This window comes from Bacteroidota bacterium, assembly GCA_030706745.1.
Taxonomy (GTDB): domain Bacteria; phylum Bacteroidota; class Ignavibacteria; order Palsa-1295; family Palsa-1295; genus PALSA-1295.
In genome coordinates, this window is the sequence record JAUZNX010000003.1 from 115,343 (window position 1) to 173,013 (window position 57,671).

At 53.3% G+C, this 57,671-nt stretch carries 50 protein-coding genes and 2 tRNA genes (2 of these 52 running past the window's edge); 26 read left to right on the forward strand and 26 right to left on the reverse strand.

Translation table 11 applies throughout. The features are described 5' to 3' along the window. Positions 1-642: the 3' portion of a septal ring lytic transglycosylase RlpA family protein gene (locus tag Q8902_05250; GenBank protein MDP4198961.1), read on the forward strand. The gene continues 192 nt to the left of window position 1, outside the view; 642 of the gene's 834 nt are visible here — the last part of the coding sequence; the start codon falls outside the window, past its left edge; its stop codon occupies positions 640-642. 104 nt (positions 643-746) lie between these two features. After that, entirely contained in the window at positions 747-1,598 is an 852-nt protein-coding gene (locus Q8902_05255; GenBank protein ID MDP4198962.1) for a DUF3078 domain-containing protein, read from the forward strand. A gap of 7 nt (positions 1,599-1,605) precedes the next feature. Here Q8902_05255 and Q8902_05260 read toward each other — a convergent pair whose 3' ends face one another. The 10 genes from Q8902_05260 to Q8902_05305 form a co-directional block, all read right to left on the reverse strand. Next, a complete protein-coding gene (locus Q8902_05260; protein ID MDP4198963.1) occupies positions 1,606-3,615 on the reverse strand; it encodes a S8 family peptidase in 2,010 nt (669 codons plus the stop codon). Between the two features lie 39 nt (positions 3,616-3,654). Further along, positions 3,655-4,704 carry a MoxR family ATPase gene (locus tag Q8902_05265; protein MDP4198964.1) on the reverse strand — a complete coding sequence of 350 codons (1,050 nt, stop codon included), beginning with the start codon at positions 4,702-4,704 and terminating at the stop codon, positions 3,655-3,657. Positions 4,705-4,711: 7 nt separating this feature from the next. Beyond that, positions 4,712-6,109 (reverse strand): pitrilysin family protein, encoded by a 1,398-nt coding sequence (locus Q8902_05270; GenBank protein MDP4198965.1) that lies wholly within the window; start codon positions 6,107-6,109, stop codon positions 4,712-4,714. Between the two features lie 10 nt (positions 6,110-6,119). Then, positions 6,120-7,385 carry a pitrilysin family protein gene (locus Q8902_05275; protein MDP4198966.1) on the reverse strand — a complete coding sequence of 422 codons (1,266 nt, stop codon included), beginning with the start codon at positions 7,383-7,385 and terminating at the stop codon, positions 6,120-6,122. Positions 7,386-7,402: 17 nt separating this feature from the next. After that, positions 7,403-8,689, reverse strand: coding sequence for a pitrilysin family protein (locus Q8902_05280; protein MDP4198967.1), 1,287 nt, complete (start codon positions 8,687-8,689; stop codon positions 7,403-7,405). Continuing rightward, positions 8,689-10,023, reverse strand: a complete 1,335-nt coding sequence (locus Q8902_05285; protein MDP4198968.1) for a peptidylprolyl isomerase — start codon at positions 10,021-10,023, stop codon at positions 8,689-8,691. The genes Q8902_05280 and Q8902_05285 overlap by 1 nt, the downstream gene beginning before the upstream one ends. A 223-nt stretch (positions 10,024-10,246) precedes the next feature. After that, positions 10,247-12,376 (reverse strand): peptidylprolyl isomerase, encoded by a 2,130-nt coding sequence (locus Q8902_05290; GenBank protein MDP4198969.1) that lies wholly within the window; start codon positions 12,374-12,376, stop codon positions 10,247-10,249. A gap of 486 nt (positions 12,377-12,862) precedes the next feature. After that, a complete protein-coding gene (locus tag Q8902_05295; GenBank protein ID MDP4198970.1) occupies positions 12,863-13,903 on the reverse strand; it encodes a transketolase C-terminal domain-containing protein in 1,041 nt (346 codons plus the stop codon). A gap of 31 nt (positions 13,904-13,934) precedes the next feature. Next, the gene (locus Q8902_05300) at positions 13,935-14,885 is read right to left on the reverse strand and encodes a transketolase (protein MDP4198971.1); all 951 of its coding nucleotides are present in this window, start codon (positions 14,883-14,885) and stop codon (positions 13,935-13,937) included. A gap of 157 nt (positions 14,886-15,042) precedes the next feature. Continuing rightward, on the reverse strand, positions 15,043-15,555 hold the full coding sequence (locus Q8902_05305; protein ID MDP4198972.1) for an Hsp20/alpha crystallin family protein: 513 nt from the start codon (positions 15,553-15,555) through the stop codon (positions 15,043-15,045). Positions 15,556-15,868: 313 nt separating this feature from the next. Between Q8902_05305 and Q8902_05310 the strand changes: the two genes are divergently transcribed. From Q8902_05310 to Q8902_05320, 3 genes are all read left to right on the forward strand, one after another. Beyond that, positions 15,869-17,437: a tetratricopeptide repeat-containing glycosyltransferase family protein gene (locus tag Q8902_05310; protein ID MDP4198973.1), complete on the forward strand. Its 1,569-nt coding sequence runs from the start codon at positions 15,869-15,871 to the stop codon at positions 17,435-17,437. A 136-nt stretch (positions 17,438-17,573) separates the two neighbouring features. After that, positions 17,574-17,647: transfer RNA gene (locus Q8902_05315), tRNA-Ile, on the forward strand. 102 nt (positions 17,648-17,749) lie between these two features. Beyond that, positions 17,750-17,822: transfer RNA gene (locus tag Q8902_05320), tRNA-Ala, on the forward strand. A 76-nt stretch (positions 17,823-17,898) separates the two neighbouring features. Here the strand turns inward: Q8902_05320 and Q8902_05325 are convergent. The 4 genes from Q8902_05325 to Q8902_05340 all read right to left on the reverse strand — a co-directional run bounded on the left by Q8902_05325 (position 17,899) and on the right by Q8902_05340 (position 20,577). Continuing rightward, positions 17,899-18,699, reverse strand: a complete 801-nt coding sequence (locus tag Q8902_05325; GenBank protein ID MDP4198974.1) for a hypothetical protein — start codon at positions 18,697-18,699, stop codon at positions 17,899-17,901. A 252-nt stretch (positions 18,700-18,951) separates the two neighbouring features. Next, positions 18,952-19,425: a CvpA family protein gene (locus Q8902_05330; protein MDP4198975.1), complete on the reverse strand. Its 474-nt coding sequence runs from the start codon at positions 19,423-19,425 to the stop codon at positions 18,952-18,954. Positions 19,426-19,436: 11 nt separating this feature from the next. Beyond that, on the reverse strand, positions 19,437-19,895 hold the full coding sequence (locus Q8902_05335; protein MDP4198976.1) for a GatB/YqeY domain-containing protein: 459 nt from the start codon (positions 19,893-19,895) through the stop codon (positions 19,437-19,439). Between the two features lie 13 nt (positions 19,896-19,908). Then, on the reverse strand, positions 19,909-20,577 hold the full coding sequence (locus Q8902_05340) for an SDR family oxidoreductase (GenBank protein ID MDP4198977.1): 669 nt from the start codon (positions 20,575-20,577) through the stop codon (positions 19,909-19,911). 76 nt (positions 20,578-20,653) lie between these two features. On the opposite strand from Q8902_05340, the gene Q8902_05345 reads away from it, so the two are divergent. Then, positions 20,654-21,463: a PhzF family phenazine biosynthesis protein gene (locus tag Q8902_05345; GenBank protein ID MDP4198978.1), complete on the forward strand. Its 810-nt coding sequence runs from the start codon at positions 20,654-20,656 to the stop codon at positions 21,461-21,463. On the opposite strand, the gene Q8902_05350 is transcribed toward Q8902_05345, so the two are convergent. Together Q8902_05350 and Q8902_05355 are read right to left on the reverse strand one after the other, a co-directional pair. Further along, positions 21,464-23,077: a hypothetical protein gene (locus Q8902_05350; GenBank protein ID MDP4198979.1), complete on the reverse strand. Its 1,614-nt coding sequence runs from the start codon at positions 23,075-23,077 to the stop codon at positions 21,464-21,466. 62 nt (positions 23,078-23,139) lie between these two features. Next, positions 23,140-24,282 carry a YdeI/OmpD-associated family protein gene (locus Q8902_05355; GenBank protein MDP4198980.1) on the reverse strand — a complete coding sequence of 381 codons (1,143 nt, stop codon included), beginning with the start codon at positions 24,280-24,282 and terminating at the stop codon, positions 23,140-23,142. Between Q8902_05355 and Q8902_05360 the strand changes: the two genes are divergently transcribed. Next, positions 24,211-27,612, forward strand: coding sequence for a T9SS type A sorting domain-containing protein (locus Q8902_05360; protein MDP4198981.1), 3,402 nt, complete (start codon positions 24,211-24,213; stop codon positions 27,610-27,612). The genes Q8902_05355 and Q8902_05360 overlap by 72 nt on opposite strands. A gap of 7 nt (positions 27,613-27,619) precedes the next feature. Beyond that, on the forward strand, positions 27,620-29,650 hold the full coding sequence (locus tag Q8902_05365) for an OmpA family protein (GenBank protein MDP4198982.1): 2,031 nt from the start codon (positions 27,620-27,622) through the stop codon (positions 29,648-29,650). A gap of 34 nt (positions 29,651-29,684) precedes the next feature. Here Q8902_05365 and Q8902_05370 read toward each other — a convergent pair whose 3' ends face one another. Beyond that, positions 29,685-31,103, reverse strand: coding sequence for a phosphoglucomutase/phosphomannomutase family protein (locus tag Q8902_05370; GenBank protein MDP4198983.1), 1,419 nt, complete (start codon positions 31,101-31,103; stop codon positions 29,685-29,687). Between the two features lie 93 nt (positions 31,104-31,196). On the opposite strand from Q8902_05370, the gene can reads away from it, so the two are divergent. Further along, positions 31,197-31,799: a carbonate dehydratase gene (gene can / locus Q8902_05375; GenBank protein MDP4198984.1), complete on the forward strand. Its 603-nt coding sequence runs from the start codon at positions 31,197-31,199 to the stop codon at positions 31,797-31,799. Between the two features lie 122 nt (positions 31,800-31,921). Further along, the gene (locus Q8902_05380; protein MDP4198985.1) at positions 31,922-33,265 is read left to right on the forward strand and encodes a hypothetical protein; all 1,344 of its coding nucleotides are present in this window, start codon (positions 31,922-31,924) and stop codon (positions 33,263-33,265) included. Here the strand turns inward: Q8902_05380 and Q8902_05385 are convergent, their stop codons facing one another. Genes Q8902_05385 through Q8902_05405 form a run of 5 tightly spaced genes read right to left on the reverse strand, consistent with a single transcriptional unit; the run spans position 33,266 to position 37,636 of the window. Then, on the reverse strand, positions 33,266-35,005 hold the full coding sequence (locus Q8902_05385) for a hypothetical protein (GenBank protein ID MDP4198986.1): 1,740 nt from the start codon (positions 35,003-35,005) through the stop codon (positions 33,266-33,268). Positions 35,006-35,054: 49 nt separating this feature from the next. Then, positions 35,055-36,011 carry a hypothetical protein gene (locus Q8902_05390; GenBank protein ID MDP4198987.1) on the reverse strand — a complete coding sequence of 319 codons (957 nt, stop codon included), beginning with the start codon at positions 36,009-36,011 and terminating at the stop codon, positions 35,055-35,057. A 2-nt stretch (positions 36,012-36,013) separates the two neighbouring features. Further along, a complete protein-coding gene (locus Q8902_05395) occupies positions 36,014-36,724 on the reverse strand; it encodes a hypothetical protein (GenBank protein ID MDP4198988.1) in 711 nt (236 codons plus the stop codon). Between the two features lie 35 nt (positions 36,725-36,759). After that, on the reverse strand, positions 36,760-37,359 hold the full coding sequence (locus Q8902_05400) for a pseudouridine synthase (protein ID MDP4198989.1): 600 nt from the start codon (positions 37,357-37,359) through the stop codon (positions 36,760-36,762). Further along, positions 37,346-37,636: a hypothetical protein gene (locus Q8902_05405; GenBank protein MDP4198990.1), complete on the reverse strand. Its 291-nt coding sequence runs from the start codon at positions 37,634-37,636 to the stop codon at positions 37,346-37,348. The genes Q8902_05400 and Q8902_05405 overlap by 14 nt, the downstream gene beginning before the upstream one ends. Before the next feature lie 202 nt (positions 37,637-37,838). Here Q8902_05405 and Q8902_05410 point away from each other — a divergent pair, with 202 nt between their 5' ends. The 5 genes from Q8902_05410 to Q8902_05430 all read left to right on the forward strand — a co-directional run bounded on the left by Q8902_05410 (position 37,839) and on the right by Q8902_05430 (position 42,113). Next, positions 37,839-38,498, forward strand: coding sequence for a hypothetical protein (locus Q8902_05410; GenBank protein ID MDP4198991.1), 660 nt, complete (start codon positions 37,839-37,841; stop codon positions 38,496-38,498). Between the two features lie 174 nt (positions 38,499-38,672). Next, the gene (locus Q8902_05415; protein MDP4198992.1) at positions 38,673-38,984 is read left to right on the forward strand and encodes a co-chaperone GroES; all 312 of its coding nucleotides are present in this window, start codon (positions 38,673-38,675) and stop codon (positions 38,982-38,984) included. 147 nt (positions 38,985-39,131) lie between these two features. Then, entirely contained in the window at positions 39,132-40,775 is a 1,644-nt protein-coding gene (gene groL / locus Q8902_05420) for a chaperonin GroEL (protein ID MDP4198993.1), read from the forward strand. A gap of 57 nt (positions 40,776-40,832) precedes the next feature. Next, on the forward strand, positions 40,833-41,747 hold the full coding sequence (locus Q8902_05425; protein ID MDP4198994.1) for a hypothetical protein: 915 nt from the start codon (positions 40,833-40,835) through the stop codon (positions 41,745-41,747). A gap of 156 nt (positions 41,748-41,903) precedes the next feature. Continuing rightward, positions 41,904-42,113 carry a type II toxin-antitoxin system HicB family antitoxin gene (locus Q8902_05430; protein MDP4198995.1) on the forward strand — a complete coding sequence of 70 codons (210 nt, stop codon included), beginning with the start codon at positions 41,904-41,906 and terminating at the stop codon, positions 42,111-42,113. 191 nt (positions 42,114-42,304) lie between these two features. On the opposite strand, the gene Q8902_05435 is transcribed toward Q8902_05430, so the two are convergent. Further along, positions 42,305-43,447 carry a hypothetical protein gene (locus Q8902_05435; GenBank protein ID MDP4198996.1) on the reverse strand — a complete coding sequence of 381 codons (1,143 nt, stop codon included), beginning with the start codon at positions 43,445-43,447 and terminating at the stop codon, positions 42,305-42,307. Between the two features lie 197 nt (positions 43,448-43,644). On the opposite strand from Q8902_05435, the gene Q8902_05440 reads away from it, so the two are divergent. The 8 genes from Q8902_05440 (at position 43,645) to Q8902_05475 (ending at position 47,654) form a co-directional block, all read left to right on the forward strand. After that, positions 43,645-43,851, forward strand: coding sequence for a hypothetical protein (locus tag Q8902_05440; GenBank protein ID MDP4198997.1), 207 nt, complete (start codon positions 43,645-43,647; stop codon positions 43,849-43,851). 198 nt (positions 43,852-44,049) lie between these two features. Further along, the gene (locus Q8902_05445) at positions 44,050-44,268 is read left to right on the forward strand and encodes a hypothetical protein (protein MDP4198998.1); all 219 of its coding nucleotides are present in this window, start codon (positions 44,050-44,052) and stop codon (positions 44,266-44,268) included. Further along, positions 44,265-44,663, forward strand: a complete 399-nt coding sequence (locus tag Q8902_05450) for a putative toxin-antitoxin system toxin component, PIN family (GenBank protein ID MDP4198999.1) — start codon at positions 44,265-44,267, stop codon at positions 44,661-44,663. Before Q8902_05445 ends, Q8902_05450 begins: the two co-directional genes overlap by 4 nt. 223 nt (positions 44,664-44,886) lie before the next feature. Beyond that, the gene (locus Q8902_05455) at positions 44,887-45,063 is read left to right on the forward strand and encodes a hypothetical protein (GenBank protein ID MDP4199000.1); all 177 of its coding nucleotides are present in this window, start codon (positions 44,887-44,889) and stop codon (positions 45,061-45,063) included. A gap of 6 nt (positions 45,064-45,069) precedes the next feature. Beyond that, positions 45,070-45,522: a rhodanese-like domain-containing protein gene (locus Q8902_05460; GenBank protein ID MDP4199001.1), complete on the forward strand. Its 453-nt coding sequence runs from the start codon at positions 45,070-45,072 to the stop codon at positions 45,520-45,522. Positions 45,523-45,608: 86 nt separating this feature from the next. Further along, positions 45,609-46,667 (forward strand): serine hydrolase, encoded by a 1,059-nt coding sequence (locus tag Q8902_05465; GenBank protein MDP4199002.1) that lies wholly within the window; start codon positions 45,609-45,611, stop codon positions 46,665-46,667. 52 nt (positions 46,668-46,719) lie between these two features. Next, positions 46,720-46,986, forward strand: a complete 267-nt coding sequence (locus Q8902_05470; GenBank protein MDP4199003.1) for a hypothetical protein — start codon at positions 46,720-46,722, stop codon at positions 46,984-46,986. Next, positions 46,983-47,654, forward strand: coding sequence for an epimerase (locus Q8902_05475; GenBank protein ID MDP4199004.1), 672 nt, complete (start codon positions 46,983-46,985; stop codon positions 47,652-47,654). Before Q8902_05470 ends, Q8902_05475 begins: the two co-directional genes overlap by 4 nt. Positions 47,655-47,664: 10 nt before the next feature. Here the strand turns inward: Q8902_05475 and Q8902_05480 are convergent, their stop codons facing one another. Both Q8902_05480 and Q8902_05485 read right to left on the reverse strand, forming a co-directional pair. Next, positions 47,665-48,156, reverse strand: a complete 492-nt coding sequence (locus Q8902_05480) for a hypothetical protein (protein ID MDP4199005.1) — start codon at positions 48,154-48,156, stop codon at positions 47,665-47,667. Between the two features lie 71 nt (positions 48,157-48,227). After that, the gene (locus tag Q8902_05485; GenBank protein MDP4199006.1) at positions 48,228-48,674 is read right to left on the reverse strand and encodes a DUF1569 domain-containing protein; all 447 of its coding nucleotides are present in this window, start codon (positions 48,672-48,674) and stop codon (positions 48,228-48,230) included. Between the two features lie 46 nt (positions 48,675-48,720). Here Q8902_05485 and Q8902_05490 point away from each other — a divergent pair, with 46 nt between their 5' ends. From Q8902_05490 to Q8902_05500, 3 genes are all read left to right on the forward strand, one after another. Then, on the forward strand, positions 48,721-50,001 hold the full coding sequence (locus Q8902_05490; protein ID MDP4199007.1) for an MFS transporter: 1,281 nt from the start codon (positions 48,721-48,723) through the stop codon (positions 49,999-50,001). A gap of 463 nt (positions 50,002-50,464) precedes the next feature. Continuing rightward, positions 50,465-54,706, forward strand: coding sequence for a hypothetical protein (locus Q8902_05495; GenBank protein MDP4199008.1), 4,242 nt, complete (start codon positions 50,465-50,467; stop codon positions 54,704-54,706). Positions 54,707-55,187: 481 nt separating this feature from the next. After that, positions 55,188-56,447, forward strand: coding sequence for an MFS transporter (locus tag Q8902_05500; GenBank protein MDP4199009.1), 1,260 nt, complete (start codon positions 55,188-55,190; stop codon positions 56,445-56,447). A gap of 6 nt (positions 56,448-56,453) precedes the next feature. On the opposite strand, the gene Q8902_05505 is transcribed toward Q8902_05500, so the two are convergent. Continuing rightward, on the reverse strand, positions 56,454-57,671 hold the 3' portion of the coding sequence (locus tag Q8902_05505) for a hypothetical protein (GenBank protein MDP4199010.1). It continues 603 nt past the right edge of the window; 1,218 of the gene's 1,821 nt are visible here — the last part of the coding sequence; its start codon lies off the right edge, out of view — the gene reads right to left on this strand; it ends in the stop codon at positions 56,454-56,456.

Sequence of the window (57,671 nt, forward strand, 5' to 3'; positions counted from 1 at the left end):
CTCTTCTTCTTAGTCTCAGGCCTGATTTCCTTGGGCGCGAACGCTGCCGTTGCCGCAGCTTCCGCGCTTGCCAAGAAAGTAAGTCCTCAGTCAGAAGTCCACGAGCGGAGCCATCGCGCAAAGCGAACCAAGTCCCATCTGAGAACGAAGCTACATGGACGATCCCTCGTCCTCCGTCACTCGGAGCTTCATTCTGAGATGTCTTACCATCAGCGAGGAATCGCGTCGTGGTATGGTAATCAATTCGATCACCGTCGGACGGCCAGCGGCGTCCGATTTAACACGCACGCCATGATGGCTGCCCACCGGACACTTCCCTTCGGGAGCAAAGTCCGGGTTACGAACATGACCAATCACAAGTCATGCGTCGTCGAAATCACCGATCGGGGTCCGTTCAAGCCCGGGCGCATTATTGATCTGAGCCGAGCCGCGGCGCAACAACTCGACATGGCCCAGACTGGTACGGCGCGAGTCGAGATCGAGGTGCTTGGCACCGAGACGATGTTCCAGGAGATCGCCTCCGAAACCTACGAGGATTCCTCGTTCGAGCATCGTCGTCCGGTGTTCGATGGCATTCCGTCGACTCCAGAGCGAACGCTCGACAGCATGTCAAAGGCCGCGCCCGATCAGGCATCTCGCTAATTCAGGATTCGCGAAGTCAGTTGCGTGCCGCGCCAGAGCATGGCGCGGCACTGGCTTCGTTTTTGAAGAGTGTCAAATTGTATCATTCACCTAGCCAATTGTTGATGCGAAAACTCACCGTCACCACCCTTACAGCTTTACTCTCGATATCCCTTCTTCCGTCCTTGAAGGCGCAGGACACAACGTATGGCTGGCGTCATGCGCTCGTCGCATCAGTGAATCTGGCGCAAGTCAGCTTTTCCCATTGGGCGCCCGGAGGAACCGATGCTTTCAGCTACGTCGCTATGCTAAACGGCAAATCGGAGAAGAACGAACCAATGACTAACTGGGCGACCAGCTACAAGCTCGCCTTTGGGCAGACGAAGCTAAATGGCCAGGAAATTCGGAAGGGAGATGACGAGATCAATCTTGAGTCGATGCTGACGTACAAGATCGGTGTCCACATCAACCCGTATGCGGCAGTTTCGCTTCGCACACAATTCGCGACAGGCTATGAGTACCCAGATTCCGGCGGGCGTATTGCGGTCTCTGGTTTATTCGACCCGGCCTATGTGATGCAGAGTGCCGGTATGGGGTGGAAGCCCTCCGCGATATTCCAGACGAGACTTGGAGTTGCGTTGCGGGAGATCTTTACGAACCACTATCCTCAATATGCCGCAGAGCCTTTGGAGCCTGGCAGCAGCCACGCTTCGCGTGTACAAGGTGGTGCGGAATCGGTTTCGGAACTGGCCCTGCCGGTCGATGACAATGTACTCTTCCGGGCAAAGCTCGATCTCTTCTCCCCTTTCAAGACGATGGACCGGATGGTCATGCATGGTGAAACCAGTTTGATCGCCAAGGTGAGTAAGGTATTCAGCGCCGAGTTGGCGGCGGTCTTCGTCAACGATCCGGATCTATCCCCATTTACACAGATCAAGCAAGGGCTTTCGATCGGGATTTCGTATGCAATCTTATAGCTTAAGGTCAGTGGATGACCACCATCGGCTTGAGGACTTCCTGTCCGTTCTGGGCGGTTACGTGAAGGTAGTATACTCCACTCATCAATGGCTCGGTACTGATAGTAGAGAAGAAACTGTCTGATTGCAGGCGGCCCGGTGATACGTCGCGACCAGCAATATCGAAGACGCGCCAAGTCATTGGCTCGTTGGATGTTATCAGAATCCCGTCATCCGATTGATAGCGTATTGAGACGTTCAATTGGGGTTGCTCAGTTGCGGCACCAACAATCTGCTCAGATGGAGCCTCGATGGATTCGACATTTGAGGGCCGAACCGTGCGCACGCCGACATTGGACACAGCAAGTACCTGATAGAAGACAGTGTCACCCGGGTCAATCGCCAGATCACAGGAATAGATCAGCGAGTCCGCTACAAGTGCGAGCGGTGCGAGACGGGTCGAGAAATTCTTTGAGGTGTGATATTGGATGAACGCCGATTTGATGCCGCTCGAATCGGCAAGGGCAATACAGAACCGCACTGTATGTCCTTTCAAACTGACGTTCTTGACGTGGATGATCGTTCCGAGTCGTAGTGCGGCGGCATAGGCATTCATGCGGCCCCAGCCAAGGGCCGTATCGGGATGCTTGGCGTTATCGCCTGTTGACATGATGGCGCGTCGAATCTGTTGGACGGTGGCTTCGGGATGTGCCTCATGAATGAGGCAACAGGCTCCTGAAACGAGCGGCGTCGCAAAACTTGTCCCATTGGCGGGTTCGAAAACGCCAGCAACGGATTGTACCCAAACAGCCATCCCTGGTGCGCAAATCTCAGGCTTCATGCGACCATCGCTGGCCGGACCGCGCGAGGAGAAATCTGCGATGGTGTTATCTGGCGCCAGAGCCCCGACCGATATAACACTGTCGGCATCCGCCGGAGTGAGCATGTGAGGAGAGAGGGTATCCCGGCCGCTGTTCCCCATCGCCGTTACCATTAGGACCCCGAGCTTTGCTGCCCTAGCGGCCGCCCGGGCACATATCGAAGTATGACCATTCAGATCAGAGTAGGTATAACTGGAATCCGGTGGATCGAACGTGAAGTATCCGAGTGAGCATGTCGTGACGTCGACACCTGCGGCTTCCATATCTTGCAGGGCTGCCGCATAATTATCTTCTTCGACATGGTGCTCGGTAGGGATGTATTCCGTCTTTGCAAGATAGACCGATGCATTGTAAGCCGGGCCAATGAGTGAGTCGGGTTCATATCCCATGGCCGTGCTGAAGGTAGATGTCCCGTGGTTGTCTTGACCAAGATCGTCACCAGTCTGATTTGCGGTCACACTGTCATGAAAGACATAGTCATATTCGGAAAGGACATGGCGTGTTTGGAGAGACGAGGTTTCGCGCCATCGAAATCCGGTGTCGAGAAACCCAAGGCGAACCCCCGTGGCATCGAGTCCCATCGCATGAAGTGGTGGCACGTTAATACGATCCAGTTGGGACTGTGCATATCCATAATGAAATATGACCGAATCATAACCACAGGTCGAATTGCTCTCAGGCATGTCTTGGTTCTGACGGATCACAGGAGTAAATGCGGAAGCGTCTTTCGGTTGAGTCGAAAGAGTCGCTGCTCGGCCAACCGGATAGACCTCTCGAACAAACGGGAGCGCTCGCACGAGGGCAATCTGACCAGCATCAAGCGAGGCACTAACGGCATTCGACCAGCGAAACATCTTCTCAGTCTTGATTCCCATATCCGCTAAAGACTGAAGGTACAATCTCGAAACAGGAGCATCCTCCACTGTTACTGTTTGCAACTCGGGCAAGCCCATTTCATGGGAGCGGCGCCGCAGGCATGCTGGTGTAAGCATTGCTGTCGTCAGATCGAAATTCGGCTCACCGGGTTGAAAGCAAGCAGAGTCTATTCCCTTATCGCGGAATTCAATCCAGAATTTCTGCTGGGATAAAGATGGGGCCGGTCGCAGAAACAGGCAAAAAGCAACGAGTAATGAGAGAAGAAAAGACAATTTGCGCATCACACAACTCAATACTTGTTCCCTATTATGGCATGCTCGTTATTCCCGAACGAGCCGTTCGATAATATCCACGCTAGTGAGACCCTCAGCCTCCGCATTGAAATTCGTAATGATTCGATGGCGAAGTACGGGAAGCGCGAGTGCGCGAACATCTTCGATCGATGGGGTGTAGCGGCCGTCGAGAATCGCACGGACTTTTGCCCCGAGAACAAGATATTGCGAGGCACGCGGGCCTGCGCCGTAGCTGACATACTTCGAGACGAGGTCTGTCGCAATCGCCGATCCGGTCGGCTTTGACTTCTTGCTACGAGTTTTTGCCACAAGTCGCACCGCATACTCGATTACGTTGTCGGCGACCGGTACGGTGCGGACAAGATCCTGAAACTTGCAAATCTCCTCCGAACTCATGATCTTGGAAAGGCCCGCCGCGTACGAACTCGTCGTTGTCCGAACGATCTCAATCTCCTCCTTTTCGGATGGATAGTCTAGCCAAAGATTGAACATAAACCGGTCGAGCTGCGCTTCCGGCAGCGGATATGTGCCCTCTTGTTCGATCGGGTTTTGCGTTGCAAGCACGAAGAACGGCTCGGTGAGTGTGTAGGTCACATTTGCCGCCGTCACGTGATGTTCTTGCATCGCTTCCAGAAGCGCCGCCTGTGTTTTTGGCGGCGTACGGTTGATCTCGTCGGCCAGGATGATATTCGCGAAGATGGGTCCGCGAATAAAGCGAAATTCCTTGGCGCCCGTGGAAAGGTTCTGTTCAAGGATCTCCGTGCCAGTGATGTCGCTCGGCATGAGATCGGGGGTGAACTGAATACGACTGAAGGCTAAATCAAGAACAGAACTGACAGTCCGAATTAGCAATGTTTTTGCAAGGCCGGGCACGCCGACCAGCAGGCAATGTCCGCGCGCGAGCAGAGCGATCATCAATTCATCAATGACAGCATCCTGTCCGACGATGACTTTGGCGATCTCGCGTTTCATCTCATGGTATTTGCGAACGAGTTCTGCCGCGGCTTCCACGTCGCGACCGTTTGCAGTTGAAGCGGACGCCGTGCGAGAGGCAACATCTGTTGTTGTAGTAGCCATAATATTCTTAGAGAGTGACCGGCGCGTGCATGCGCTCTCCTTCTTCATCGAAGATTTCGATCTCACCGAACTCGGCCATGCCGGCTTCGATGGCCTGCACGTTACCGCTCGCGACAATCACGAGGTCCGATGGATTGAGGTACTCACGGCTCACCCGGTAGAGATCCTCAACAGTCAGGGTGGCCAGTTTGTCACGGTAGGTATCGTAATAATCCCGATCGAGTCCATAGAGCACTATCATCGCAATCCGACTGGCAATTTGCTGAGGGGTTTCCAGTTGAAGCGGGAAATTGCCGATCATGTAATTCTTCACCATCCGAAGCTCTTCTTCCGTCACGAAGTCGGATGTGATCCGTGTCAATTCGCTTACTATCTCTTCGGCGGATCGAACGGTGACCTCGGTTCGGACTTCCGTCGAAACTGCAAACGGTCCAGGCAATATCCGCGCATCAAATCCGCTTCGGGCCCCGTAGGTAAAACCATGTACCTCCCGCAAATTCAGATTGATTCTGGAGTTAAAATAACCCCCAAGTAACGTGTTTAGAGCTGTGAGCGGAATATAGTCCGGCGTGTTACGCGGAATGCCCACATTCCCGATGCGAATGGCCGACTGTACGGCTCCCTCTTTATCAATCAGCCCAACGTGGCGCCCGGCAACAACGGGAGCCGGTGCGATGGTATCCTCGATGCGCGGAGCCCCGCGCCAACTTCCGAGATAGTCCTCGAGCTGACGCATGAAATCTTCCGAACGCACATCACCAGCTGCAACGAGGAAGGCATTTTCTGGGCCGAAATAATCATTGGCGAACGAAATAACATCCTGCTGCTGAATTCGCTCGATCGATTCTGTCGTTCCCATCGCCTGCTTACCATACGGATGATTCGCAAAGACGAGCTTGGCAAATACCATATCCGCGAGGAAACCAGCATCGGCCTTCGCCTGACGCAGACCCGCCAGACGCTGCAAGCGGACCCGTTCAAGCTCCTCGGCCGGATATGTCGAGTTTTGCACGACATCGCCAAGAATATCCAGCGCCGTCTTAGTGTATTTGCTGAGTACATTGACGCCGATCGTCAGAGCATCCCAAGAAGTACCCGCCATAAGGGAGCCCCCAACAAAATCAATTTCTTCCGCGATCTGGGTGGCACTCCGACGTTTTGTGCCTTTTGTCAACATATCTGCCACGGTGGCAGCCAGACCTTCCGTGTGATGCGGATCGAGAACGGCTCCAGCGCGCAAATATAGTGCAATCGACAATATCGGCTGCTCATGGTCTTCCACGATATAGACAGAGAGACCGTTGGATAGCCGTCGCGCTTCAAATGGCGGAAATGCGATTTTCGGCAACGGACCGGGCTCTGGCGGTCTGGAGCGATCCAATGGCGTATTCTTTGAGTCTTGCATTGATTCCAGTTTAGTGATTCGGCTCGTAAACGAGCGTGCAGCGATTCTTGGGAGTCAGATACCGCAGGGCAACGTGCTGAATATCATCCAGCGTAACCTTTTGGTATCGTCCTAGCGACTCATTAACGACTCCCGGGTCGCCAAAAATCAGCGCTGAGTGAGCAAGCTGATCGGCCTTCCCCTGAAGGGTAACACGTGTGGCAACGGTCCGCGCTTCCATCTTATTCTTCGCCTTCTCCAATTCAATTTCCGTCACACCATTCGCAGCGACTTCGTTCAGCACTTGCTCGAAGGCTGCTTCGAGTGCTGCCGACTCGCAATCCACTTCTGAAGCGACGGCATAGGAATAGAAAAGTCCCGGACACTCGCGGCTATCGACATAGGCGGCTGTTTCCGAGGCAATCTGCAAGTCATAGACCAACTTCCGATGCAGTCGAGCACTTTCGCCACTCGACAGAATATCGCTCAGCAAATCGAGGGCAAAGTGCTCGTCTGTTCCCTCCGGCGGAACTCGGTATGCATAAAAAACTGCCGGAAGCGGAACGGGTTCCTCACGGATAATCTCGCGACGTTCGGCTGTTAGTGGTGGATCGTTGAAAATGGGTCGCTCGATCGTAGTCCGGCCATTTGGAATGTTCGCGAAATACCGATCGATCAATGCCATGGCCCGATTGCGTTCAAAATCGCCAGCGAGTACGAGCACGGCGTTGGAGGGAATGTAGAACGTCTCGTAGAATTCGCGAACGTCAGCGAGCGTCGCGGCCTCGATGGTCTCCATATCACCAATCACGGCCCACCAATAGGGAAAGTTGGTGTATGCCATGCGGTTCATCCGAATAGATACGGATCCATAGGGAGTGTTATCGTAGCGCTCACGCTTTTCTTCCTTCACTACGCTCTTCTGCGTCTCCAGACTCTCGTTGGCGATTGCAAACTCCAACAGTCGGTCACTCTCAAGCCAGAGCGCAAGTTCTAGCTGGTGCGAAGGAAGAACCTCATAATAATTCGTAATATCCTCTGTAGTATAGGCATTGTCATGCCCCCCGGCGTGTACAATATGCTGATCGAAGGCGCCGCGCGGCACGTGCCGGGAGCCTTCGAAGAGTAAATGTTCGAACAAATGTGCGAAACCTCGCCGTTTGACGTCCTCGTTCTTACTGCCTGCGTGATATGCAATATTAACGCAAACAACTGGCACCTTATGATCTTCGTGCAGGATCACACGCAACCCGTTCGGGAGCCGATATTCCTCGAAGTCGATCCGACCTGGATTCATGCTGCCGTTCATTGCGATCATTTGGGAAGAACATAAAGCGCGACCGAGCGCTCATGAACAAGATACCGGCGCGCGGCGTCTCGAAGTTCATCGGCACTGATCGACCGGTAGATCTCAAGCTCGCGATTTACCTGAGCGGTGTCCCGCTTGAAAACATAAGCGCGCTGGAGTGTATCGGCCCTCCTGCCCTGCTCGCTACGGCCAGTAACCAAGCTCATTTCCACTCGATTCTTTACTTTCTCAAGCTCGGCATCCGAGACCAGATCATCTTTCACTTTTTGAATCTCTGTCCAGATCGCAGCCTCCACTTCCGTAGGTGTGCTGTTTGGCTGAACTTTGGCACTTACGACGAACGCGCCGGATTTTTCCAGTGAATAATTAAATGCTTCAGTCTCGCGGGCAATTTGACGGCGATAAACCAACTCCCGGTACAGCCGGCTGCTACGTCCTGTGTCGAGAACGTGTCCAAGCAAATCAAGTACGTATTCATCATGATGAAAGACTGGTGCGGAGCGCCAGCCAATGTGAACGGCGGCCAGCCTTACAGTATCTTCCATTGTAAGATGAATGGACCCTGCGATGTCCTCGATCGCCTGGATTGGCCGCACGATGTCTTCACCTTTGGGAATACCTCCGAAATACCTGTCGATCAAATGCCGGGCTTCGGCCTCATCAAATGAGCCGCTGAGTGCAAGCGAGCAATTGTTCGGCTTATAGTACGTGCTATGAAAAGCGCGGACCTCGTCAATCGTTGAACGGTCGAGGTGCTCCATCGAGCCAATCGTAATCCAATTATATCCGCTCGTTGGAAAGACGTGGCGCATCAACGTTTCCCAAACCGAGCCATATGGACGATTCTTGTAACGTTGTCGCCATTCTTCCTTGACGACATCACGCTGGTTCTCGAAATTCTCCACAGTCACGTTGAGCGCAAGCATGCGATCGCTTTCCAGCCAGAGGGCCAACGCTAGGTCACTTGAGGGTAGCGTTTGGAAGTAATTAGTTCGGTCGACACTTGTGGTAGCGTTCAACAGCCCACCGGCTTGCTGAATATATTTGAAGTGCTCGGTCTTACCCACATTGCGGGAACCCTGAAACATCATATGCTCGAAGAGATGGGCAAATCCGGTTCGCGTAGGATCCTCATCCTTCGATCCGATATGATACCAGAGGTTTGTAGTCACCAGTGGCACACCAGTCGAGCGTGCCAGGATCACGTGAAGTCCGTTATCGAGGTCGTACTCGCTGAACGGAATGGAAGCGGCCCGGGATGGGGCCGCAGAAATCAAATTCTCGGACTGCATCAATAATATTGGGCGAGGTCGTGAATGCTAATATATACGGTCTTTCGCGCAGCCGCCAACCATTTGGCAGCTTCCTGCGACTGCTTCCATTGGATCGCGGCTGCCTCAAGATCGCGGTAATCCTCATCGAGAGATACTTTGTGCTCAGGTATATGGCGGAGGACCTTGACGATCTGCCAGCCGGTCCGGTTGCCAGAGTAGGCAATCTTGACGGGATGGCATACTTCACCTTCCTTGAGAGAATCAACCACCGCGCGTTGCTCTGCTGCAAGATCCTCGAGCCGAATGCGGCCCAGCGATCCTCCGAAGGACCGCGTTTCGGGATCGTCCGAATAGGTCGATGCCAACTTGGCGAAGTCTTCACCATTCATCGCACGCGCGCGAATCAACTCCAGCGAATCACGAGCAGCCGCCTCGTCCACCGAACTTACGGTTGGCTTAATCAGGATCTGCGCGACATGAATCTCTTCACCACGACGCTCCAGCAGCTTAATAATGTGATAGCCTTGCTCGGTTGTCACTACGTTGGAGACTTCACCAGGCTTTAGCGCAAATGCCGCCTCCTCGAATGCCGGGAGGAACGTCCCGCGGGGAAAAAATGCACCAAGATCACCGCCACTCGCTGCCGTGCTGTGTTGTGAATACCTACGAGCCAACTCCGCAAAGTCTGCTCCGTGATGCAGAGAATCGACGAGCGATCGCGCAAACGCGAGCGACCGTTGCTTTTGATCGCCCTGCGGTGTGATCAGCTTCACGATCGTTGCCAATTCCACACCTGCGCCAACCGTTGGCAGCGAATCCTTATAAAGATTATAGAACTCGGCCACATCTTGTCGGGAGACATTCTGTACCCGTGGCATCGACTTCTCTTGCTCTTTCTGAACGAGTATTGTTTCGCGAGTTCGGTCTCGAATGCTAGGCGTGGACTTCAACTCGGATATTGACTGGCCAAATGCCTTCTCTACTGCGGACTCACTGCCAAACCGCGCAACATAGCTTTTGATCCGTTGGTCGAGTGCTTGATCGATCTCCGCATCCGTTACCGTGATGGAGTCTTCATCGGCCTTGGCGAGCGCTACCTTTTGGTCGATCTCCATATCGAGAATCTGGCGACGCAAACGCATCATGCTATCAGCTGGCATCTCAGCCATGCCGCGCTGCATAACGAAGAGCTGCGCCTGCGCCTCAATCGAAGACTTCAAAATGGGATGCCTGCCGACGACCGCAACAACGGCATCGAGCCTCTGACCTTCCTTAAGAGTGACTGGTGCCTGGGCCGCCGCTCGAATGGTAAGACCGAAGAAAATCAGGAGAAAGAAACGACTGAATCTCATAGTTAAAATTGCAACTGAGTGGAAGTCTTTCGGCGGCGGCTTAGTTCAGACATTATTTTTTCATTGGGGAACTGTCATTCCATCTTCACCAAAACGTCTAGCCGGCAGAAGGCTGACAAGGCTAGCTGGGGGCTTCGCGAGTTCCTGCGCGCTCGGTTATTGAAGCGAAAAAGAAAAGGCCGGTAGCGATTGAGCTCCGGCCTTCAAAAATAACCTGCAAGCTCTACTTCACGACTGCGCTTTGGTCAGGTGTTTGGCCGTGCTGTTTCTGCCACTCGGAAGTGATCAGATGCTCGTTAATCTGCCGACCGTACTTGGTTCGGAGTTCCTCGACCCACTGTTGCCGCAGCTCATTGGCCCGATCATCCTGATACTGGCTGGCGACTTCCTGCCGGGCCTCCTCGAAGGTCTTCATGTGAACGGGCTCCCGCTTGTTCAGGCGGACAATCGAATAGCCCCCCTGGAACGCAAACGGCTCCTTAATTTCATCGGTCACGAAGTCGAATGCGCGCCGCGCCAGTTCGTTCTCGTCCTTCATCAGCAAACCCCAATGTCCAGCTTTTGCCTTGAAACCAGGGCGCTCCGTGTATTGCTTCGCGATTGTATCGAAGTTCTCGCCGGCCATGACGCGCTTGTACAATTGCTTGGCGAGCGAATCACTCGTCACGAATATTTCAGAAACATCGACACGTTCCGGCCAAAGGAATTTCGCCTTGTGTGCTTCATAGAAGGTCCGTTCATTGGAGCTGTCTGGTGTGACGCGTGACCAGACCTTCTTGTTTTCTAAATCGAACAAGATGATGCCGTTCTTGTAATCACCCATGATCTTTTCAAACTCTGGATACTTCGTAGCCATGTTCCGACCTTCGATTGAGAGAGTAGATTCCTCGATATTCTTGGAAACAAGGTCATAGATCGCATTTCGCGCGAGAGGCGCGCCCTTTTGTGCATCCAGAGTATCAATAAGGGCTCCGACCGTCCAGTTGACATCACCGATCTGGAAAATGGTCTTCGAGCGATCTGTAAGCTTTCGCGCCCATGTGCTATCGGCGGAAGTACGGGATGAATCAACACGCGCCATGATATAATTCACCGCGTTTGAATCCACGCGAAGATGAAATTCCTTCTTTAGCCCCGCAAGGTACTTGTTCTTATCTTCTTCGAAGAAGAACCGCTTATAGAATTGCTTGAGCTGCTCCTTCGTCTCTTCGAATGTCTTCGGGCGGACCCCATTAATACGCTTGATAAGATGGTAGCCGAAAGTTGTGCGAACGGGGCCGGAAATCTCACCATCCTTTAAGTTGTAGGCAGCACGGTCAAATGATGGCTCAGCACGGTGGGCCGGGTCATCACGGCTGATGGTGTCCATTTCACCGCCACGGGCGGCGGAGAACTTGTCGTCAGATGATTCGCGAGCGACGTCTTCGAAGTTTGCACCTGCCTTAATTTTCTGAAGGAGGCTATCGGCCTTGCGATAGTATACCATCGTGTCAATGTCTCCAGGACCCTGCGGCATGGCAACGAGAATGTGCTTGACGTGAACCCCTCCCGTATGAGGGACTTTCTCGTAAAGATAGATCACATGGTATCCATAACGGGTTCGAACAGGAACCTTGGTATACTCCCCTGGCTGCAGACTAAAGACGGCGTCCTCGAAAGTACGAACCGTCATACCACCGGTAAAGAAGCCGAGATCGCCACCAACTTTGGCTGTCGATTTGTCATCGGAGCCTTCAAAGTTATCCGGGTTGGTTGAGTCCGGCCCAAAATGCTCCGAGCGCGCAAGGTAATTGGAGTCACCGCGCGAAAGAATCGCTCGATTTGCCGGGGACATTGCAATGTAGGAAAGGGGATAACCCTGGTCGAGCATTTTGATTGCGTGCATTGCCCTCTTATAGGCTTTGAGCGTATCGGCAGGGTCATTCCAATTCTTGACACTTGCCAAGAAATGTCCGGCGCGGACCTCCCACTTGCGTCGCTCGAACATGGCTTTGATTGCAGGATCGGTTACCTCCTTATCGAGGATGTATGGCCCTGCCAGCATGTGACGATATCCTTCTATCTCTTTCAGAATTTTGGGATCTTTGTCCAAACCCTCTTCCCTTGCTTCCTGCAGCTTCAGTCGATAATCCGCGTAAATACTCAGAAAGTCTTTGAGGCTGTCGAGCGAAGTTCCATACGCAGTCTTTCCGTTCATCCGTTGATACGCGGATTCGAATTCCGTAAGCGCAACGCTTCCCCCCTTCCATTTGATGAGCCAGGGAGATTTGTCACCGGACACAGCCTCGTGACTGGCTCCAGCCTTCTTCTTTCCCTTTTGTGCCAATGCTGGCGTCGTCGATATGACGCTCATCGCAACAAGGCCAAAACTGACTAGACTCGTTGCAAACAATAGTCTGAACGTAAGCGAGGGATGTCTATGGCTCTTAAGACGTATACTGCGCATGAAGTGCTAACGATTGATGTGTGCGTGATACAGATGCAGACGTTGATGTCAGTGTTGACGCGAGTGCCGAGCGATATAGCTCACCGATCGACGAGATGCTCTGTTCCTCTCGGTACCCCACATGATCGCTCGTAGCTGGCAGACCAGCGCAAAGCGAATATCATACATGAAACCGGGCGGATAACTGTGGTTTCGGAACGGTTGACCCGCTGCAAAAGCCAATCCTGATTGAGCAAGTCAGCAACGCCGCACTGCAAACTTTTAGTTCGCCGGAGTCTTCGATGTTAATGACGATTCAGGACTCAGTTTGAATCATTAGATGATCGGAAAGAAAGAAAAAGACCCCGCAAGCAAGCTGCAAACGGGGTCAAATCTTTACATCGAACACACCCGCTATTTTTTGCGAGCCAGAACGTTGTGGATCGCGGTCTTTACATCGCTTGATGTCAGTCCAAAATACTTCATAAGTTCGTCCGGCTTACCACTGCCGCCGAATGTGTCCTTGACACCGATGAACTCAACCGGAGTCGGGCATTCTTGCGCTAACACCTCAGAGACCGCACCCCCAAGGCCAGCTGTAATTTGGTGCTCTTCGGCGGTAACAATCGCTCCTGTTTCGCGAGCGGCTTTTAGGATTGCCGAGCGGTCGATCGGCTTGATGGTGGCCATATTGATGACTCGCACGTCTATGCCTTCTGTCTCAAGCTCATACGCGGCAACCAGGGATTCCCATACCAAGGGTCCACATGCGATTACCGTAACATCTTTGCCTTCGCGGAACGTCTGTGCTTTCCCAAGTTCAAACGGAGTATCTTCGTGCGTGAAGCTTGGGACGTCCGAGCGCCCAAACCGAATGTAACACGGTCCGCAATGTTCGCCAATAGCGATGGTTGCCTTTTTCGTTTCGAGGTAATCACACGGGACGACCAGAGTCATGTTGGGTATCACTCGAACGATCGCAATTTCTTCAAGTGCCTGATGCGTGGCGCCATCTTCACCGACAGAAATGCCCGCATGACCGCCGCCGATCTTTACATTGGCGTCGTTATATGCCAATGAGATCCTAAGCATGTCCGTGTTGCGGCACGATGCGAACGCACCGTAGGTCGCGAAGAACGGAATCATACCGCTAAGAGCGAGTCCAGCCGACACGAGTGTCGCCGTCGCTTCGGTGATGCCCATGGAGAAGAAGCGGTCCGGAAATTTGTCCCTAAAGTAGGAGGTCATAACCGAGCCGGTAATATCGCCGCCTATGACGACGACGTTTTCATATCGCTCGCCAAGCACCACCAGTCCCTCGCCAAATCCGAAGCGCGTCGCTTTTTTACTGTGTGCTTCGAAGCGGAGTATGCCACCCGCTGCGCCATTTGTCCCGCCGTTCACCGCAACGTCCTTGATTGAAAGTGTTTTGTCCAAGACTTCTGCAATTGCCATCTTAACTTCCTACCTTATTCCCTCTAACATTCTAGCCTAATTCGACAAGCGCCGCTTCTGCCTGCTCTGGCGTCGGAGGCTTCCCATGCCAGCGATAATCGTCCTGCATAAAGCTAACTCCGTTGCCCATAAATGTCTCGGCAACGATGCATGTTGGCTTGGCCTTCGTGTTTCGCGCTTCTTTAAACGCAGCTCGTAACTCACTAATATTATTGCCGTTGCACTCGATCACATGAAAATTGAATGCGCGAAATTTATCTGCGACTGAATCGAGCTTTAGTACATCTTCGGTACGGCCATCGATCTGACAATGGTTGCGGTCAACCACCATTGTGAAGTTGTCCAATTCCCAATGGGCAGCAATCAGCGCGGCTTCCCAAATTTCACCTTCGGAGAGTTCACCATCTCCTGTCAAAGCAAAAACATGTCGACCATTCTTATCAACTTTCTTGTCGGCGAGAGCCATGCCTACGGCAATCCCAAGTCCTTGACCGAGCGATCCGGTCGAACTTTCGATACCGGGGAGTCCCATGTCCCGTCCCGGATGTCCCTGCAACCGTGAGTTGAATTTGCGGAGCGTGAGGAGTTCTGGCTTCGGGAAGAATCCAGCATTCGCCAGTGTTGAGTATAGTACCGGGCACATGTGACCGGCAGAGAGAATAAAGCGGTCGCGTTCCGGCCACCAAGGATTCTTCGGATCGTACCGCATCACGCCGCCAAAATAAAGCGTGGCAAAAATATCTGCCGAGCCAAGTGGTCCCCCAGAATGACCGCTCTTCGCTTCGACGAGTTCGCGTACGATGTCTCGCCGGATTTCCTTCGCAATTGCCTGTAGGTCTTCGTCCGAATTGTCCGCTGAATTCTTGAACGGCACGAATGCTTCGTAGCCGTATTTCTTAATAAGTTCAGGATTCGGAACGGGGCGCGACGGGCCGTGAAAACCGGTCGTGATTGGGTAGATTTGGTGTGTTAGTCTTGCCATCTTGGGAGTATTTCGGCCAGCTCTTTAGCTTAGCCGCCGCAAGAAGCAAACGAGAGGAGAAATGGTTTCAGACACAGGGGCATGGATTGGACAAAAATATGAGGGCGGCAGGATGACTCGTCATCTGCCGCCCTTTGTAACTGTGATTCGCGAGTGCTTAAGAAGCTTTGGCTCGGCCGTTGCCTTGCGATATTTCAGCCTTTCGGCTCGCGCCGTTCGAAGCGATCTTGACCTCGCGTTCTTTCGGAGTGGATGGCACCGTCTTCGGAACCAGGATTTCCAGGACTCCATCTTTGAAGTTAGCCTGAATGTCCTCTTCCTTTACGTCTTCGGGCAGTGTGAACTGCCGTACGAATTCACCGTAAGACCGTTCCATCCGGTAAAAGTTACGGTCATGATGTTCCTCTTCCCTCTTCTTCTCGCCGCGGATGGTGAGTACACCTTCCGAAATCGTAATCTTCACGTCCTCGGAAGCAAGCCCAGGAAGCTCAGCGATGAAGTAGAGGTTGTCCTTGTCCTCATTGATATCGACGGAAGGCATGTAGCCGCCTTGCTTCGCTGTGAGCGTCGGGAAGTTGAAGAAGTTGTGATCGAAGTCTTCAAAGAGCCTGCGCATTCCGCGCGTCATGAGGTCGAAATCGCCTCGAGGTTCCCATTTTGTGATAGCCATTGGTTTCTCCTGAGATGGATTGTGAGATGTAAAAGGTTACCCGTTCTCGAAATGAGGTGATTGCTCCCCATATCGATCCGGTGACAGAGATTGTTACCTAACCGCATTCGAAACTACGTGCCATCTCGATGAACGCCCTAATTATGGGCATTCCTGAAAACCGCGTGAAAGTCCCTCTGCCAAACTTACAGATCTGGTCGGAAAATATTTCCGGCCGTCTGCAAAAAGTACAGACTGACTTTCCACACTTTGATATTAGCTGAACCAATCGCACTCGGCCAGGTTTCATGAATATCTTCGGAGGAAGATCCACATGACAATCAAAGATCTTTTCGAGATTGGCGAAGCTTACGAGCAACGTGGAAAACTCGATCTCGCCCGCCGCACATATGCCCGAATCGTCTATCTTCATCCCGAAGAGATCGGAGCGTACCACAAACTCTCCCTTCTTGCGATGAAGGAAGGCGATCACCGGCAAGCGCTTGCCTTCATCGATAAAGGGCTGGCACTCGATCGGAATGCGGTTGGACTTTGGAACAATCGTGGCCTGGCATTTACTGAGTTGGGTTGTGTAGGCGAAGCACATGACTCGTTTCAAGCTGCGCTTGCTGTCCGGCCGAATAATGTTCCAGCACGCTACAATCGAGGCCGCCTTCTCATGTCAGAAGGTCAATTCGTTGAAGCGGAGCAAGAATTTCGCCTCGTTACCATATTGGCGCCCGCCTCGTTCGATGCCTATCTGAACCTTGCCCTGGCCCTGCGTGAGCTTCATCGTTTTGAAGAGGCCTCTAATGTCTTCAAAGTAGCGCTTTCCCTTGAACCGAAGAGCTTAGAAGCCCTCCGAGAAAATGGCTGGGCACAGTATTTCGCACATCAGTTTGACGATGCCGTAGCTACATTTCGGAAGGCAATTGCGCTTGATCCTTCGGACCCGGTCACCCATTATCGATTCGCACATGTGTTGTTGAGTACCGGGGATCTCGCCCGTGGTTTCTGCGAGTATGAATGGCGCTTCCAAACCCCGGGTTGGAAATCGCGCCGCTCCTTCACTCGAAAGGAACAATGGAATGGTGAGCCGCTCCACGGTGAGACATTACTCGTCCATGCCGAGCAAGGACTTGGCGATTCGCTCCAATTTGTTCGCTTCGTGAGTGAACTGGCGAAGATGGACTGCGAAGTTGTTGTCGATATTCAGCCAGACTTGTACAGGCTTTGTTCGAACTCAATGAAGTTCGCGAATGTGCGGTGGAGCCGGAGCGAAGCACTGCCGGGTTCTTCGTTGCAGATACCCCTACTCTCGATTGTCTCCGCATTAGGCCTAACGTATGAGACACTCCCGGCCTTTAAACCATACCTCGCGCCGCGCGCCGCTAGCGTGACAGAATGGCGAGGTAAGCTCAACCGCCTCACCGGGATTGGCTGGGGACGTGAGGTTCAACGTCGAAAGCAGCGGCGCGTCGGACTTGTTTGGGCGGGCGACCCGAATAATCCGGACGATCGCAACCGCTCGATGAAATTTGAGACTCTCCTGCCAATCATCGAGACTCACAAGCAGAACGCAATCTTCTTCAGCCTTCAAAAGGGAAAACATGCAGATCATCCGCTGGTGATCGAACTTGGGGATGAGCTATCGGATTTTGGAGATACTGCGGCGGTCCTGCAGAATCTTGATCTCATCATCGCCGTGGATACCTCGATCGTTCATCTTGCCGGAGCGATGGGCAAGACCGTCTGGACGATGCTCTCGCACACGCCTGATTGGCGATGGGTGATTGGTAAAGATGATACGAAATGGTACCCGACAATGTCGCTCTTCTGGCAAAAAGAGCCGGGCAACTGGGACAATGTCATCGCTGATGTAATAGAGGCTCTAAAAAACTAAACAGCAAAGTGCACCTACCGGGGGAACGCGAAAACCACATGGCCGGTTTTTGCGGCGCTCTATGAATGGATACCGACTGTTCGTAAGCGAATGGACCTCATTCGTAATTCGTCATTCGTAATTCGTCATTGGCGTGGGGCCTATAGCTCAGTTGGTTAGAGCGTCCGCCTGATAAGCGGGAGGTCAGTGGTTCAACTCCACTTAGGCCCACACGGGGAAAATATGAAATATGAAGTATGAGATATGAAGAGAGTCAGTCTGGAGTAAGGACTGAGTCATATTTTATACTTCATCTTTCATATTTTCCCACCGGGGCCCGTAGCTCATCTGGTAGAGCGGTAGATTTGCATTCTACAGGTAAGGGGTTCGAGTCCCCTCGGGTCCACATACCCCCCTCGCGTTGCGTGCGCGGGTAGTGTCTTTAGCGCCAATGGAAACACCCCATGAGGTGTTCCACGCTCTTATTGTCCTACCGTGACGTGAAATGCAAGTCCGGCAAATGACGAGCGTGCCAACCATGATGGCGAGTTTGTGACTTTCGTTAGAGGAATATCCATGCCCGCCTCGGGTGTGAGAATAATTGTAGCCGTCAACGGAATATCATAGAGCATCTCTGGTCGCAAGGCAAATCGCATGCTTCGGAGTCCTTCAACGGGTTCAACGACGTTTTGCTGTCGATAGCCCAATGCCGTTGAGTAATGCGTTATTGTTTTTGTGTACTCAGCTTGCACGTTCATGCCCACGCTCATACAAAGCTGTATGGCAAACCCGTCGGGAGCTTGCACAGCTTTGAGGAAGTTAAACTTGTATCCGAGATCGAGCAGTAAGTATTCGAGTGATGCTGACTCATATCCCCCCAATATCTCGTCAGCAGCAGTAGTATCCGGGATCCGGCGTGGCGCCGAGATGTCGACAAAATCAGCCGGTTTGCTATCAAGCAAGGTTTCAATGATGAGGAAGTGCTGATGATTCTCTGAGAGCGGAAATTCAATGTTGAACCCAAGCGATGTGCCTGTTCCATAGCCATTCTCTGCAATTGAGTATGGAAGAGGACTTACGACGCTGAATGGGTCGGTCTGATAGCTGACCGCATCTATCTCTCCAACCGCTCCGATCAAAAAGCCGAGCTTTTGGCTCGTTGGCGCAGCGGGTGTCTGCGCAAGAGTGGCCCCGCTTTCAATAAGACTAACAAAGGAACTGAGAATTGTGAGTTGCCACAAGACCTTCTTTATCTTCAAAAACCGGCACGCGGGAGAATTCATCGGTCTGTCTCCTAAAAATTAGCCCCGGCCACCGTTAGGCAACCGGGGCGTTCCCTTATCCTGCATTCGAGTGGATGATCGCTCATCCATCGAAGACGCGGCATAGTCTATCGTACGAGAAGGCCGCATCGGTGTGAGATCGTCACTGACCCCACAGAGGACCCTGCATTTAAAACGCTCGAGGGTGCCTCCGGTTACAAATAATTCTTTAGGAATCTTTGGAGATGGCGATCGCGCGCTGATTTCGGCAATTCAAATCGGAGCGGATCCGTGTGCCAGTTGGGTAATTTCGCCGGTCACCCAGCCAGAGATGTGGACAAATTTTGGATAAAGTCTGGAGTGCTCCGTCCAACTTGACGGTGGGAAGTGGATGAGCTTAAAAATGCCGAGGAAAAGACTGAGAACGACTAATCCGCGAAGAAACCCGAGTGCAGCGCCGGCCAATCCGTCAAGCCCGCGAAGCAACCCTGCCGCCGGTCGGAGCATCCGCTTGACAAAACTCCCCAGTATCATGATGACCAGGAAGGTAAACAGAAAGCCAATCACGGGGCGGATCCAGTCCGGGCCGATGTGCAGCAACTCTCCGATTCTCGAGCCAAACACGGAGCCGGCCACCAACGCTGCCGCCAGCACCACGATCGAAAGTACCATGGACATCGCACCCGAGCGCCAGCCATTGAGTGCGGCCAGAAGCAGAAGTATCAGAAGGACAATATCGAAGACCATAAGAGATTACATTAGGTGATGAGAGCGGCAAGGCGCTCCTTAACGATTTCTTGGACCAATCGGCCATCGGCCTTGCCCTTGACTTCCTTCATTATGACAGGCATGACCTTGTTCGAATCTTGAAGTCCTGCAGCGCCAGTCTCCGTGATTATCTGCGAGATACGCTCGGCAATTTCTTCGCGAGTCATCTGCTTCGGGAGATACTCCTGAATGACTGCGAGCTCCGCCTTCTCCTTCTCGGCCAGTTCTGGCCGATTGTTTTGTTCATACAGTTCGATAGCCTCTCGGCGCTTCTTCGCAGCTCCGGTCAAAATCTTCAGGTCGTCTTCGACAGTCATTTCACGGCCAGCACCACTTTTCTCAAACTCGATAATCCCAGCACGGAGTCCTCGGATGGTTTCAGTCCGAATCTTATCTCCGGCTTTCATAGCAGCCTTCAAATCTTCGTTGATGCGATCTCGTAAACTCATAATATTGAATAGGTTACAGTTTGTTCGGAATCCGGATTATTGCACCATTCACAGCCGCCCCTTCCGCTCTCGTCAGAAAGAAGCATAGTGCGGCGATATCCTTTGGCTCGGTCCACTTCGGAATCTCGTCCGCACTCCCCCACTCTTCGTTCTCCTTGGTGTGGATTACAGTTGGCACAATCGCATTCGCGGTGATGCGCTTCGATTTTCCCTCTTCTGCGAGAACCCTCGTGAGCGTAAGCGCTCCAGCCTTCGAGGCCGCGTAGGCTCCTCTCTTTGCAGTAGGAGTCAACGCCGGTTCGGCACCGATGGAAACGATCGTCCCCTTTTCCTGCATCAACCTCATGGCGTGCTTCGAAGCCAGGAATAGACTGGTAAGATTCAAGTCAACTAAGTAACGAAAGTCCTCGATTGTCGTCTGTTCAACCGTCTGCCAGGGACGAATCCCTCCCACAGTCGCGATCAGCGCTCGCGGTGGGCCAAATACCACGTTTGCCTCACCGAACGTCCGTTCGACACTCGGTTCGCTTGTCGCATCCATTTCAAAGAATCGGAATCGACTATGCCTCAAGCCGTCTGCCGATCGGCTGAAGCCCGCGACGTTCCAGCCTTCAGCCAGATAACGATCGCGAACCGCCTGAGCAAGCGCGCCTGATGAGCCGGTGAGATAGAGTGTTTCCATTGATTGTGCGGCTTCGTTAAACGAAGCCGCACCACTCATGGTTTAGCAAACACTCATCAAATTTGTTCTCATTCGAATGTCTGTTCCGATCTATCAAGTCGACGCATTTGCCTCGGCGCCGTTCGCTGGCAATCCTGCCGCAGTCTGTTTGCTCGATGGACCCCGAGAAGACGCGTGGATGCAAAACGTGGCCACGGAGATGAATCTCTCCGAGACTGCATTCCTTACCCATCGGAGCCCGAACCGGTTCGATCTACGCTGGATGACCCCGGAAGTCGAGGTCGATCTCTGTGGACATGCGACGCTTGCCAGCGCACACATCCTTCTGGAATTGGGGCTTGTCGACCCTCGCAAATCGATCACTTTCATCACTCGGAGTGGACCACTGTCGGCATCCATTGCCGATGCCAAATCTGGAATAATCGAACTCAATTTTCCCGCAACACCGGCATCACCGGTTATCGAGCCACCGCTTGAACTTGCTGATGCGATTAATCGCAAGATTCTCTATATCGGACGAAATTCCTATGATTATCTTGTCGAGCTTACCAGCGAGGAGAATGTGAGGAAGCTTCGGCCCAACATGAATTTGTTGCGGAAGCTCGAAGTCCGTGGAATCGTTATTACCGCTGCCGCCACGGAGGGAAAACCCTACAACTTTGTCTCGCGTGCATTTTACCCGCGCGCCGGTATTGCCGAAGATCCCGTCACTGGCTCTGCTCACTGTATGCTCGGCCCGTACTGGAGCCCACGCTTTGGCAAAACGGACCTGACAGGCTACCAAGCATCGAAACGCGGTGGGCTTGTGCGCCTTCAGGTTGATGGCGACCGCGTCCGGCTCTACGGACAGGCCGTTACGATCTCGAAAGGAGAATTGCTGGTCTGATTACTCTGTAATGGAGACAGGCTGCGTGGTGCTATGCCCAGCTTCTGTGAGTCGAATGAAGTAATTCCCTGTTGGCAATCCGATGGTGTTTATGATCCGAACGTGCGACCCAGGCGATTGGAACTCAGGTCTTTGCATTATCCGAACACAGCCCATTACATCAAACAGGTCAAGCGAGACACGAGTTGATCCGGTGAGATCGTATGCAACAGAGAGCACGCCAATCGAAGGCTGAGACAATCTGAATGGTGATACTGATGGAGCATCTTGTTGCTGCACCACAAGCGAAGGAACTGGCAGACCCACTCGAACGAGCCATGAGTCTTCAGAATCTACGCCATGAAGCCCCGAGACATCTCCGTCATTTGAATGGCTCGCACCGGCAACAAAGAAGGTACTATCTGTCAGTCGCACGATTCCATTTCCATAGTCATCCCCGGATCCCCCTGCGGCATATTGCCAGATGAGCTTCCCAACTTTGTCGATTCGAACGACCCATAGGTCGAATGGTCCGGACGATCCCCCGTGGACGCCTGAGACATCTCCATCTCCCGAATCCGCATAGCCCGTAAATGCGTAACCACCGTCAGACGTCTGCGTAATTTCACCGGCGCCGTCATAATCCGATCCACCATAAGATTTCGCCCAATCCACTGAACCGTCTCCATTTAATTTCACAATCCAGGCATCACTATTTCCGTGTTGAGCGACAACATCATCGTCGATAGAAGAGCTAACGCATGCGATAGCGTATCCTCCATCAGAAGAAGCGGTGATCCCATAGGCGATGTCTTCATCTGAACCGCCAAGGCATCGTTGCCAGATAATCGCTCCAGTATCATTGATCTTCAGTACCCACGCATCAGTCATTCCGTGTTGGCCAGAGACATCCCCATCTTCGGAAGTCGTCCAACCAGCAAGCACGAAGCCCCCGTCCTCTGACCGCGCCATATCATAAACACCTTCATCTCCGTTACCGCCATATGTCTTGATCCATTTGGTGCGACCGGAATCATCAAGCATAGCTGCCCAAGCATGACCAAAAGTATGGGACGGTTCGCGAACAAAATCGCCATCCGAGGAGTAGGTAAAGCCGGCCACGAGGATTGAGCTGTCACTGGCTTGTTGAATTGCGTAGGCAGCATCGTTCATGAATCCACCGAGCGTCCGGCTCCAAATAATTGTCCCGGCAGGACTCAGCCGAATGATCCAGGCATCACCTCCCAGCGCATGTTTGTCCTTTACATCACCGTCATTTGAAAGAGTCAGTCCTGCAATAGCATATCCGCCATCCTTAGTCTGAATAATATTCGAAGCATTATCCCAGTCCGAACCGCCGAGTGCAGTCTTCCACTGGATTGTCGAGTCTTTTGTGAGTTTTACAACCCACACATCTCCGAGTCCGAGTGAATGGTTGTTTCGCACATCGCCATCATTCGAAGTCGTTTGACCAATAGCGACAAAGCCGCCATCGGATGTCCGGATCATGTTGCCAAACTCGTCCGTACCCATCCCTCCAAAGCAGTGCTGCCACGATGCGATTGGCTGTGCGTTCAGAGATGGGTTTAATAAGAGGAAGGAAATACAAGAGAGGATCGAATAGGCGCGGATCATGTGGACAATAGATTAGAAACGCAAGCGTTGAAGTTTCTTCGCATCGCAAAGATAACACCGTTTCATTCCGATCCCACCGGCTTCTGGTGCTTTGCCGCGTAGCCGACCATCGCTTCGAGCGCTTTCGCGATCCGACGCTTGCGTGCTTCACCCGGTTTGTAGTAATAAATGCCCCAAAGATGACTGCGCTTTTGCGACACTGGCATTAGTCCCCAGCCCTGCCGTGCGCGGGGATTATGCGCGAATTCTACCTCGATGATGGGTGGCGTCTCTATTTCGCCTTCTTTCATTTGCAGGAGAACTTCAGCAACTTCGCGTGAGCGTTTCTGGCGAACTATGGCATTCTTCGGCTGTGTGACATGATCAGCGAAATATTTGCGCATCGAATAGCTGAAGGATTTCAAATATTCGAGAAGCTCCGGGTCATCCTCCAATTCCTTTTTCAAAACGGCCGGAATCTCCACCGTCCGCTTTGTGACATCCAATTCCATTTCAACTTCCATCCTGGCGCCAATTTCAGTCGCCCCGGCGCCTTGTTGCATCTGCTTGTTGACCAACAGGAAGTGCTTGCCACCCTTGCGTGGGAAAACCGACGTGCGAAAGGCAAAGCCGTTCACGGTTCCCTTCACCGGTACGGTCCCGCCCTTTCCGAAGGTCTTCTTGACATCGAACGGAACATCAACGATGCGCCATCCAAGGTTGCCTTCCAAGGTCTTCAAGTGCGCGGTAAAGCATTTTTTCACGCCGCAAAAATACAACTTGGTTCCAAGAATTGAGGTGATTGCGGAATTATCAGGGCAAAGTTTTAGTCTTAACAATCTGTAATTAACCAGCCGGTCCTCATGCGGATCCGGGTCCACTTCAAATGCCTGCTCCTGCGGGGATTTCCGTGGCGGTAACTTTTCTTCGTGGCTGCTGTGAGACAATATAACCGAATGCGATCCGTTCGCTTGCTTCGAGCCGCGATGCGGCTTATAATCCTTTGTGGTATTGTTTTTCCAAACTGCGTGGATTCGGCAATGGCTCAAACGGTCCGAAATCAGTTTGTTGGCGCCAGCGTCACCAACGGTGAAGGGCTCCTTACGATCTATAAGGGCAACCCGGCGAATAAGGAGCTGCTTTCTTTCATTGACATGTCCTTCCTGACCGTTAAGGTGCAGGATCTTTATTACAGCAATAATCCATACGGCAATCTGATTGGCCAAAGCTGCGCGTCTCAACCGGTAAACGTCATATTGAACAACGGCCAATCCTCATTGGTCGGAGATACCCTTCGGACAATCTGGCCCGAAACCGGATTTGACATCGAGCAGGATGCGTACCCTGTCGAATTTACTAATAGCGGCGTCATTGTCATCAGCATCAAGATCATCAATCACCTTGCTTCGCCCGTAAGTGCTCAGGCTCAGTACCTGTTGGATAACATGAACAGCAATGCGAAGCCTGGTGGTGGAACTGATGGTGCCAACGACAATCCGTATTTGATCCACCGCTATGGGTATACTCGGAATTGGCAGGACTGCGGTCCAAACCCGATCCCAAGTTTTTACCTGGCATTCGAGAATCCACCGGACTCTGCGGTATTGGGAACAGTCGGCATTGGCTATGTCAATGACAGCTTTCCGCCTCGGCCGCTTGGTCTAAAGCCGCTCTCCTTCATGGAATTCGGCGATTGGCAGAATCAAGGCAATTTCACGTGGGGTCCCCCATGTGCTTCTTCGCGTACGCAGTTTGCAGATGAGGCGACGCTTTTGATGGGCCCAAGCGGACTGACGGCTTCGGCGTATTCACCGGGCGGATCTAGCGGATCTGATAGCATAACAGAAATATTCCGAACCGCCTACGGTACGCCGGAGTGGTGCTTCGATCATGGGAAGATCGTTGGCTTTGCGCTGTATCCGCAACACATCTATTGGGATCCGATCACTCGAAAGTACACGCCAAACCCTTTCCAGGTTGAGACATTCCTGTTCAATGTTGAATCGGGAACAGCGAGCGGAGTAAAGATTCGACAGACCGTCGGTGACCCGGTCGTCATCAAGAGCCCGAAGCCGACTGGAGCGCCCACGACCCAGCAGCAGAATGTTGGGACAATCCCCGGTTGGAATCCAAATCAGAGCGGCGGAATTGCTGATATTCGCTGGATTGACTCGGTGCTTGTACTTCCTTCAGGATGTGCTGCCTCCTTCCCAGTTAATATTCAGTTTGATGTAACGTCTCCTGGCCTCGATCCTGTATTCAACACTCCATGGAATGATTGCTCCCTAACCATTGAGTGTGCGCATCCGGACACTATTCCACCGCAGTTCGAGAACTCGTTTACAGGGTGCGATTCTATCAAGTACGATACCATTACCGTACATGATAATGATTACTACGATATTGGCCTGGATAACATCACATACTCCTCACCGGATATGAATCCGACGAGTCAGTATGCCGTCACGCCCTCCACGATGCCAGTATTCGGGTGTAGCAAGACACCATTCAAGATATTCGTTCATCAAGTGGACACATTTCAGAAGGGGCATGTTATTTTTGCCTTTACAGATTGTGCCAAGAATGTAAGTTTGGATACGATTTGCTTCACGGGGCATCCTCCGCTGCCGGACTTGACTGCGCCACGTTTCTTCGATTCTGTTGCGGCCGATTGCCACGCCCGCTGCCGCACGTTGAACGTGACGGATACCGTGAACAGCTTAACAAGTATCGATCGCGGGGTTGATGTGATCGATACGGTTGCGGATACGAACATGACACTCTCGGGTGTCCCGGCTGGAGGAAAGTACCCGGCCAATACGCCGCTGGCCTCCATCGGTATTTGCGTGACAGACTCAATGCAGAATGGCACGATCATACTCCGAGCCACGGACACCGCGCATAACGTCCGACTCGACACAATATCGTTTTGCACAACGCCGGATACCCATGCAGCGATCATCACGCAGCACCCATACACACCTGCCGACAGCTCATGGCATCTGCATGTGGTGGACACACAAGCCTGGGACCGCGGCATCGACTCCATATGGGTGGACAATGCTTCGAACGTCACGACCATGCCAGCATCATGGCCAGCCCACTTGGGCTGCGTTCGAACTTTCGACTTTGCACTGAAGGTCAATGACACGACGAAATGCGCAAGCGGCACCGTGCATGTGCGGGACTGTGCCGGCAACATCACGACGCCGCTCCTGATCGCTAAGTCCGAGGGGGCGAAGCCCGGAATTACGTCAACGAAGACCGTATTGTGCGGCGGGAGTGATGCCATCGTGCTAACTGCCACGGGAAATTTTGCAACCTGGTTGTGGTCAACTGGCGAAACCACGAAGACGCTCACGGTCAATACGGCTGGCAGCTATACCGTCTCCGGCAATGATGGCGAGGGCTGCACGTCCACGTCCGATCCGATCGTGATTACCAGCTCGCCGGCGATTCCGGTGATCACCCCTCCAGGCCCGGTGGCCGTTTGCGCGCCCGATTCAGTGTTGCTCGATGCGGGCACGCCATACGCAACCTACCAATGGCTAAAAGATGGTTCTGCTCTTACCGGAGCGACATTGGAGAAGCTCAAGGTCGGTGCGACAGGAGCGTATACCGTACAGGTGACGAATGCGGCCGGTTGCTCGGGCACATCACCGGCGGTGCAGATCACAATCAATCCGCTACCTCCCCAACCGGTTATCACCTTCGCGAATAACATCCTGAGTTCAACGCCAGCGCTGTCATACCAGTGGTCGCTGGATGGTACAGTGATTCCTGGCGCGACTGGCCAGAGCTACACGCCGCAGACTGGCGGCGATTACACGGTGACCATCACCGATGCCAATGGTTGCACGAATACGTCTCTGCCATACTCGAACTCAGGCTCGACGGTGATCGCATTGCCTTCGATGGTCCTTGCACAGCAATCGCAACACGTGACCATCCCACTGAGTATTGCGACCTCGCAAAGCTTTCCAGCGAACGTGAAGACCTGGACGGCGACTATTGCCTATAACCCGACCATGCTTGTTCCCGACCCGAATGGCCCGACATTCTCCTCGACGACCCCGGGCATTGTGACTTACACTGGTACGAGTTCTGCGACGACGGGGATGCTGCAGGATCTGCAATTCATTGCAGCGCTCGGCGATAGCATTTGTACGCCGGTCACGATTCAATCATTTACGTGGAGCGCACCGGGAATTTCCGTGACGATGCAAAACGGCAACTTCTGTCTGACTGGCCTTTGCACACAGGGTGGCACGCGGCTAATCGATCCGAATCAGACGCAGTTCTCGCTGAGTGCCCCACGACCGAACCCCGCGTTTACGAACGTCCAAATCGACTATACGCTCATCGAACAGGGACAAACGACGCTCGTCATCTACGATTTGCTGGGGCACGAGGTGCGTCGGCTCATCGATGGCGTTCAGGAGCCGGGGACCTACAGCGTTTCCGCGGATATTAGTTCACTCCCTGCCGGGACCTATGTGTATTCTCTTCGCACTCCAACGATCGTTGAATCCCATCACTTGCAGATCGCTCGGTAACCGATACATGGCACGCTTCGCTCGCAATACTTTCGGACTCCTTGCAGTCTGTTCGACACTTTATTTCCACGGCGTGACGTACGCTCAAACGTCTTCGCAGACGGAAGTCCCGCCGCCGGAGCTTTGGAAATCCACGTTCGGATTGTTCGGGGACGCTGCCTGGAACATTCACAAAGCGAATTTTCAATCGCTCCCGGGCATTCCGAATTGCTGCCCCCTCTTCGAGAACGGCTCGGGCCTCGGTGGTGCATTCGGTGCATTCTTCGATTACGATCTCGGCGGCGGACATCTTGGCGTTCGCCTTGGCATCGATATGTTCGATGGCAAGTTCACCGTCGAAGAACCGATCACACTCGCGATCAATGGAGTCGCCACGCCTGGGAATCTCGAGCATACCCTTGCTTCACAGTTCACCACCTGGTCGATCCAGCCATATTATGCGTTCGAACTTGCGGGCTTCCGTCTCATGGCTGGTGTGGATGCGGGTCTCGTCCGGAAGTACACGTTCGATCAGGCCGAAACGATTACGCAACCTACGAATCAGGGAGCATTCGATTCTACGAGCTCGCGATCGAGGAATGTGTATCATGAGACTATCCCGCAGGCGGCAACGACGCGGTTTGGGATCATCCTTGGAGCCTCGTATCCATTGCCGATGAACACGACCGGCACGCTGCACCTGATACCGGAAGTCCTATACGACTACGGCTTCACGCCGATGGTAACCGGCCTGACATGGTCAGTGAGTGCACTTCGTGGCGGCGTCGGGATCGGATATACACCACTCCATGTGTACCAACCGCCGCCGCCACCTCCTCCGCCCCCGCCGCCACCCGCGCCGAAGCCGGCCCTTGCAGTGGACATCAAGGCATATACCATCATTGATGGCCGCAGGGACTCCACAAATCTTTCAGTCACGGTCGAGGAATTCTATTCCACGACGATGACTCCTCTGCTTCCATTCGTGCTCTTTGGCCTGGACGATGCGAAGATTCCAACCCGCTATCATAATATTACTGCCGCCGAAGCCGCGGACTTCAAAGAGCGGAAGACAGACTCCACCGATAACGTCCGGGTCTATCACGACCTGTTGAATATCATCGGACAGCGGATGCGCGCCTATCCAAAAGCCCATCTCACGTTGACCGGCTGCACATCGAACGAGCCCGAGGAGCTCGCGGATAAGAATCTTCCATTGGCACGAGCCACTTCGGTTGCGAACTATCTCAAAAATATTTGGGGAATCTCAGCCAACCGATTGACACTCCAGACGCGAGGACTTCCTGCAAAACCATCCTCACTCACAGAACAGGATGGAAAGGAAGAGAACCGCCGCGTGGAAATTGCTACTACGGAGCCTGCGATTCTTGCACCGATTACGCTGGCCGATACTACGCTTTCGACCAATCCGCCGATGATGCAGTTCGTCCCCCGCGTCACCGCGCAGGCTGGCGTCAAATCCTGGGATTTATACGCCATGCAGCCGGCGATGATCCTACACCATGCTTATGGTAAGGGTGCTCAACCCATCCAGGGATGGATGTGGGACTTGCGGTCATCGGCGTCAAAAATCCCGCGATCGGAAGATACCCTCGAGTACGGCCTCGATGTCACTGATTCAGCCGGCCAGGAACAGACAGCAATCGGCACGATCCCGGTCCGGCAGACGACACTCAGCAAGAAGCGGCTCGAGCGCGTTGCGGATAAGATAATCGAGCGGTATACACTTGTACTCTTCGACTTCGGCGCGGCTAAGATTGACCCGCAAAATCAACGCGTCATCGACTTGATCCGAGAGCAGATCTCCTCTGGTACGAAAGCGACGATCACCGGCTATGCCGATCGTAGTGGCGAGGATGCGCTCAATCAGCGCCTGACTGAAGATCGCGCGAAAGCTGTAGCTAATATGCTTGGCGCGACCGATGTTGTAGTTCAGGGTAAAGGCAAATCGGTCTTGCTGTTCGATAACAACATTCCCGAGGGCCGCTTCTACTCACGAACGGTCAATATCGTACTCGAGAAGCCGATCAACCAGTAGAATATCGAAATATAGTGGCGCGATTTCCGCGCCACTATAGGCTTTTCGCGAACGCGAGGAGTTTCTTGACCAGTGCCGTGCTGGGGGCTTCCGCGTAATAGCGAAGCAACGGCTCGGTCCCTGATGCGCGGATCATCAACCACGCGCCCTTGTCGAGAGAATACTTAAACCCGTCAAGACTACTCGTCTTCAAAACCTTCAATCCGGCGATCTCGCTAAATCCCTTCTTCGCACGATCGAGCACCTGTTTTTTGTGCTCGTCCGTTGTATGATAATCGAACCGGTCGTATTTATGCGGACCGTACTGCTTCTCAAGCTCCGCAACGAGGACGCCGAGCGGCTTCTTGTAGTGACCACAAATCTCGCAAAGCAACAGGCCGTTAAAGAGGCCGTCTCGCTCGGGAATATGCAGTGAAGGAATGCCGATACCACCCGACTCTTCGCCTCCGATAAGTACGCCACCTTTCAGCATGTATTCGGTGATATACTTAAATCCGACTGGGGTGCGCTGAAGCTTCAGTCCATAGTTCGTGCACATCTTCTCAACCATGCTTGTCACCGATTCGCTCACGACGACCATTCCCTTCTGCCTGCGGACCTCTACAAGATACTTAAGCAGCAGGCACAGGATCATTTGAGACGAAAAGAACTCGCCGTTCTCATCGATGGCACCGATGCGGTCGGCATCGCCATCTGTAATGAGTCCGATGTCGAAGCCTTGCTCGACGATAAGCTTGGCAAGCTCTTTTGTGGTGTCTGCGAGTGGCTCGGGCCGGGTATTGCCAAAACCAGGATTCCAAACATCATGGAGAATCACAGCCGAGGGTAACAAAGTCTCCAGGTTACCAACCCCAGCGCCATACATTGGGTCATAGGCAATCTTGATCTTCGATCGTTTGATGCGATCGAGCTTCACAAGTCGCGCAAGCTCTTTGACGTAAATCGCTTTGGCATCGACTTCGGTGATGCGACCTTCCTTCTGAAATTGTTCGAACGAAGCAATCTGACCAGAATGAAAATCCTTCGAGGTACGAGAGCGATTGGCATCGCTATTAGTGGCCGCTTCAATCTTGGCAATGGCATCAGGAAGCGCCGACCCTCCGTACTCGCCTTTGATCTTGAAACCATTATACTTGGCCGGATTGTGCGAGGCCGTAATCATTACTCCGCCACACAATTTCTTCTTAACTATCGTGAGTGAAGTAGCGGGTGTCGAGACAACGGACTTTGCGATCAAAACCTTGAGACCTTCCGCTGCCAGCACGCGGGCGGTGAGTTCGGCGAATTCTCGACTGAGAAAACGAGCATCATACCCCACCATCACGCCACTCGATGCATTCGGGAGCTTCTTGAAATAGAGGGCCGCGCCACGCGCAACCTGATGAACATTCTCGAATGTATAACTCTCTGCGATGACATCCCGCCATCCGTCAGTTCCAAATTTGATTTCCATTGTGCCGTATCAACTTTAAGCAGGCGGATCCGTTCCCGCTTGAGTTGGAGTTTTCAGGAGTATACGAGTAAACATGAGCGTTCTCAGAACTGCATGAGTCAACTACCGCACCTTTTCGCCAATAACCGCCAGTGGGCCAAGCAGACCCTCGAAACAGATTCCACATTCTTCGAAACACTCGCAAGACAGCAGAAACCGGAATATCTTTGGATCGGCTGCTCGGATAGTCGGGTGCCGGCCAACGAAATCGTCGGCCTGATGCCCGGCGAGCTATTCGTGCATCGAAACGTCTCCAACTTGGTAATTCATACTGATATGAATTGCTTGTCGGTCATTCAGTTCGCGGTGGATGTCCTGCATGTCAAACATATTATTGTCTGTGGGCATTATGGCTGCGGAGGTGTGGCGGCAGCAATTGACCCAAAGCCGCACGGACTCATTGATAATTGGCTGCGGCATATTCGTGACATTGCGATCAAGTATGCATTCGAACTTTCTTCGGACCATCCCGGAGAGCGAACTCTGGATCGCCTGTGCGAGCTGAATGTCATCGAACAGGTGCACAATGTTGCTAATACGACGGTTGTGCGTGAAGCCTGGCAGCGCGGTCAGACGCTCGCTGTCCATGGCTGGATCTATGGGATCAAGGATGGCCTTTTGCGAGATTTAGAGGTGAGTATCGCGAGTGCCCAATAGCGAAGCACTGATTCATTTTACTGCCGTTTGACCCCAGGAAACAATAGACTGCGCATATCGTTGGATGCTCGGTGCCACTTCAGCCATTGATTCCTCCCAATACGATTCCTGAGAAGAGGACCATGCCGAATAAGGGTCTGAAGTATCGGTTGATGCATTCAGCAATAGCTCTGCCGCTCGTTGTGGCTTTATTAGTACGCCTCGCCGCGTTTCCGCTTGCTCATCTCGGGAAGTCGGATACCCTGTGGAATTGGGAGTATGCTGCGATTGCCCTGAATATCGCCGCTGGCAAAGGATATTCTTCGAACTGGAATTATCCCGGACTGAGCCACACGCTTACACTGCCGACAGCATACATGCCGCCAGGTCAAGTTGTGATACACTTACTGGCGCTTGGCCCCTTTGGCGATACTCTCGCAGGTCAAATTGCGTTGTTTCTTGAAGAGGTCTTGCTCGGCGGGGTCTTTGTTTTCGCCATGTGGAAGGTCCTTTCCCTGCTCTTTGGTGCTATGTCGAGGACCACGAGGCTGGGCGTTTGGCTCGCCGCGTTGTATCCTAGTTTCATCGCCGCCTCGACGACATTGGGAGTCACCAGCGGGGTCCTCGCTCTCGATGCGCTCTTTTTATGGATATTCGTGCTCGCAATTGATAAACTTCGCACAGGGAATCGTGGAAACGCGAAGTTCATCGGAGCAGGCGTGCTGGGCGGACTAATTGCGCAGTTCCGTTCGGAAGCCTATCTCCTCATGGCGCTGTCGTTTGTTCTTGTCCTCTGGGTCAATCGATTTTGGGTTCGACGATTAGCGCCAGCCCTTGGCTTTGCAGTCCTTGGTGCTGCGGTGGTTTGCTCGCCGTGGATCATTCGAAACTACGTGGTCTTTCACAGGCCCATTATAACATCGACAAACGGCGGATTCAACTTCTGGCGAGGTCATAGTGCAGAGGCCACTGGTTCGGCATACATCAACGATCGAGTTGCCGTTTGGACGACAGATGCTACGTGGAGGCAAATCGAACCCACGGGTGCTGTCGATTCGAATGTGGAATTCCGGCAAGACTCGTTTCTGTGGAGTGATGCCCGACAATGGATACGCGACCATCCACTCATCGAGGCGAAACGGTCATTCCTAAAACTGTTCAACTTCCTCGTAATCGATTGGCGGAATCCACAAGCGCGGTATCTTCCCTATCTCATAGTCTATTTCGCGACAGTGTTCGCTGCCATCGTGGGTATCGTTCGGGTACGACGTGAGCACATTTCCAGAAATCTCGTTGTACGAGATGCGCTGGCACTCATGCTGCTGTGGGTTGTATTTTACACCTGTGTGGCGGTGGTCTTCTTTCCAATGCCACGCATTCAAGTCATTTTAACTGGATTCTATTTCCCAATTGTTGTCTATGGCGCGGAGGACATTTTCGATTGGGCGCGCAAGAACCTGCTCCGGAAGATTCCGACAAATGACTGATTACGGAATTCGCACCAATCCCGACCCAAATCGGTGCGATAGGCTATCCATGTTGGCCGTGTCGTAAGTAACAAGATGAGTGAATTGCCAAAGGCCCATCGTCGGGATTTCTAATGCGACCGTCCCGCTGGATAAGTCGGCCGGAATGTTCGGCACAGCATCATAGAGCTCGAGATCAACGTGCCGCTGTTTAAGATATTCCTCCGTCGCGTGTTTTTCGTGGCCGATTCGACCGTGTGCGCTGGATGACGAGTGAGCGATGGCACTGTCGGTCAACCCATATTCGTTGATGCATGTCTTAAAATTCGCATAGTATGCGACCATGTTTTTGCCACCAGGAATCGCAATCGTCACCGGCAAATCGCGAAACATTGGCTCCAAGTAGCGGCCAATATCGGAATAGACTTCCATCGTACCTTTTGTCACGTCATCGAAGCGATAGTGGCCGGCATAGTAATCCCACCGCTCGTCGGCAATGCCTCGGGTAGACCCTTCACCAGTGAGATTCCAATTCTCGACCGGACGCCCTTCCGCGTTCAGATGAAACAAGACATTCACACGCAAGTCATTCTCGAGAAAGACTCCGGCAAGTAGCGAAATGCCAATCAGGATCTGGTATCGTTTGGCGCCAACCGGCAACCGTGTTACCCCGGTTTCGATCACGATCGCGATGAATGGGACTACCGGAATGATAAAGCGCGCGAACATGAAATCGCCTCCGCTTCGAGCAACAAAAAGAGCTAGATAGACCATTGATGCAACTCCGGCGACCTTCCAACGGGAGCCGAGGTCCTCAACTCCTGCGACCGAACCTCGAGTGCGCCATAGAAGAATTACACTCGCAATCAAGGCGATGCCAAGTATAAAATAGACACGGAAGTACAGCCAGATGTAATACAGTCCCTGACCGAAGTAGCTCGCACCAGAAGACTTCGCATAGTAGGTCAGCGGCAGGAGATCGCCGTAGTAATAGTATTTCCAAGCAAGATATGGTACACCGATGATAATGGAAGGCAGCAGCAACGTTGCGATCGGCCGCATGCTTGATGCGATACTTCCACCCTTTACTCCGCGCACCACAAGCAACCCTGCTGCAGTAGCGGTGAAGAGCACCGCGTCCGGACGCGTGAGCGACGCAAGGGCTAGGACACTCCCCGAAAGAAGAAGCCTCTGCGATTCTGAATAGCGCGTGTAAAACCAAAAATAATACGCGCCCAGAATAAGCAAAGTGTAGAACGAAGTCTCCAATCCCCCACTGGCCCAGACCACATTGTCGTAATTAAATGCAAAGAGACCCGCAGCCAATGGAAGCCAAAGGCTATTCAGGCTCTTCTTGTGTTCCCGGTATGATATTGCCAGCAGCAGAGTGAGTATTGCGGCAAAAGACACGATGCCTAACCACATACTGGCATCGACTGGATTGAAGCCGGTTGCTCGTGCTGCAGCGAGCATGAGCAGCCAGAGAAAGTGTGTATAGCCTTCGACCTTCTCGCCGATATTATAGACTAATCCATGTCCCTCCACGAAATTCTTCACATAGCGCATCGTGATGAACGCGTCGTCCGAAATCCAGCGGAGATCGATGGCTCGGTAAACACCAAGCACAAGAACAGCAAGCGAGGCTACGATCGGCCACAACGTCGAGCGGAAGTAACCCGGTGACGACGTGAGCTGAACCGGCGCCGGCTGCTTGCCACGGGTTCTACTCGACGGGATTTTTGGACGAGGCTTTTGGGTCATCGGATGAGTAACAACCCGCGATCTTGTTTTGTGATTCAGTGCGGGACCGTTAGAGCCGGAGGTTCAATCCAAAGTCCAGATATAGCGTATGGTACCGGACATTGGCCGAGTGAGAAAGATCGAACGGCGTCAGACCCTGAAAATACTGGAGCGAGACAAACGAGACATCACCCGCCCAACCCAAACTAACGCCCGCTTCATTGAACCCGGCATCCCGCACCCCGGCACCATCCTGACTATCGAGTGGCACATATTGGTAATGCACAGCATCCTGGGAGGCCGAAGCAGAACCAATGGCGCCTTGAAGGTAGTAGTGCTTTGCAAAAAAATAACGCAGGCAGAAGTCCAGTGTCGTCAGCGAGGCGGTTTCCGGATGTTGCTCGGTCGAAATCGGATAGGCCCACTCGGCTCGCGTCAGGATGTAGGCTTCGAGTTTGAAATCATAGTCCAGACCCAGGCCAGCCTGAAATGCCAGAGCTGGGAATGTGGTGCTCCCCTTCTGCAGAGCAGAGCCTCCATCCGTGACAAAAGTAACGCCTGTGCCACCCGTCAGAAGAAAATAAAGCGAACGCTCGAAGCGAGATTCCCCAAACCAGTTATCCGAGCGCGCATTCACGGATTGAAGGCCATGCACGCGGTTGGAATCGATCGTGACATAGATCGGTGCATAATCGAACCACGTGTTCGTCAGATCGTCCAGCACAAAACCAACCCCAAGTGTGGCGGTATTAAAAAGCTCTGCAACATCCACTTGCTTGACCAGCGCCACGCTGGTTTCCTTCCCGGCATAGGCAATTCGGACCGAATCGCTACGCTTCCGGTCCACATAGACGCCATGGGAATCGTCGTTGTTCTGGTATGTTGGCAGCTTGTTGCCACCCATGTCCTCTACGTAGGCATCGCGAGGTCCTACGATTTCGAGTCGTGGCTTGCCATGAAACACGGTACCACATGAGGAAAGCATGGCCGCAGCAAGCAATCCTGTAGCAATGGTCAGTCTTGGCATGGCTATTTAAGAATATACGGGACGATGCGATCGACGCGAACAGAGCTCAAGTGGTTGTTCGTGGTCCAGTCATCATAGAGGTAATAGTGAAGGTGAAGCTCCGCCCAGACGGTTCCGGGCCGAAATCCTGCAAGCTTACTTGCAGTCACTCCAATCTGTTGCTGGTCAGTATTGACCAGAATTGAAAAGTTACCAATCGAATCGGTCAAATTGAAGTTTCCGGAGACAAACGGGTGCTCCAGAATCTGCGTCCGTACTGTGAATGAAACATCCTCTGTTCTGCTCAACGTATCGCCAATGGCCGGTGAGGCGATATCCGCCAGAAATCCGGATGGATACGTCGTGTCGGCTCGCGCAGCCGAAGGATAGATTATGACGACTGTGTTCAGTGTGCCATCCAAGTGAAATGGAGCAGCGGAGTCAACTTGCGGAGGCATTCCACTCACTGGATGACGGTAGGCCGTGTCACCGTTTACGATGATATAGAGCACCGAGTCGCCAGACGAATTGTATCCGTACTCTGCATACTGGCTCACGGGCGTGACGATCGTTGCTGTATGTTCCGCGCCATCCAACGACCGTGAGCGAGTTTGCTGGACCTGGTAATCGATGCCAATAAATGGACTCGGCACCAACTCCGATTGCGGCGCCCATACGCAACCCGCTACTACCGTCAGGCTAAGACACACCAAGTAGACTCTGAAGCGCCACATAAGTTATCCAGAGTAACAGATCATCGAAAAGAAAGTTACCGAACCAGTGGCATTTTAAGCTCTGAAATCTCACTACTCGTGAGCTCTCGCCACTGCCCCGGTGCAAGATCGTCAAGCAGTAAATTGCCGATAGCGGTACGAATGAGCCGGAGCGTCGGATAACCGATTGCAGCCGTCATCCGCCGGACCTGACGGTTCTTCCCTTCCGTGAGCTTGATCTCGATCCAGGAAGTCGGGATTGACTTGCGAACCCGAATCGGCGGGTCGCGCGGTGGCACGCTGGGCTTCTCCTCCAGCAAACGTGCGCGAGCTGGAAGTGTATGATACTTCTGGATCACAACTCCATTCTCGAGTCGCGTAATCGATTCGTCAGTTGGAATACCATCGACTTGAACCAGGTACGTTCGCTCGTGACCCTTGCCGGGATCGAGAAGCCTTTTGATGAGCGGTCCATCGTTCGTGAGCAGAAGCAATCCCTCCGAATCACTGTCCAACCGGCCGGAGGCGTAGAGGCCCTTCGGTAGCCCGAATTCCGCAAGCGTCCGCTGACCGGGCAGCTCCGGGGTAAATTGGCTTAGGACGCCGTAGGGCTTATGGAGGATAGCGTAGTGCAACGCTCTATCATTGCTTTGCATGGACTGCAACATCCCACGAACTGAAGACCGGCTCCGCCTGTGCGGCGCGGAATATACGCACAGCCACAGGGACTTCTGTGGTGGCACGCATCTCGTCTAAGTCGGCTTGACTCTGCCAGTGCGTGACAACGCGCCAGAGCCGTGGCTCCTGCTTCGATTGAATCAGAAAGGACTGATGAATGCTTGGCGGCAGCCCGGTGACCTCTCGCTCGTAGGTCTGTTTGAGTAACGCCCACTTGCTTTCATCGACCTCCGCGTCCAGAATTGTAAGTACCATGGAACTGGAACGCGCGACGGAATTCCCAAGTGCCAAGTGAAGCCAATCGACGCCATGGGTTAGAGATTCCCTTACGCGAATTGACCGTGGCTACTACGATCCGGCGAACTTCATGAATTCTACGACTCCGGACGCCCCCACCGAACCAACTTGCAATACGCTCAAAATATGTTATATTTGCTCCCTAAACCTTGAAGTGATCATGAGAATCGCCACTCTGTCTGTAGTTCACATCGTTCTATTGCTGAATGCGGTCGGTTGTCAACAATCGGATACATCTACGCAATCGAATGTGCCTTCAACCGCGCGCCATGCTCCCGGGCCCGAAAGTATCTTCTACGGAAAACACTGGTACACGTTTGCCAACGCGCCCGCAGTTGGCCCCGATACTTTTACCCGCACGGTTACGGCTCGAGGAATGTCCTTCGAGGGAAAAGACAACGTGACCTTCTATGTACAGCAAAGTGGTACCGCGGCATCGCATGGATACGTCAGTTATGAGTCGAACGGTGACGTCTCAAATTATGCCGGACCCTCTGTCGGCTGGGAAAGAATCCCTCTCTCATCCAAAGATATAGTCGTTTGTATCAAAGGAAAGAATAGTCTTGGCAACCTCGTAGTCGATACCAACAGCTTTATCGAAGCAAAGGACACGACCATCGAGGGACATTTCTGGCATGCGATAAAGATCAGGCAGATCATTTCACTCGATGGACATGTCTATGATAATGCAGTGTTATGGTACGATGCTGAAACCGGTTGGTACTTACGCATGGATCTGCCGCCGCGTCATCCGTTCGAAGCTGGTCTGTCCGCTAACGGCGAAGAGGTTCATGTTTACGATTGCAAGATAATTCCCTAGCCGGTCCGACATCGGGACTTCGGGTATCCGCCTCCCCCGGAACCTCCTGAAACCTCCCGCCTGTTTGCGCGTAGCACTCGCGGCACGTGAGTGCTAACGGTTGAGCCTCATTTTCACCTTTTTGGCTCAAATCCGACAATTTTCAACCAACTTAACCAACCAATTAAGGACTCTATGAACCTAAAACCACTCCACGACCGCCTCATCGTGCGCCCGGCACCACCGGAAGAAGTCACGAAGGGCGGCATCATTCTGCCCGATACCGCGCAGGAAAAGCCGGTCCACGGCGAAGTACTCGCCATCGGACCAGGCAAATTCGATGAAACCGGAAAGCTTCAGCCAGTCGGCGTGAAGGTCGGCGACAAAGTGCTCTACGGACAATACTCCGGCACGAAGATCGAGTTCGAAGGCGAAGACCTGCTCATTATGCGCGAGAGCGATGTCTTCGCGATCGTCGAATCAAACGGTCAGGCAAAGAAGAAATGATCTCTTTAGTGGATAGTGGATAGTTGACAACGGATAGTGGAGAATGGTAAGGTTAAATGGTAACCCATTGAATTTCTTTACTATCCACTATCATCTATCAAGTATCAACTCGAAGCGGTAACAATTTTCAATTAAGAATAAAGTATCATGGCAAGCAAGCAAATTGTATTTAACACCGACGCACGGGCGAAGCTCAAGAAGGGCGTCGATCAGTTGGCCGATGCGGTCAAGGTGACGCTGGGCCCGAAGGGCCGCAACGTCGTCATCGACAAGAAATTCGGCGCGCCGACGATCACCAAGGACGGCGTGACCGTCGCCAAGGAGATCGAACTCGAAGACGCGATCGAGAACATGGGCGCACAGATGGTGCGCGAAGTCGCGAGCAAGACGTCCGACGTAGCCGGTGACGGCACGACGACCGCGACCGTACTGGCGCAGGCGATCTTCCGCGAGGGACTTCGCAACGTCACAGCCGGTGCGAACCCGATGGACCTCAAGCGCGGCATCGATCTCGCCGTGACGAACGTCATCGAAGAGCTGAAGAAGCTTTCCCGCCCAATCGAAGGCAAGAAGGAAATCGCGCAGGTCGGTTCGATCAGCGCCAATAACGATCACACCATTGGCGATCTCATCGCCGAGGCGATGGAGAAGGTCGGCAAGGATGGTGTTATCACCGTTGAAGAGGCCAAGGGCATCGAAACCGAGCTTTCGGTCGTCGAGGGCATGCAGTTCGACCGCGGCTATCTCTCCCCCTACTTCGTGACCGATCCGGACACGATGGAAGCGGTGATGGAGAACCCATACATCCTCATCCACGATAAGAAGATCTCTTCGATGAAGGACCTTCTGCCGATCCTCGAGAAGGTCGCGCAGGCTGGCCGCCAGATGCTCATCATCGCGGAAGACTTGGAAGGCGAAGCACTCGCAACGCTCGTCGTCAACAAGCTGCGTGGCACGCTCAAGATCGCGGCCGTGAAGGCTCCGGGCTTTGGCGATCGCCGCAAGGCAATGCTCGAAGACATTTCTGTCCTCACGGGCGGAACGGTCATCAGCGAAGAAAAGGGCTTTAAGCTCGAGAATGCAACTGTTGCGTATCTCGGAACCGCTTCGCGCGTCACAATCGACAAGGACAACACGACCATTGTCGAAGGTGCGGGCAAGAAGGAAGACATCAAGCGCCGCATCAACGAGATCAAGTCGCAGATCGAGAAGACGACCTCAGACTACGATCGTGAGAAGTTGCAGGAGCGTCTTGCCAAGCTTTCGGGCGGCGTCGCGGTCATCAAGATCGGCGCATCGACCGAAGTCGAGATGAAGGAGAAGAAGGCCCGCGTCGAAGACGCGCTGCACGCCACGCGCGCAGCCGTCGAGGAAGGCATCGTGCCCGGTGGCGGCGTTGCGCTGCTCCGCGCCATGGCCGGACTCAACAACGGCTTCTCGAAGGGTCTCGCGAATGCCGACATCCGCACGGGCGTCGAGATCATTCGCCGCTCGCTCGAAGAGCCGTTGCGCCAGATCGTGAACAATGCCGGCCTCGAAGGCTCCGTCATTGTCAACAACGTGAAGGAAGGCAAGGGCGACTACGGGTTCAACGCCGCGACCGAGGTCTATGAGAACCTCTTCGCATCCGGCGTCATCGACCCGACGAAGGTGACGCGAAGCGCGCTGCAAAATGCAGCCTCGGTTGCCTCCCTCCTGCTCTCGACCGAAGCAGTCATCGTCGAGCGAAAGGAAGACAAACCCCCGATGCCCCCCATGGGCGGCGGCGGTGGCATGGGCGATATGTATTAATCGTTCGGTTTACGCGAGGGCAGCCCGAGAGGGCTGCCCTTCTAATGAGGAGTATCAATGACCCAGAAAGACATCAAGCTTCTTTGGGGACGATCCGGAAACAGATGTGCAATCTGCCGGATGGAGCTTGCCCAAGACGGCTTATCAGAATCTTCCCATTACACACTTGGAGAGCAAGCCCACATCATTGGCGAAAATGAAAGCGCGGCTCGAGGAACGAGTATCATTTCGGAGGATGACCGGGAGGGATACCATAACCGTATACTTCTATGTCCCACTGACCACACCAAAATTGACAGCGATGAAGTTTCATGGCCAGTAGAGAAGTTGCATGTCACGAAGTCCAGACACGAGCTTTGGGTGCGAGAAACTCTGGGCGATTCCGCAGACCTCAAGCTGGTTGCCATACAAGTGGCCGTCACGAGCATAATTGATGCTGCAGTAGAACTTTGTCGCCTCCAGGAATGGAAAAACTGGACGAGCTTTGCCCTGCCACCCGATCCTTCTTGGGACACGACATTCCCTAATATGGTTATTGAGTTTAGCCAAAGAGTATATGCTGCAATTTGGCCGGAGGAATTCGAAGAATTGAAGCGAGCTACAACAACTCTCTCAATTCTCTTGAAACGAGCCATCTTCTCATTGATGGAGCACAACGAGCGCAGAGGTGAAAGATATTACGCAGTTAGATTCTATAAGTCTGGTGATAGCGATAACCCACACTACCATGAAGATGTTAAGCGATATGACAATTGGATGAGTAGTTGCTCAATACTTATCCGCCAAGCGACTTCAGCCGCTAACTGGTTTGCGGATGTCGTTCGCCGAGACATCAATCCGATGTTTTTTGCTGAGCGTGGGAAGTTTATGATTATCGAGACAGCCGGCATAACGTTTTTTTCGAATCTGCCCAAATTCAGCGAAGATGAAAAGGCGGGACTACCAGGCTCATTGCTTGAAGCGGAATCATGATTCGATCCTGTTTATCGTTCGTCATCTTTTATGCTTGCTATAATATCGCCGGGCACGGCAACACGGAATGACTGAACTCGCCAAGGCGGACTTTCGGCGATGATTGGTGGAATGCGTGGGATTTTTGGTATTCGGCGTGCTGTTGCGAATCGAGGAATGAACAAGTTCGAGATCATCATCTCATGGAGCGAGCAAGACAACCGCTTCATCGCTGAAGTGCCGGAGCTTCCCGGCTGCTTGGCCGATGGCAAGACCTACTCCGAAACACTCCAGAACGTCGAGGAAGTGATGCGCGAGTGGATTGATTACGCGAAAGAGTTAGGCCGCGAAATTCCGGAGCCGAAAGGACGACTGGTGTATGCGTAATCGCCGCGAGAAGAAGGAAGACAAGCCACTGCCAGGCATGCCGCCAGGCGGGTGGGGGATATGTATTAATTCTGAAGGAATTAACGCTCCGAAAGGCCACCGGAAGGTGGTCCTTTCGCTTTTTGGGATTATGGAATTCTATAAATATTTATGCGGGTCGAGTGGAAACTGACTGTTGTGCAAGGATTGGATTACTGTTTAAGAATTATGTGAACAGTCCCCGGCCCGAATGTGCCGCCCGCGATTGACCAAGAAAAGATTACATTTTCGGTTGTGTCTAAAAAATTATTTTTAGAACAAGCATCCCCAACAGAGGGCATTTTAAGTGTAGCGGCTATGTCGAAGTTCCCATAACAACGAGGATAACTGGACAAATTTACTCCAAAAACAAACTGTTGGTTTGCGGCCAATCCAGGAATAAACTCAGAATAACTAACTGGGCAACCCGGTTGACCATCAATTGTCGCTGAGATTTCTGCCCATGGCCCTTGCTGGCTCGTCTGTTGAAGCGTTGTCGGGGGATTTTTTAGAGATGGGGCAGCTATATCGTAAGCTGTTTTAAGTTCAGTGTTTATTAATTTATAACAATTCGGGTCAACCACGCCACTCTTGTTCGATGCGCAACCAATCAACTGAGCGATTGCGGTGGCAGCATCACCCGATAAAGTTTGGCCTAATGAAGCTTCGTTCCCTTTCCACTTGTTATAAAGTAGTATCGCTGTCGGAGTGCATCCAAGGATAGCCGCAGGAATACCAATGCCAGTTGTGCAAGCTGTGACAGCACTCGCTAAACATGTTGCAAGTGAAGCCACATTTAAGGCGTCACCGATTGAAACCGACCTCGCAGAAGTACTTGATAGGGATATTTGTGACTTTCCTGTAGTAATTCCCGTTGGAAGTGTGTCAGATCTATTCTTTACAAGCGATAGAATAACACTAATGTCTGCATTTGCTGTGTAACCGACATTTCCGGCAGTATCCGACCAAGCAATGTCAGCGGAAGTATTCGTGTAGTTTGAAAATAAGAAATAATATTTCCCCACTACGGCAGTTCTTGGCAAGCCTGCACTATCTCTAATGTGCATCATATCACCAGTGGCTAATCGAATAGAGCACCCTAAGAAAATATGATTTACCGTATCGATCCAAGGAGCATAGATAGTTCCGGTGCTATCGATCCACGCTAAGGGGAGGGAGTCAGAAAGGCCAAGAATTAAAGCGGCCTTGCTGGGCGGCGGTGTGGGGCTTGGCATAGAATTATTAGAAGATGAGCATGAATTCAATATAACACTAAGAATGAAGAGGCCAACCAAGAAAAATTTCGCTGTGGTCATATTTGTAGGTTGAACAAAAGGTTGCTTGAGTAACTTCGATCAAGGAATGAGTGTTCCACAATCAATTTTTATTGTCATCGTGGGGTGCTCGAAAAGTTTGTATAGCACATGCTTTATAGCAATCGTCGATCAGGAACCCGGAACGAAAATCGCCGTTCGCGCCTGCGCGCTGCCGCCCACCGCGGCGCGCGGCGGGAATGTCTGAACTGGGATTCGTGCGATGCGCAGGATTGATGGGATGGCCCGTGCCGGAACGCAAGCGAGCGGGCGAAATGCCAGAAGACTATTGGGTGAGCGATGAGAGCATCATCGCGGATTTCGTTTCGTTCGGCGTCGTGAAGGATGGCGATCTCGCTTGCGTAGAGCAACTCGGTATCGAAGTCAGCGGCGGCGATTTTGTGTGAGAGGTCGCGGCGCGGTTGAAAAAGCGATCCTAGTGGTAATAAATCTTCGATGCGCGACGGTTCGTGTAGCACAGGCTTTTAGCCTGTCGGCGGGCTTTCCAGCCCGTGTGAAGGCGGGGGTGTCTGAACTGGAATTGGTGGGATGCGTGGGATTACTTGGGACGGAACGGAAGGTGCCAGACAAGGAATTATATGGATATGGACAGGGACAACAGCATACAGATCGAGCCTCGCGAGTATGAATCGCTCGTCCGGGAGAGCCAGAAGACACATCGCAATGTCGATGAGATCGTCAATGATGTGATCCGGCGACACAACTATGCCGCTCGTGTTCAGGAGATGCGCGCGAAGCTCATTCCGCTTGCAAAGAAAGCGGGTTACAATTCGGATGAAGATATCTTTCGCGATGTGTCGTGAGAGCGTTTCTCGATTCGAATGTCCTCATCTCGGCGTTCACAGCGGATGGTGCATCGAGTAAGCTGTTCGATCTCTTGAACGAGCGCCACACAATTATTATCAGCCCGCAGGTCCTTCGTGAGTTTCGGAGAATAACGGTTGACAAATTCGGAGCCGATCCCGCCGAAGTTGATCCCTTCATAACGGATGTTGCAGAGCACTCTGAAATATGTCTGCCTCCATACTCGCAGCGGTTCGAGGTTCGCGATCCGGATGATATCGAGATTCTGGCTGCGGCACTGAAGGGCAAGGCAGAGGTCTTAGTTACTGGCGATAAGGATTTGCTCGACATTCCTAATCCCCCGCTCCCGATCGTGCGTCCGCGGCAACTATACGATTTGTTAACGTCCGAATGATGCGTGCTCTTGTCAATCACGTTCCACACCTTCCGGTGAACAATTCAGTTTTGCGACGCCACGGATTTTTCTTCGTATGTTACTCCCGGTATGATGGGCACCAAGCTGTGGGAAAGGCAGAAGGACGAAGGGTGATGGAGAGGTGGCATTCATGAAAATCAAATGCAAGAGAGAAATTAATTCATTTTCAATTGGCGCATTTGGATTGGAAACGCCACCGTTCATGAAGCACAAACGCTCGCGCGCTGGTTCGGCGGTTGAAAATTTCGGCCAGCAAAGTGTTGGTCGAAGGCGATTTGGTCATGACCGATGGCTGACGCTCAGCGTCATCATCACCAAAGCGACCGGCATTCTCCTCCCTCCTTCCTTGTTTCCACAATCGGAACTCCCACACAATTGAAATACCATGACGACCAAAACATTAGGACTCGCACTGGCTATATGTGCCATCCTCATCACTGCTGCTGGTTGCAGCAACGCGCAAAAGAAAGGTGACGAACTATTCGCCGGACACATGATCGCGCCGGCGGAATTAGCGAAGCAGATTCAGGAGGGCAGCGCCGCGAAGCTAACGATCCTGAATGTCGGTCCACGGAAGAATATTCCGGGCGCAATCAAACTCGGAATGGCGTCCGAGCCAGAGGGCATGGCTGCGTATCGGGCCCAGCTTGCGAAGTACCCTAAGGATCAGCAGTTGGTAATCTATTGCGGCTGCTGTCCCTACGAGCATTGCCCGAACATTCGGCCAGCCGTGTCTGTGCTCAAGGAGCTGAAGTTCACCAATTACCGTGTGATCGATCTCCCAAGCAACATCGATGTTGATTGGGTGAAGAAGGGTTATCCGCTGGCGCAGGAGTGAAATCCTCTCTAGGGCTCTGACTTGCGGAACGCAAAGCGCCGGGCAATGAATTAGTGGAGGCCAATCACTTCCACTATTTGCATTACGTGACTCGTCGCCTCGGTTCTCTTATTGTTCTTCTGTGCATTGTTCCATTGCCGTCATTCTCTCAGGCTCGCCGCGTTAGATACACGTGGCTCGACCGCACGGCGCCAATTGAGATTCCATCGGTAGCGGCGATCATTGTTGAGCGAAGCGACACAATCGAGTTTGAGAAGTACTTTCACGGCGCCAGAGCCGACAGCGCGCTCCATGTTATGTCTGTGACGAAGTCGTTCGTCTCGGCCATCGCTGGTGCTGCATACGATCGAGCTCTGTTTCGCAATTTTGATACCCTGGTCCTTTCGGTCCTGCCACAGTACGCATTGCGAGCACCCACCGCTCACAGCATTCGCGGATGGCAGGATTATCAAGCTGACGATTCGATGCGTCGCCAACTAACCATGCGGCACCTGCTCACCATGCAGACCGGTCTCGATTGGAATGACTTCGGAGATGCTATGACCTTGCTCAGCATTTCCAGCGACCCTGTCCGGTTTATGCTCGATGTCCCATTCGATACTCTTCCGGGTTCAGAATTCAACTATTGCTCTGGCAGCGCGACGGTATTTGGTGCGGCACTCGCCCAACTGGTCGGAACGGACCTCCTGACATTTGCGGATTCGACTATCTTTGGTCCAGCCGGTATCACAATTGGCAGATGGGACACCGACCCGGAAGGCCGATGCCTTGGCGCCGCGGGACTCTATGTGACGCCTCGCAATCTTCTCAGATTCGGTGAACTCTATTTACACAAAGGAATGGCAGGTGGTAAGCGTATACTTGGTGAAGCATGGATCGATTCGTCGTTGGCACAGCACGCGAAGCTCGATCATTGGGATGTCACACCGGGGGTCAATGGATATGGCTATTACTGGTGGCGTCGGAAGTCCCATGGACATCAGGTGTATTACGCCAGTGGCTATGGCGGTCAGTTGCTCTATGTCGTTCCAGATCTTGATATGGTTATCGTTGCAGTTTGCCATCTCAACGCTCACAATCGCGGACGGCTGGAGATCAAGAAATTGCATAAGATTCTCGACAGAGCAATTCGGGCATGTGAATGAGTCTTCGATCCCTGGGAGTCTTTGAGATGGGTCCGCCGGTTAAGCTCACCGTATGAGCATAGACCAAGACATTGAAGGCTTCGAGCCGGAATTGGATGCAAAGATCGAGATATTCCGGCCATATGTCGACCTAGTACTCTATGCGTTCGACGTTCCGCCGGAGGAAGCCCTCTGGGTCAACGATGAAAGCGTGATCGCTGACATTATGGCCGGCGATGATGACTTACCCGTTGCGATCGAAAGCCTCGGATTCAAGTTTACGGAACGCGATTACGTTTGGGAAGTGGCTGCATTCCTGAAGAAGACCGGCGAAGAATGAAACTCCACATCATCCTCACCGGTGCGACCGGCATGGTCGGCGAAGGAGTGCTGCATGAGGCGCTGCAGTCACCAGACGTCGAGCGCGTGCTGGTGCTCACACGGAAGCCCACGGGAATGAGGCATCCAAAGCTGAGCGAGCTCGTGTACGAGAATTTCTACGACCTCTCTCCTATCGAGTCCGAACTTACAGGCTACAACGCTTGCTTTTTCTGTCTCGGAGTTACCTCGGTTGGCAAGAAGGAAGAAGAGTATCGGCATCTCACGTATGACCTGACGATGAACGTCGCGCGGACGCTCTCAAAGCTAAATCCCGAGATGACATTTTCCTACATTTCGGGCATGGCGACAGACAGCACCGAGCATGGTCGCTCGATGTGGGCACGTGTAAAAGGCAAGACTGAAAACGACCTGAGGAAGCTACCCTTCAAACACGTGTATCTCTTTCGTCCGGGATACCTTCATCCCACAAAAGGGTTGAAGAACACGCTGAAGTACTACAAGTACATCACGTGGCTGTACCCGATACTTCGTTTCGCTGTGCCCTCAAGCGTCTCGACGCTACGCGAGCTTGGCCTGGCGATGATACATGCTTCCGCCCACGGCTATCCCAAGTCAATCCTCGAAGTGAAGGACATTGTTGCGGCAGCAAAGCCGCCGCACAATTGACCCCGAGCGATTACTTCGCCCGGCAGGCCATCGAAAACATACCCGTGTTCGCGTTCATCTCGACGTGCGCGAGCATGTTCGGATAGTCGAGCTCACCGGTGAAGCTCAGGATTTTTCCGCCGGCGAAATCATGACCGGAGAATTTCTTGAGAGCTTCGGGTGGAAGTTTGTAGAAATACGCCGTAAATGTTCGCGTGCCGTTCTTGCCGACGATCGCATCCGCCTCGGATGGACGAATCCCACGCGACAGGCTATCGGCCGAGAGCACATGGAAGTGCGTCTCGCCGCCCTGACTCTCTTCGGTGACGCGCCCGATCGATGCGAAGAACATGCGCACCGTATCGAGGCTCAATCCGATGAGCTTCTGCGGATCAAACTTTTTCTGCTCCTTCAGCCCCACCAGATGTGTATTACTCTTTCGGGCTTTGGTGATCGGCTCCGCGCTGAAGGACTGATTTGCGATGAGTGAGATCATCGCGACTGCAACTACTGCTTTTAACATGAGGACCTCCTATTTTAGTGAGTGCCTTGGAAACGAGCCTGAGACTGCCGATAATTCCAGGGCTTCCTGAGTCACACCCCGAATTGCTTCAGGTGATGGTCGGTGTGCTTGTAACCAAGTTTACCGTATTGCTCGCCTGTCAACTGGCCAAAGAACGGATGGACCGGCCAACTTGCATTAACGGGTCGAGTAGCAACACGTTCGAGGAGTTGCGCCATGCGTGCCTTCTCGTCGGCAAGGTCATACGTTTTATCGGCTATCAGCGACGGTGCCGTTCTGCCCTTCTCGCGCGGAATCGGTATTGGAGAGAAGGTAACCAGTCTGGCGATGGCGGCAAGCGCAGCGTTTCCATGATATGGTGAAGTTAACTCACCCAGATACAGTTGAAATGCCGCGTTGATATGGTGCAGACCTTGATCCGATCGCATCGAGCCCCACCGGCGCTCGGATTGAAGTGTGAGGCGATTTGCACGTTCGAGCAACTCTTTTCGGACAGTGGGATCGAAGATGGTCTTCATGTCGTATTTTTGAGCGTATTGGAAGCAACATAATCGCCATTCTCGCATGGAAGTTCTCACTCCGTCCAGCGTGGGCGCCAAACATCGCCCTGTTTTGCGACAGCTTTTTAGCGCCGCCGTCATCGTCTCGGCGCTCGGGTACTTCGTCGATATTTACGATCTGGTTCTGTTCTCGATCATCCGCGTGCCGAGCCTGAAATCGCTGGGTCTCTCCGGAGCGACTCTGCTCGATACTGGCATCTATCTGCTCAACGTGCAGATGGTCGGAATGCTGATCGGCGGCATCGCGTGGGGCATCCTGGGCGATAAAAAGGGCCGGCTCTCTGTCCTGTTCGGCTCGATCATTCTCTATTCTATCGCGAATATCGCAAACGGATTCGTCCAGACCGTCGAGCAATACGCGGTGCTGCGATTCATTGCGGGACTCGGACTCGCCGGTGAGCTTGGGGCGGGCATCACGCTCGTCTCCGAGCTATTGCCGAAAGAATATCGCGGCTATGGCACGGCTCTCATCACGTCGGTGGGTGTGGCGGGCGCGATGCTCGCGTGGTTCATCGCAAAGAGTTTTGGATGGCAGTCTTGCTTTTGGATTGGCGGTGGACTTGGGTTGCTATTACTGATACTCAGGATTGGTATACTGGAGTCCGGCATGTACAAGAAGATTTCGCATTTGGAGGTGCGACGCGGACAATTCCTCAGTCTCTTTACGAACCGGCATCGTTTCGCGAAATATGTGCGCTGCATTCTCATCGGACTGCCAACGTGGTATCTCGTCGGTATCCTGATGACGCTCGCGCCGGAGCTATCGAAGGCGCTGGGCGTGACGGGCGAGATCACCGGCGGCGAGTCCATCTTCTGGTTCTATCTCGGACTCACCATCGGCAACATGCTGAGCGGAACGATCAGCCAGATGATGCGGAGCCGCAAGCAAGTCGTGCTGATGTTCCTGGTCGCGACGGCTGTGTTTGTTGGGGCGTACTTTCTTCAGCGGGGGTCATCGCCGGAGGTCTTTTACGCGATTTGTACCATCATGGGAGTATCGAGCGGCTACTGGGCGCTCTTCGTGACCGTCGCCGCCGAGCAGTTCGGCACGAACCTCCGCGCAACTGTCGCAACGACGGTCCCGAATTTCGTGCGCGGCGCGCTCGTACCCATCGCGCTCATCTTCCAATGGCTGAAGTCGAAGTTTGCCGCATCCTACCCGGCTGGCGACGCGCTGATCTTTTCCGGCATCGTGCTCGGCGCGGTCACGCTCGCCATCGCTATCTACGCCCTCTCGGGACTCAGCGAGACGTTCGGGAAGGACTTGGATTACATTGAGACGTGAAGCACGCGTGGAGTGCGCTCGCATGTCGGACCGCTCTATCATCACGTCAACAGCTCCCGTTCGGCGACACTCTCGATATCCTCAGTGAGCATATCGCATCCGAGCGGGGCGATCGCTCTCTTTCGATCCCCGTTCAATTAGAGTAGTATTAGAGTAGTAATTCCGGATTACTTGCATCGGCGATATTTTCTTCGTATATTGCAAAAGTTCTAAGTGAGCCGATAGTTTAGTTTGAGTTCGTCGAAGTCGTCGTAGCCGCTCTTTCGCATTTCTTAATATCCATTTTTCATCGGCAGATCTTTCTCTTATCGACACCGGGATAAATCTAAAGTTTTTGTACTGAAAAGCAGCGAGTCCGTCGCAGCTTGAGTTTTCCTTTTTCGAGTTTTAGAATCAGGGCGGCCTCATGCCATGAGTCGTGAGGGAATCCGCTAATTTCACATCACAATCATCGGAATACACAATGAAGAAGCTATTGTTGCTCTCTCTATCACTGGGTCTCACGGCGGCTCTTTGCGCTCCGTTCGCCAGTACGAGCCTCCGGGCTCAAACCACCGGGGCTAGCACAACCCCGCGCATCATCAGCTATCAGGGCGTGCTCGATAATGCTGACGGCACCCCCGTCAACGACGGCAATTACGCCATCACCGTCCGCCTCTATGCCGATAAAGACGGCACCAACGAGGTTTGGCGGGATACCTATACGGTCCCGGTGACCGGGGGTGTCTTCAACCTTGCGCTCGGCGGCGGCCAGCTGCCGATTCCCGACGCGAAGGCAATGGACAAGGAACTCTGGCTCTCGACCCAAATTGGCGAGGGACCAGAGATGCGCCCGCTCTCACAGTTATCGGCTTCGGCATACGCGCTGAACGTGCCTGATAATTCCATCACGGCGAACAAGATCGCGGCGAACTACGTCGGTAGCCTTTCTGTAAACGGCCAGCCGGTCAGCACAAAGGGCGGCAACGTGAATTTCACGGCCAGCGGCGGCGTATCACTCAATTTTGATCCTGTGACGAACGCCATTATCGTTGGTGGCGCGGGCGCAGGTGTGGGCACGGGGACGCGGAGCGGCAAGGGCGATCAGACCCTTTCCGCTGTTGTCCATTCTCTGACTGGCACGCAAAACCAGGTATTGGTCAATGGGACCTATGGGACGCAGCAACACGACGATATCACGCTCACGCTTCCCCAGAATATCCATACGGGCGCCTCGCCCAGTTTTGTGGGACTCACCCTAAGTGGAAAGGCGACCTCGGCGGCCACATCGTCGGGCGACGCGAGCACCACGCTCACGACAAAGGGCTACGTCGATGATGAGATTAATACCGCAGTCAGTGGCACGACGAACACCATGGCAAAGTTCACTGGCGGACACGTGGTTGGAAACTCGTCCGTCACCGATGACGGCACAACGTTCGGTATCAATGCGAATAAATTCACGGTCGATGAATCGACTGGCAATACTTCCATCGCCGGCACGAGTACCCTCGCTGGCAGTACCGTAATCGGTGGATTGTTGACCCTCAACGGACTGACGCATCTTCCGCTTCCCATCTCTGGAATTCTCGCCATCGATGCGTCAAACCACGTCGGGTACCGCACGCCGGCAGAAATCTTTACGACTGCTGCCAACAACTGGATCCTTAACCAGAACAGCGCGCCGCAAGCAGCCAACTTCGAAATCGGCGGAAGCGGTACGATTGGTTCAACACTTACCGTCGGTGGAGCTTCGACCTTCGGTGGTAATATGAGCATTACCGGCTCGCATACCCTTAGTGTCGGAGGCAATACGACCGTCGGCGGCACGCTCGCCGTATCCGGCGCGACAACCACGAATGGTATCACCGATGCGGGTGGAATCACGACAACCACGCTCGGCACCTCCGGCGCGGCTTCCATCGGCGGCACTCTGGATATGAACTTGCATCCGATCAACAACGTCACTGATCCGACGAACGCGCAAGATGCGGCGACGAAGTTTTACGTCGATGATGCCGTTTCGAACGAAGCGGCCGCAAGGATCGCGGGGGATAATACGCTGACAACGAATCTCGCGAGCGAAGTCACTCGTGCCGAAGGAGCCGAAAGCACGCTGACCACGAATCTCGGCAACGAAGTAACCCGCGCTACCGGAGCCGAAACGACGCTTCAATCAAACATCAATGCTGAAGCGGCCGCGCGCGCTGCGGGCGATGCGGCGACGTTAAGTTCTGCCAATGGGTACACGGATGCTTCTGTTGCGACCGAAGCGGCGGCGCGACAATCGGCAGATAACACGCTCACGGCAAATCTCAATAACGAGATCACCACTCGCACGAACGACGCCGCTACTTATCTTCTGCTCGATGGCACGCGTCCGATGTCGGGTGCGCTCGAGATGAACGTCAACGCCATTTACGACGTGGTCGACCCAATGAACCCGCAGGACGCCGCGACGAAACATTACGTGGATAATGCGAGCGCAACCCAAACCGCCGCGCTCGATGCGGCGGTGAGCGGCACGCCGAACAGGATTGCGAAATTCACCGGCACGAACACGGTTGGAAACTCGCTCATTTACGATGATGGAACGAACGTCGGCATCGGCACTGCAACTCCGTCTGCGATGCTTTCCATCGGTACCGGCAGTCCGCTACAGGTAGATGCGAGCGGAGATCTCTCGACGTCTGGTAGCCTTACCGTCGCGAATCAGTTTGATGCAGCACTTGTAGTAAATCCGGCCGCCAACCCCCCTGTTGTCTTGAATGGTTATACTGGCAGCGTTGTATTTTATCAGGACGGCAGACTGGAGGGGAGCTCGGATATCTCCGCTGATGCCTATTTGTTCGCAAACCTCGGCCTCTTTATCGCGGGCGGCCTGACGACCGTCGATAATATGGGCAATCTCTTCACGCAGCGGACGATCAATACCAACACGGGCTATCAGGTGACTGGCGCTGCACCGGCGGGCACGTACCTTCGCGGCGACGGGACGAACTACGTGTCGAGTAGCATTCAGGCGAGCGATATTCCAGCAGGGTCTGGCAATTACATTCAGAACGGAACATCGCCGCAGAGCGGCTCGAACTTCAACATCGACGGCAACGGGACGGTAGGACAGAGCCTTACCGTTAACGGCGGCCTTACCGAGTTGGGCCAGGCGAACATCAACACTTATGGCAATGCATCTACCATGATCGGAAGCAGCTCGGGCGGAGTCGTTGATATTGAGGGGAACAATCTAAATATTGGCGTTCAACCCAATTCGTTCATCCAACTCGGATCTAACAGTGGTGGCCAAATAGACGTCAATACAAGCCAAGTTAACTTCAACGGGAGCAACATAAATGTCCTCGGCAGACTCGATGCCAATCAAATCAATAGTTGGTCAGGTTATGAGCTCGGTGGCACCGCACCATTGGGTCATTATCTGCGCGGCGACGGTAACAACTACGTCGATGGTACCATCCAGGCCGATGATATCCCATCAGGGTCCGGCAATTACATCCAAAATGGCACATCGCCACAAGTTGGCGCGAACTTCAACATCGGCGGCAACGGAACGGTCGGCGGGAATGTCAGTGTCGGAGGGAACTACCAGATCGGCGGCAGCATCGTGCTTTCGGATGCGGGGTCATACAACTTGTTTGCGGGGGTTGGCGCTGGTAACACCGGCAGTTACAACACCTTCACTGGCTTCGAGGCCGGTAATGCAAACACATCCGGTCTTGCCAATACGATTTCGGGAGCCTTTGCCGGGACTTCCAACACGACCGGCAATTGGAATACGTTCGCGGGAGCGTATGCCGGCAATAACAATTCGACGGGCGATGAAAACACGTTCTCTGGACAAGAGGCAGGCTTTCACAACATGACGGGCAATAATAATACGTTCTCAGGAAGCCGTGCTGGCATCAACAGTACAGGCAGCGCTAACACGTTCTTGGGAAGGGAGGCTGGTGCAAGCAATACGACGGGTTCTGATAACACGTTTTCCGGCGCCGAGTCTGGTGCGTCCAACATGACGGGTAACAATATTACGGTGCTGGGTTACGGCGCGAATGTAGGCGCGGACGGTCTAACAAATGCTACAGCCATTGGCGCAGGCGCAGTGGCAGGCGCGAGCAACACGATCCAACTTGGCAATGGGAGCGTCACCGATGTCTATACCGCAGGCAGAATCCATGCCGGAAGTGATCTCGTGCTTGGCTCTGGTGCGAATGCTACCACCCTCTCGAGCACGGCAACTTCCGCGCGCGCGATCAACCTCCCCAATGCCGCCGGTACGCTCGCCCTATCTGGTCGAGGCGCTACGTACCAGGCCACTCCTGCCAGTCCGACCGGTACGTCTAACACTGGCTATTTCGAGCAAATGGGCCTTGCGGGATCCATTACGCCGAACGCTTCCGGCAAGGTGTTCATCACTATTTCCGGGACGGTGCAGAATAGCACTGCCGGAGATGGCGCATACGTCGGTATCGACTATGGGACCGGTACTGCACCCGCGAATGGGGTTGGGATGGCCGGCACTGCCGCTGGTAGCCAGGTCCTCTTCACTGAGCCAGGCACAGGGACTCCAATCCCCGTTCCGTTCAGCACCAATGCGATCGTGACCGGGCTTACTGTGGGCACAACATACTGGATTGATCTAATCGTCGTTCCGGGAAATGGTGGTACCGCAAAGGTCAGCCAACTTAGCATTTCCGCAATGGAAATGCCCTGATGTAAGCACGAGTGGGGCTGGCGAATTCGCTTCGCCAGCTTTCAGCGTTTGTGTGATGGAATTACTTTCCGTTACACTGTGCATCAAAGAAGAATTTATTCAAACACACGCGAGAGAGAGTTCGCCCCGGCCCGCCGCAATTCACGGCGGGCCGGGGATTTTTTTTAAGCATCGGCCTGGGCGCGGTAACCCTCGCCCTCGCCATCTACGCACTCTCGGGCCTCGCCGAGACGTTTGGGAAGGATTTGGATTATATCGAATTTTTCACTTGCCTCTTGACTTCTTGATTTCACTTCCGTAGATTCAACCGGGCGTTGATAGGCACCCATTGCTCATTGACAATATATGCGATTTTCGCCGCAAGTGGAGAGGGCGTTCATTAAATGACAATTCAAAAGAGAGAATTTTGCGTCATGGAGAAAGAAGTGAAGAAAGGCATGCCCTGCCGGGAATGTCGTATTTTTGTAGCGGTACTCCGGCTATGGAAAATCTCGCACCACGTTCGGTCCTTCGCTCGCTGTTCAGTTCGGCGGTCATTGTCTCGTCGCTCGGGTATTTCGTGGACATCTACGACCTGGTGCTGTTCTCGATCATCCGCGTGCCGAGCCTGAAATCGCTCGGGCTCTCGGGCCCCGCTCTACTTGACACCGGCATCTACCTGCTCAACGTGCAGATGGCTGGCATGCTGATCGGCGGTATCCTGTGGGGCGTGCTTGGCGATAAAAAGGGACGACTCTCCGTGCTGTTCGGCTCGATTGTGCTCTACTCGATCGCGAACATTGCGAATGGATTCGTGCAGTCGGTTGAGCAATACGCACTGCTGCGGTTCATCGCCGGCATCGGTCTGGCGGGCGAGCTTGGCGCCGGCGTGACGCTTGTGAGCGAGCTACTGCCGAAGGAATATCGCGGTTACGGCACGGCGCTCATCACAGCCGTCGGCATGTTGGGAGCGCTGCTCGCATGGCTCATCGCGCAGAACTTTGGCTGGCAGACGTGCTTCTTCCTCGGCGGCCTACTGGGACTGCTGTTGCTCACGCTGCGCTTCAGCGTGCTCGAGTCCGGCATGTTTCAAAAGATGACTGCACTGACGGTCAAGCGAGGACAGATCCTGAGCCTCTTCACCAACCACAAGCGGTTCGGAAAGTACATTCGGTGCATTCTAATTGGCTTGCCAACATGGTATCTGATCGGCATCCTGATGACGTTCGCGCCGGAGTTTGGCAAGGCGCTCGGCGTAACAGGAGCAGTCACCGGAGGCGAAGCGATATTCTGGTATTATCTGGGCCAGGTTTTTGGCGATCTGACGAGTGGAACGACGAGTCAGCTTCTCCGCAGCCGTAAGAAGGTGCTTCTGATGTTCCTGATTGGTGTGGGACTTCTTGGTGCTGTCTACTTCATGCAAGGCGCATCAGCACCGCAGACGTTCTACATCATTTGCGCACTGCTCGGCATCACGAATGGCTACTGGGCGCTCTTCGTGACTGTTGCGGCGGAGCAGTTCGGCACCAATTTACGAGCAACGGTCGCGACGACCGTGCCGAACTTTGTTCGAGGCGCACTGGTGCCAATCGCACTCCTCTTCCAGTGGCTTCGGGAGTTTTGGGGTCAGACGAATTCGGAAGCGAGCGCTCTCCTCTATGCCGGAGTAACGGTAGGTGTCCTCACGCTGGGAATTGCCATCTACGCGCTTTCAGGACTGAGCGAGACGTTCGGAAAGGATTTGGATTACGTGGAGACTTGACACGGCTCATGACGCGTGTGCGACGGAGTCGCGTTTCAACTCTGCGATGCGTGCTTCGAACCGGTGCTCCATTGCCGTATCGGGATAGCGATCGAAATAGAGCTTGCGGAAACCCTCGTAGTTGGCTTCCACCGCGGCCAAGGGCAGTGTGGGCATCAATCGCTGAACAAAATCAGGAATGATGTATTCATACCGTGGCAGAACTACTTTAGCACCAGCAGCCTCGAATCTGGCTGCCAGTTGGTTCATCAATGCCTTATCATAAGTCATCATTCGAAAGACTTGCCAGAGACCCAAATTAGGAACCCATATTGCCATGAGGACATAGGACTGCTGTTCGGGTAGTGGCCCCATCACGGGAAGCAGCTCAAGATTCGCCCCCCGTTTCATCAGATACTCTTCGGTGGCTCTTTTTTCATGCCCAATCCGCGCACGTGCTTCAATCGGCTGATGGGCGACGAAGGAATCCGTGAGGCCATACTCGTTGATGCACGTTCGAAAATCGCCGTAGTAAGCGGTCATATTCGATGCACCAGGAACGGCGACTGTGATGGGCAGTCCCTGAAAAAACGGCTGGATGTATTTAGCGGCCGTGATATACACTTCCATGGAGCCATGCCTTTGCATATCGGTGGAGACGAATCGCCCGCGATAATAGACCCAGCGCTCATCAGCGATTCCGCGGGTCAAACCGCCGCCGACGCGATCCCAATTACCCCGCTCCTCGCCAATCTCATTATGATGGATAAAGATCGGGTCTCGGAGTTTGTTCTCCATAATGACTGAAGCCAAGAGTAACACTGCGATACCTGTCCGATACCTGAGCACCTTCGCTGGCAAGCGGGCCAATCCGCGTTCGATAACAAAGCCAATGAACGGCACGACCGGGATCATGAACCGCGCGAACATGAAATCACCGCCTGTCTTCGCGACGAAGACGATCAGATACACCAAGATTGTTATGAGCGCTGTAATAGATGACGACCCACGATCGGCTTTGCTTTGTCCCTCTTCCCCATCGTTGGATCGTCCTCGGAGTATCAACCAAGTTGCGGCAATCAATGCAATCGCCGAGGTAAAGTAGACCCGGAAGTAAAGCCAGATATAGAAGAATCCTTGCCCGAAATAGTTGTGGTCGGCAGACTTCGCGTAATACGTCAGAGGTAGAATGTCACCATAGTAGGAGTACTTCCACAACAGATAAGGAATGCCGATTACAATAGA

What these genes read in the sequence shown, in the direction of transcription:
- Q8902_05255 (MDP4198962.1), top strand. Translation starts at nt 747, where the DNA reads ATGCGAAAACTCACCGTCACCACCCTTACAGCTTTACTCTCGATATCC.
- Q8902_05260 (MDP4198963.1), bottom strand. Translation starts at nt 3,615, where the DNA reads ATGCGCAAATTGTCTTTTCTTCTCTCATTACTCGTTGCTTTTTGCCTG.
- Q8902_05265 (MDP4198964.1), bottom strand. Translation starts at nt 4,704, where the DNA reads ATGGCTACTACAACAACAGATGTTGCCTCTCGCACGGCGTCCGCTTCA.
- Q8902_05270 (MDP4198965.1), bottom strand. Translation starts at nt 6,109, where the DNA reads ATGCAAGACTCAAAGAATACGCCATTGGATCGCTCCAGACCGCCAGAG.
- Q8902_05275 (MDP4198966.1), bottom strand. Translation starts at nt 7,385, where the DNA reads ATGAATCCAGGTCGGATCGACTTCGAGGAATATCGGCTCCCGAACGGG.
- Q8902_05280 (MDP4198967.1), bottom strand. Translation starts at nt 8,689, where the DNA reads ATGCAGTCCGAGAATTTGATTTCTGCGGCCCCATCCCGGGCCGCTTCC.
- Q8902_05285 (MDP4198968.1), bottom strand. Translation starts at nt 10,023, where the DNA reads ATGAGATTCAGTCGTTTCTTTCTCCTGATTTTCTTCGGTCTTACCATT.
- Q8902_05290 (MDP4198969.1), bottom strand. Translation starts at nt 12,376, where the DNA reads ATGAGCGTCATATCGACGACGCCAGCATTGGCACAAAAGGGAAAGAAG.
- Q8902_05295 (MDP4198970.1), bottom strand. Translation starts at nt 13,903, where the DNA reads ATGGCAATTGCAGAAGTCTTGGACAAAACACTTTCAATCAAGGACGTT.
- Q8902_05300 (MDP4198971.1), bottom strand. Translation starts at nt 14,885, where the DNA reads ATGGCAAGACTAACACACCAAATCTACCCAATCACGACCGGTTTTCAC.
- Q8902_05305 (MDP4198972.1), bottom strand. Translation starts at nt 15,555, where the DNA reads ATGGCTATCACAAAATGGGAACCTCGAGGCGATTTCGACCTCATGACG.
- Q8902_05310 (MDP4198973.1), top strand. Translation starts at nt 15,869, where the DNA reads ATGACAATCAAAGATCTTTTCGAGATTGGCGAAGCTTACGAGCAACGT.
- Q8902_05325 (MDP4198974.1), bottom strand. Translation starts at nt 18,699, where the DNA reads ATGAATTCTCCCGCGTGCCGGTTTTTGAAGATAAAGAAGGTCTTGTGG.
- Q8902_05330 (MDP4198975.1), bottom strand. Translation starts at nt 19,425, where the DNA reads ATGGTCTTCGATATTGTCCTTCTGATACTTCTGCTTCTGGCCGCACTC.
- Q8902_05335 (MDP4198976.1), bottom strand. Translation starts at nt 19,895, where the DNA reads ATGAGTTTACGAGATCGCATCAACGAAGATTTGAAGGCTGCTATGAAA.
- Q8902_05340 (MDP4198977.1), bottom strand. Translation starts at nt 20,577, where the DNA reads ATGGAAACACTCTATCTCACCGGCTCATCAGGCGCGCTTGCTCAGGCG.
- Q8902_05345 (MDP4198978.1), top strand. Translation starts at nt 20,654, where the DNA reads ATGTCTGTTCCGATCTATCAAGTCGACGCATTTGCCTCGGCGCCGTTC.
- Q8902_05350 (MDP4198979.1), bottom strand. Translation starts at nt 23,077, where the DNA reads ATGATCCGCGCCTATTCGATCCTCTCTTGTATTTCCTTCCTCTTATTA.
- Q8902_05360 (MDP4198981.1), top strand. Translation starts at nt 24,211, where the DNA reads ATGTCCTTCCTGACCGTTAAGGTGCAGGATCTTTATTACAGCAATAAT.
- Q8902_05365 (MDP4198982.1), top strand. Translation starts at nt 27,620, where the DNA reads ATGGCACGCTTCGCTCGCAATACTTTCGGACTCCTTGCAGTCTGTTCG.
- Q8902_05370 (MDP4198983.1), bottom strand. Translation starts at nt 31,103, where the DNA reads ATGGAAATCAAATTTGGAACTGACGGATGGCGGGATGTCATCGCAGAG.
- can (MDP4198984.1), top strand. Translation starts at nt 31,197, where the DNA reads ATGAGTCAACTACCGCACCTTTTCGCCAATAACCGCCAGTGGGCCAAG.
- Q8902_05380 (MDP4198985.1), top strand. Translation starts at nt 31,922, where the DNA reads ATGCCGAATAAGGGTCTGAAGTATCGGTTGATGCATTCAGCAATAGCT.
- Q8902_05385 (MDP4198986.1), bottom strand. Translation starts at nt 35,005, where the DNA reads ATGACCCAAAAGCCTCGTCCAAAAATCCCGTCGAGTAGAACCCGTGGC.
- Q8902_05390 (MDP4198987.1), bottom strand. Translation starts at nt 36,011, where the DNA reads ATGCCAAGACTGACCATTGCTACAGGATTGCTTGCTGCGGCCATGCTT.
- Q8902_05395 (MDP4198988.1), bottom strand. Translation starts at nt 36,724, where the DNA reads ATGTGGCGCTTCAGAGTCTACTTGGTGTGTCTTAGCCTGACGGTAGTA.
- Q8902_05400 (MDP4198989.1), bottom strand. Translation starts at nt 37,359, where the DNA reads ATGCAAAGCAATGATAGAGCGTTGCACTACGCTATCCTCCATAAGCCC.
- Q8902_05405 (MDP4198990.1), bottom strand. Translation starts at nt 37,636, where the DNA reads ATGGTACTTACAATTCTGGACGCGGAGGTCGATGAAAGCAAGTGGGCG.
- Q8902_05410 (MDP4198991.1), top strand. Translation starts at nt 37,839, where the DNA reads ATGAGAATCGCCACTCTGTCTGTAGTTCACATCGTTCTATTGCTGAAT.
- Q8902_05415 (MDP4198992.1), top strand. Translation starts at nt 38,673, where the DNA reads ATGAACCTAAAACCACTCCACGACCGCCTCATCGTGCGCCCGGCACCA.
- groL (MDP4198993.1), top strand. Translation starts at nt 39,132, where the DNA reads ATGGCAAGCAAGCAAATTGTATTTAACACCGACGCACGGGCGAAGCTC.
- Q8902_05425 (MDP4198994.1), top strand. Translation starts at nt 40,833, where the DNA reads ATGACCCAGAAAGACATCAAGCTTCTTTGGGGACGATCCGGAAACAGA.
- Q8902_05430 (MDP4198995.1), top strand. Translation starts at nt 41,904, where the DNA reads ATGAACAAGTTCGAGATCATCATCTCATGGAGCGAGCAAGACAACCGC.
- Q8902_05435 (MDP4198996.1), bottom strand. Translation starts at nt 43,447, where the DNA reads ATGACCACAGCGAAATTTTTCTTGGTTGGCCTCTTCATTCTTAGTGTT.
- Q8902_05440 (MDP4198997.1), top strand. Translation starts at nt 43,645, where the DNA reads ATGTCTGAACTGGGATTCGTGCGATGCGCAGGATTGATGGGATGGCCC.
- Q8902_05445 (MDP4198998.1), top strand. Translation starts at nt 44,050, where the DNA reads ATGGACAGGGACAACAGCATACAGATCGAGCCTCGCGAGTATGAATCG.
- Q8902_05455 (MDP4199000.1), top strand. Translation starts at nt 44,887, where the DNA reads ATGAAGCACAAACGCTCGCGCGCTGGTTCGGCGGTTGAAAATTTCGGC.
- Q8902_05460 (MDP4199001.1), top strand. Translation starts at nt 45,070, where the DNA reads ATGACGACCAAAACATTAGGACTCGCACTGGCTATATGTGCCATCCTC.
- Q8902_05470 (MDP4199003.1), top strand. Translation starts at nt 46,720, where the DNA reads ATGAGCATAGACCAAGACATTGAAGGCTTCGAGCCGGAATTGGATGCA.
- Q8902_05475 (MDP4199004.1), top strand. Translation starts at nt 46,983, where the DNA reads ATGAAACTCCACATCATCCTCACCGGTGCGACCGGCATGGTCGGCGAA.
- Q8902_05480 (MDP4199005.1), bottom strand. Translation starts at nt 48,156, where the DNA reads ATGTTAAAAGCAGTAGTTGCAGTCGCGATGATCTCACTCATCGCAAAT.
- Q8902_05485 (MDP4199006.1), bottom strand. Translation starts at nt 48,674, where the DNA reads ATGAAGACCATCTTCGATCCCACTGTCCGAAAAGAGTTGCTCGAACGT.
- Q8902_05490 (MDP4199007.1), top strand. Translation starts at nt 48,721, where the DNA reads ATGGAAGTTCTCACTCCGTCCAGCGTGGGCGCCAAACATCGCCCTGTT.
- Q8902_05495 (MDP4199008.1), top strand. Translation starts at nt 50,465, where the DNA reads ATGAAGAAGCTATTGTTGCTCTCTCTATCACTGGGTCTCACGGCGGCT.
- Q8902_05500 (MDP4199009.1), top strand. Translation starts at nt 55,188, where the DNA reads ATGGAAAATCTCGCACCACGTTCGGTCCTTCGCTCGCTGTTCAGTTCG.